Raw genomic sequence first — 55362 nt, 5'->3', positions numbered from 1 at the left:
GATGACGGCCTTGAACGGGGCCTTCGTGCGCTCGAGGAGGTCCTTGGTGAGGTCCTCGAACTTCGCGCGGGTGAGGGTCTCATCCAGGTGGACGGGCCCGTTGTCGCTCATCGACAGGTACTGCAGAGAGATGTTCGTGCTGGTCGCCGAGGACAGTTCCTTCTTCGCCTGCTCCGCGGCCTCCTTGAGGCGCTGGACAGCGGCGGCGTCCTTGGTCAGGTCGACGCCGTAGCCGTTCTTGACCTGGCTGACGAGCCAGTCGACGATCTTCTGATCCCAGTCGTCGCCGCCGAGCTCGTTGTCACCGGAGGTCGCACGGACCTGGATGGTCGAGAAGTCATCATCATCCTTGCCGACTTCGAGCAGGGACACGTCGAAAGTGCCGCCGCCGAGGTCGAAGACGAGGATGAGCTCGTCCTCCTTGCCGCGCTCGAGGCCGTAGGCCAGTGCGGCGGCAGTGGGCTCGTTGATGATGCGCAGGACGTTGAGGCCTGCGATCTTGCCGGCGTCCTTGGTGGCCTGGCGCTGCGAGTCGTTGAAGTAGGCCGGGACGGTGATGACGGCGTCGGTGACCTCTTCCTGCAGGTACTCCTCAGCATCGTGCTTGAGCTTCTGCAGGATGCGGGCAGAGATCTCCGGTGCAGTGAGTGTCTTGCCGTCGAGTTCGGTGGTCCAGTCGCTGCCCATGTGGCGCTTGACCGAGGCGACGGTGTTCTTGACGTTGAGCACAGCCTGGCGCTTGGCGATCTCACCGACGAGGGAGTCGCCGTTCTTGCTCACCGCCACGACCGAGGGGGTGGTGCGGCCGCCTTCTGCGTTGGCGATGACCTTGGGGTCGCCGCCTTCAAGCACGGCCACAACCGAGTTGGTGGTGCCGAGGTCGATTCCTACTGCACGAGCCATAGTGTTTCTCCTTCTCTTCTGAGTCAGGCCCAACCCGGCTGGCGCCGGCATTGAGCGCATCTGACTCAAGTCTGGTCACGCTGAATCTGACTGTCAAACCCAGCATCATGAAAGTTGCGTACACCAGACTCAACTTTGCGGGAAGGGAGATTATTCCGCAGGCAGGCAGAATTCTTTCAGCGACCCCCGTCGCGCTCCGCGCCATCCCGGCGTGTCAGTCGTTGCAGCCGGTCGCGTGCGCGGGCGAGCCGCTCATCCTCGGTCAGCTCCCACCACGGGGTGCCGCGCTCACCGAGGCCCTCTTTGGCCCAGGTGACGCGCTTCCGCAGCGCTGCAGTCTGCTCGTCGTTCAGCTGGCGAGAGCGGGAGAGCTGCGAGCGGGCAGTGCCGAGGGCACTCAGCAGCGGGGCGGTCAGCGCCTCGGGCAGCACAGGATCCTGGGCTCGCCAGCGCCTGCCCCTGACGATGATCCAGCGGCCGTCTGCGGTCCGCTCCGGCGTGCTCATATGCGGCTCCACGCGCTGGCGCTGTCCGCCTCGGCGCGACCCGCCTCGGCGCGCCCCGCCTCGGCGCCGGGACGCCGCGGCGCGGCCGGTGGTGGGGCGATCCAGGCGGCCATCAGAGGCCTCCCGGCACGGGGGCTGCGAGCGGGAAGATCCCGACCATGGCGATCGACCACAGGCCATGGACGATGAGCGGAGCGAACCAGCGGCCAGTCGATTCGCGGGCCCAGGCTGCGGCGAGTCCGACGACGGGGGCGGCGGCGATGAGGCCGGGGTTGAGCGTTGCGCAGGTGACGAGCGTGTAGATGACGGTCGGGGCGATCCAGCGGGCGTGGCCGCGGAACAGGTCGGCCAGGCCGAGGCGGAAGAACACCTCTTCCGACAGCCCCGTGACGACAGCTGCCGCCAGCGTCAGCCCGGCCGCCGAGCTCCCGGCAGTCACGAGGGCGGCGGTGATCCATGGCGCGGTCACCGGGATGAGGCTGAGGATCCAGCCACCAAGGAGCGACACACCCGCCAGCACCGCACCGATAGCCAGCGCCCGCCACCCGGCCGAGGCGGCAGTACGGTGCGCCGGCGGGCCGGGCGCCGGATCAGCAGGGCGGTGGCGTGTGGCATGCGCTCGCGTGAGCAGCAGGAGGGCGATCCCACCGAGTGTCCACACCGCGGCGAGGGCAAGGCTCCACAGCGGCAGTGCCGCGGTGCCGGCAGCTGTGCCGAGGCCGAAGGCCTTGCGCAGGATGAGCCCGCCGAGGACAATGGTGGCGGTCGCAGGCGCCCAGACAGCAGCACGTGAGGTGAGCACCAGCTGCGACGTCATGGCACCAGTCTAGGAGATGACATGCGAGTTCTGCTCATCGGCGCCACCGGATACGTCGCCTCGCGTACGATCCCCGTCCTGCTCGGTGCCGGGCACACCGTCATTGCCGCTGCCCGCTCACCGGAAAAGCTCAGGGCGTTCTGGTGGGCAGACCGCGTCACCGCCGCCCGACTCGACGTCACCGATGACGCATCCGTATCAACGGTGGTGGCTCACAGCGATGCCGATGCCATCGTCTACCTCGTCCACGGGATGGGCGGGTCTGACTTCCGCACAGTTGACCGGCAGTCAGCTCAGCGCGTGTGCCGGGCAGCCGATGCTGCAGGCATCAAGCGGATCGTCTACCTTTCGGGGATCATCCCGGCTGTCGGCGAGGAGCGCCTGTCCGAGCATCTGCTCTCGCGGCTCGAGGTCGAACAGGAGCTCTCCCGGGCCAGCGCCACGGTCATCACGCTGCGTGCGGCGATGATCATCGGGGCGGGCTCGACGAGCCTGGCACTCGTCCGGCAGCTGGCGACGCGGCTGCCGGTCACGGTGGTGCCGTCGTGGATGCGCCACCTCGTCGAGCCGATCGCCGTCACCGATGTGGCCGCCGCGATCGAGGCGGCGCTGCGGGTCGATCTGCCGACCGGGCAGTTCTCGATCGGCGGCGGGACGGTGATGTCGTACCCCGAGCTCATCGATCTGCTCACTGAGCTCAGCGGGCTCGTCCGCCCGCAGCTGCCCGGCGGACCGCTGCCGGAGCCGCTCGTCGCAAAGGCTGCGGCGGTGCTGACGGATCTGCCGGGATCGACAGTCGAGGCGCTCATCGAATCGCTTCAGGAGGACATGGTCTCCTCCGGTGACAGCTGGCGCAGCGAGCTGTTCGCAGGGGCGCCTGCCCATCAGCCGCTGACACCGCGGGCCGCCCTGGCGCGGGCGCTGGCGCAGCCGGATCTCAGCCTGCCGGCCGCCGAACGGGATCCGCTTGCGGTGATGCCCGGCGACCGCTGCTGAGTGTCATCAGCGTTGGCTGAGCTCGGTGCGCAGAGCCGCCAGGACAGCAGTGAGCTCCGGGCTGGTGAGCGAGCTCAGCGCGATCTCGATGCCGGTCTGCTGCCCGCCGGTCCATTTGCCGGCCAGGTCGTCGACGAGGATGCCGCGCTCAGCGAGTGCGCGCCGCAAACGCCGCGCATCCCCGGCCGGCCGTTCGAGGATCGCCCGCCCGCGCACCTGGGTCAGCGGCAGGCCTGCGGCATCGACCGCCTCGGCGGCGGCTGCCAGCCGCTTGCGCATCCGCAGCATCCGCCTGCGCAGCCCGCCGGAGTCCAGGTAGTCGGCGAGCACCGCCTGGATGAGCGGTGAGGCGGCGGGACCGAGCATCCGGCGGTGGGCGGCGATCGCAGCGCTGAGCGGGCCGGTGGCGATGATGTAGCCGATGCCCAGGCGCGTGCCGAGCAGAGTGGCGAAGGATCCGAGGTGCAGCACCCGGCCGCTGCTGTCGAGGTCGGCGAGAGTCGGCGGCAGGCTGCCGGCGTAGCGGGCTTCGGTGTCGTAGTCGTCTTCGATCAGGTGGCCGCCGCACGATTCGGCCCAGCGCAGCAGCTGCACGCGCCGGGTCGCGCTCATCGAATCTCCATGCGGATGCAGGTGGTTGGGCGTCAGCAGCAGGGCGCGCAGCGGTGCCGGGATTGCAGCGGGGTCGATGCCGTCGGTGTTGACGGGCACATCGACGGTGGGGGTGTTCGCCAGTGCCCGGCGCAGACCGGGAAAGCCCGGGCTCTCGACTCCGAGCGCTGCGGGAGCGAGGACGTTGAGGACGGTGCGCAGCCCGTCGCGGGCGCCGGCGGTCAGCACGATGTCGGCGGGTTCGACCTGCATGCCGCGCACCAGCCGCAGGTGCCCGGCGATCGCCTGGCGCACCGTCTGGGTGCCGCAGCCGTCATCGCTGACGTCGCGGGTGTCGAGTCCGCGGCGCCAGGCAGCCCGGAAGTCGGGCTCATCGCGCGGGTCGGGGCGCACGCTCACACCCCGGGCATCGATGCGCACCTCCGCCGCGATGTCAGTGGAGTGGTGGGAGGGCATCGCTCGGCCCGTCACGGCCCGTGACCCCGAGCGGCGCGCGGCCGAAGCGAGACCAGTCCGCGCCGTCTGCAGTGCCGGGTTGACGCGTGTGCCCGAACGGGCGGCTGTCACGAGCTGCCCCTCGGCGATGAGATGCTCATACGCCGTCTGCACGGTGCCGCGGGCGACACCGAGCTGCGCGGCGAGCACCCGGCTGGAGGGCAGACTGTCGCCCGGGCGCAGACGGCCGGTGACGATCTCGGCCCGGATGCCGGCGACGATCTGCAGCGGCAGACCGATGCGCGAGCTGCGGTCGAGCCGCACCGTGAGATCCGCGTCGTGCGCCATGAGCACCCCTCCCCCACCTGGTCTCTGGTCTCGCGGCCATCCGGAACCGCGCAACTGGACTACAGAATACCCCTGGATCTGGACTATATCTGCAGTCCAATGCCCGCTAGGCTCACGAATACCCCGTCGGGCGCCTGGACGTCCGGCTCACCACCAGCGGGTGTCCGGCACCCGCCACAACCCAGGAGACTGCATGACTGCCACACTGACCGCCACCACCGCCAACGCCGCTGCGGACACGCACACTGCCGGGACTGCCGACGGCGCCGCGCAGCAGCGCGCCACCGGCGCCCAGCTGAGCTCTGAGCTCGCACGCTCACTGGCCGGCGGCGTCATCATGGACGTCGTCACCCCTGATCAGGCCCGCATCGCCGAAGATGCCGGAGCAGTGGCGGTCATGGCGCTCGAGCGGGTGCCCGCCGATATCCGCGCCCAGGGCGGCGTCGCCCGGATGAGCGACCCGGACCTCATCGCCGGGATCCTCGATGCCGTGTCGATTCCGGTCATGGCCAAGGCGCGCATCGGCCACTTCGTCGAAGCGCAGATCCTGCAGTCTCTCGGCGTGCACTACGTCGACGAATCCGAGGTCCTCTCCCCTGCCGACTACGTCAACCACATCGACAAGCGTGCCTTCGAGGTGCCGTTCGTGTGCGGGGCCACCAACCTCGGAGAGGCGCTGCGCCGCATCAGCGAAGGTGCCGACATGATCCGTTCGAAGGGTGAGGCCGGCACCGGCGATGTCTCCGAGGCGACCCGCCACATCCGCACGATCAGCGGTGAGATCCGCCGCCTGGCTGCGCTGAACGAAGATGAGCTCTATGTTGCGGCCAAGGAGCTGCAGGCGCCGTTCGACCTCGTGCGCACGGTCGCCCGCGACGGCCGCCTGCCGGTCGTCACCTTCGTCGCCGGGGGCGTGTCCACGCCTGCCGATGCGGCGATGATGATGCAGCTCGGTGCTGAGGGCGTGTTCGTCGGCTCAGGCATCTTCAAGTCCGGCAACCCGGAGGCACGGGCCAAAGCCGTCGTCAAGGCCACGGCGAACTACGACAATCCCGAGGTGCTCGCCGAGGTCTCCCGCGGACTCGGTGAGGCGATGGTTGGCCTCAACGTCAGCGACCTGCCGGCCCCACACCGCCTGGCCGAACGCGGCTGGTAAGACGCAGCGCAGCTTTACCGGCGCCGCACAGCGGCGTCGTTCAGCCGCCGGTGACGGTCCACAGCGTGGTGGACTCACCGGCGGCTGCTGCGAACCAGCGGCCGGTGGCGCTCGGCTCGGCATACTGGCCGACGGCGTGGGCCTCGGGGTGCTCCTTGCCGTCAGGGGTGAAGAAATGCACCGCGTCGTTGAGCAGCACCGGGATGAGACCGAGCTGCGGAAATGCGCCGTTGCCGCCGAATCCGTAGCTGCCCTCGACCGGATCGAGCGGGTCGAGGTCTTCGCCTGCCTCCCAGAGCGTCGATCCGTCAGTGGCGCTGACGGCCCGGACACCGGCGTCGAGACCGGGCATGATGACCAGTGGCGCGTCGGTGCCGTCGACGGGTGTGTGGAGGCGACCGTACTGCTCGTCGAACAGCCCGAATTCGAAAGCGTCCTCGGAGATGTCGGTGTGCCAGGCCTTGCCGTCGAGCAGTGAGCCGAGCACCAGGATCCGGGAGGCGAACAGCTGGGTGCTCGCGCACACGAAGGTGCCTGCGGCGGTGGAGACGGGCCGGGCGGCACAGTAGGCGACCGGCTCCTCACTGAAGTCGATGCCCGCGGCGAGGCTAGGATCGTCGGCAGCGCTGAGCGGGGTGAGCACCCCAGAGCTCTCCGGCAGGTCCATCGGCAGCCTCAGCAGTGCGGTGCGGGTGACGGACCCGGAGTACGGTGCGTCAGGATCGGCGGTGCCGAAGGCGTAGACAAGCGTTCCGGGTGCCTTCTGCGGGTAGATCCCGAAGCCGAGGTCCTGCTCCCCGTACTCACTGAGATCGACTGTGGCATGCTGACCCGATGCCAGGTCGAGGCGGGTGAGGAAGCTGCCGTCGCCATCGCGCCACGGTAGGTAGGCGCGCGTGCGGTCCGGGGTGATCTGCAGGTTCGCCCCGCCCATGGGCTGCGCATCGGCGGTCGCCTGCACGGCCGGCCAGGCAGGCTGGCCGGAGGCAGGATCGAGGCCGAGGACCATGGCCTTCTGCTCATCACCGGTGCAGCTGCCGCGATCGGCATCGATCATCCCGTATTCGAGCAGGATGATCCCATCCTCGCCCAGGGCGCTCGTCCCGGTGGAGGAGGACGAGTAGTAGTCACGCGGTTCGGTGCAGCCGAGATCGGCATCGGCAGGCGTATAGGTCCAGGCTTCGCTGCCATCGCCCCAGTCGAGTGCGCGCAGATGGCCGGTCCCGTCGTCGACGATGACGATCTCACCGTGGGAGTAGGCGGCCACGCTGTCGGGCCGGTCCATATCGACCTGCGCCTGGTGGCTCCACAGTTCAGCGCCATCAGCGCCGACGGCGACGAGCCTGCCGCCCATCGCGTCGGCGACCAGCGCCCGGTCGGTGTCGTTGTCGGCGAGCAGGCTAGCGTAGAAGTCGAGGGTAATCGCCTCGCTCAGCTGCCGCGGTTCCGGTGTGCTGGGCGCAGGTGAGCTGCCGGGTGCATCATCTGCCGCTGTGCATCCGGCGGCCAGTGTGAGAGCGGCGCCTGCGGCGATGAGGGCGAGCGCGGGGCGGGAGAACGGGTGCATGACTGTTCCTCCGCAAGCAGGGACACCGTGATGATCTCCCTGGTGAGCATCCTGTCTTCACTATGCCAGACGGGCCGGACAACGGTGCTGGCAAAGCACGGGAGGCGCCCACCGCCTCGGGTGCGGTGACCGGTGTGTCTGTGACGCGTGCTACGGTGTGGGCAGATGTTCCGGGGACGGTGAGATTCCGTACCGGCGGTGACAGTCCGCGACCCGAACGCCGAGGCCCAGACGGGCGGAGGGGTTCGGCTGACTCGGTGCGATTCCGAGACCGACAGTGAAAGTCTGGATGGGAGGAACACACGGTCCAGGGCACCCGTGTCTGCCTGGACCGGCAGCGGCGCACCCGTGTCTGCGCGGACGCCTGCCGCCTGTCTCCCGTCTCCCCGGTAGGAGGAGAGGGAAAATGCACCGCTCATCTGCACCCGCCGCGCCTGCCGCCGGGATCACTGCCCGTGAACGCCGGGCCATGTCCGCTGCTCTCACCGCCGCCCGCCGCGGCCAGCGCGGGGCCACCCCTCTCGTCGGTGCGGCCGTCATCGGCGCCGACGGGACGATCGTCACCGGCTACCACGCAGGTGCTGGGCACCCGCACGCCGAACCGGCAGCCCTGGCAGCCGCCGTCGCAGCCGGCATCGACCTCGGCACCGCCACGCTCGTCGTCACGCTCGAACCGTGCGCCCATGTCGGCCGGACCCCGTCGTGTGCGCATACGATCGTCAGGGCCGGGATCCCGCGCATCGTCTACGCGGCAGCCGACCCGAATCCGGTCGCCACCGGTGGCGCCGAGGTGCTGCGGGCGGCCGGACGCGAGGTGGTCGCCGGGCTGGCAGCCGATGAGGCGGCGGTGCTCAATCACCGGTGGGTGGCCGCGCAGCGTGAGGCCCGGCCATTCGTGACGGCGAAGCTCGCCCAGAGCCTCGACGGGCGGATCGCCGCTGCCGACGGCACCAGCCAGTGGATCACCTCCGATGAGACCCGGTCCCGCGTGCACGCGCTGCGCGCCCGGGTCGACGCCGTCATCGTCGGCACCGGCACCGCCCGGGCCGACAATCCGCGGCTCACCGCCCGCATCGACGGCCGCGCTGCGGCCCGGCAGCCGGTGCCGGTCGTCATCGGCACCCGCGATCTCGACGCCTCCAGCCACCTCGCCGCCGACCCGCGCACCATCCACCTGCGCACCCACGACCTGCTGCACGCGCTGCGGCAGCTGCGGGCGCGCGGGATCGAGCACGTGCTCGTTGAGGGCGGGGCGCACCTGCTCAGCGGCTTCCTGACCGCCGGGCTCGTCGACGAGCTGTTCCTCCACCTCGGCCCGCAGCTGCTCGGCACCGGCGGGCTCGCCGCCACCGCCGGCCTTGAGGTGCCGACACTCGCAGCCGCCCCGCGCTTCATCCCCGACGACCTTGCCGCCCCTGCCGCTGCCGCGAGCGGGACCGACACCATCCTGCACCTGAGACCGGCACCCGCCGCCCCGGCCCCGGCACCGCCAGCCCCATCCACCACCGACCACAGGAGTCACCACATGTTCACCGGCATCATCGAAGCCACCGGCACCGTCCTGTCCGTCACCTCCGTTCCCGGCACCGACACCGCCCGCATCAGCATCAGGGCCGGCAGCCTCATCGACGACCTGCCAGCCGGCGGGTCCCTGGCCGTCAACGGCGTCTGCCTCACCGCCACCCGCACCTCCGCCGAAGCCGCGCCGGCACATGAGAACCCGGCCAGCACCTCGGGCCCGGGGATCTTCACCGCCGACATCATGGGCGAGACGCTGGCGCGCACGAGCCTGGGTGCGCTGAGGGCGGGCGCGCAGGTGAACCTCGAACGCTGCATGCCGGCCAGCGGGCGCTTCGACGGGCACATCGTCCAAGGTCACGTCGACGGGGTCGGGCGGATCAGCGTCTTCGAGGACTGCGGGGCGTGGACGCGGATGCGCATCGAGCTGCCAGCCGCGCTCGCCCCGCTGTGCGTGGAGAAGGGTTCGATCGCACTCGACGGGACCTCGCTGACGATCACCGCCGTCTCCTCGGCAGGTGCCGGGCAGCCGTGGTGCGAAGTCGGGCTCATCCCGGCGACCCTGGCCGCGACGACGTTCAGGCAGGCGAGCGTCGGGGACCTCGTCAACATCGAAACCGATGTGCTGGCCAAGTACGCCCAGAGCCTCGCCGGACGCCACGTGCGACGTGCCGATCCCGTGCAGGCGCCGCCGTCGCCGTGGCAGGACAAGCCGTGGGAGACCACCGCAGCCGACGCGTCCCCGGCACACGGGCTCGACTCGATCGAGGAGGCGATCAGCCGACTGCGCCGCGGTGTCCCGACGATCGTCGTCGACGATGCCGACCGCGAGAACGAAGGCGACCTCATCGTGCCGGCCGAGCTGCTGAGCCCGGAGTGGATGGGCTTCATCGTCCGCCACACCTCCGGCGTGGTGTGCGCGCCGATGACCGCTGAGATCGCAGCCCACCTCGATCTGCCGGCCATGACCGCGGTGAACGAGGACCCGAAGGGCACGAACTACACCGTCAGCTGCGATGCCCGCGGCCTGGACACCGGCATCAGCGCCGGTGAGCGCACGACAACCCTGCGCATGCTGGCCGACCCGCAGGCGGGCCCGGAGCAGCTAACCCGGCCGGGGCATGTGTTCCCGCTCATCGCCGCCGCCGGCGGGGTCCGCGAGCGCGCCGGGCACACCGAGGCCGGAGTCGAACTCGCCCGGCTGGCCGGCTGCCGGCCGGTCGCAGCGATCGCCGAGGTCGTCGACGACACCGGCGAGGTCATGCGCCTCGACGCTCTGCTGGCCTTCGGGACCCGGTTCGGGCTGCCGGTCATCTCGATCGCCGACCTGCGCACATGGCTCGACACGCACACCCCAGCCGCCCACCAGAACTGAACCGGACACCGCACCAGAACTGAACCGGGCACTGCACCGGACACCGCACCGAACACTGAGAGAAGGGATCACATCATGGCATCGAGCGGAGCACCGACGATGAAGCCGCAGGCCGCACCGGGCACCCGCGTGGCGATCGTCGCCTCCTCCTGGCACACCGAGGTGATGGACGGGCTCCTCGCCGGCGCCCAGCGCGCCCTCGCCGAGGCCGCAGCTGAGACGACTGGGATGGAGGTCAGCGTCTTCCGGGCGCCGGGCAGCTTCGAGCTGCCGCTGCTGGCCCGTGCGGCGGCGGAACGCTTCGACGCCGTCGTCGCACTCGGCGTCGTCATCCGCGGCGGCACCCCGCACTTCGACTACGTCTGCCGGGCCGCCACCGACGGGCTGGCCAAGGTGGCGGCCGAGACCGGCACACCGGTCGGGTTCGGGCTGCTGACCTGCGATGACGACGAGCAGGCTCGCAACCGGGCCGGGCTGCCGGGCTCACGGGAGGACAAGGGACACGAAGCGGCGAGCGCAGCCCTTGCCGCACTCGCCGCTCTGACAGAGATCAGGACCGCCTGAGCGGCCGGGGGTCAGTACCGCATCAGTGCTGCGACGTTCTCGACCCGGCCGTCGGAGATGATGACGATCGTGCCGGAGTTCTGCAGCGTCGACAGGATCGCGGAATCGACATCCCCGCTGCCTTCTGAGGCAGAGAGCGACGGGTTGATGAACAGCGTGTCGACCCGCCCCTCGGCAGCTGCTTCGCGGATGACATCGGTCTGGGTGACGCCGCGGCCGGTGCCCTGCGCATCAGCGAAGCGGGCGTAGGCTGCGTCGTCGCGTTCAGCGAAGGCCGGCATGACGACCTCCCACGCATCGGCGTGCAGCTGACCGGGCGTACGGTCGTCGGGGTTGCCGGTGACCATCTCGTCGAGCAGCGCCGGGTAGGTGCACACGGGTTTGAACAGCGGCATCGCCTCAGCGACAGCTGCGAGGATCAGCGGCTGGCTGCGGGCTTTGCCGAGCAGCGTTCCGACTCCTTCGCCGACAGCCTTGACGAACTTCTCGACGAAGATCCTGTCGACCTCACCGCCGGCGCCGTGGCCGTGGAACATGGCGCGGTCGCCGCCGATCGACCGGCTCTGCAGCTGCCGCTGGCGTTCATCGGGGTCGACGACGTCGTCCATGCTTTGCGGCACGGTCTCACCGAGGTCGAGTTCGACGATCGAGTCCTTCGTCGCGTCGAACAGGCGCACCTTGTTCCGTGACAGAGCCAGGATGTAGAAGGCATGGGACTGTGCGAGCGCCGGGGCGATCGGGCGGACCGTCATCGAGTCGCCGACGCTGACGTGCTCGCTCAGCGGCACACCGAGGCGGTAAGTCAGCGTCATGCCCGTGGCTGCGTAGAGAGCCAGCCCGTCGGCCTGATGGCGCCAGAACGGGCCGTCGTTGACGAGGTCGTTGAGCGGGCCGAGGATCTCCTTGGCTTCCTTCGCCTCGACGCCGGTCTCAGCGAGCTTGCGGCCCGCCTCATCGAGCAGCGACTTGAGCCGGGTGGAGGATTCGCGGGATTGGTGATCCGCTCGCGATGTCGGCATCAGAATGGTCACCTTGGGCCCTGAGGCCTCAGCCATCCTCTTGAGATCAGTTGGGTCAACGTAGTCAAATGAACCGAGAGTATGAGTGACGTCCATACACAGAGCTTAGCGACGCAGGTCACACTTGTGAACTGGTGCCAGCAGGCGAGACCTTTTGTTTCTGCTCCGCATGCGTTCATATCCCGCAGATGCGGACTCGGATACGATGGATATCCAGCCGGTTGCGCGCCTTTTCGCCGTTGTCACGGCATCTGCGCCGGCACCCTGTTACTGAAGGGATGTCACTGTGAAGACCGTTCACCTCAAGACCAAAGAGATCCGCAGCCGCGACGAGCTCGCCGACCTGCTCCAGCAGCTTGCCGACCAGATCGCCGAGGGCACGCTCGTGTTCCGTCAGGGTGCTGAGGAGACCCGGCTGGAGATGCCGAGTTCGGTGCGCCTGTCCGTCGAGGTTGTCGACGAGGAGAAGCCGGCGACTGAGCAGAAGCCGAGCAAGGGCACCAAGCGCGAGGTGGAGGTCGAGATCTCCTGGCGGGTCGGCGAGGACGGCCCGATCGCAGCAGACGAGCCGCTCACTCTCGGCTGAGCCCTGTGTCCTTCGCGCGGCCGAGTCCGCGCTGCTGCCGGTGGCGTGCCCGCACCTGGAAGAACCGCACAACCGCATAGACCGAACCGATGATCGGGGCGAACAGCGCGGCCATGACAGTGAGCGGGTAGCGGGCGGTGTCACCGGGTTCGCGCCGGGTGCCAGCCGCGCAGGCGATGCCGATCAGCCAGATGATGAGCACCGTGCCTTCGGTGAGATTCAGACCCAACATCGCCGCTTCCTTCCGTCACGAGCCGCTTCTTTCCGTCACGAGCCGGCGACAAGCCTACCGTCTGGCCGCCGAGTCACCGTTCGGTGACGAAGCCTTCGTCGACCATCCAGCGCAGTGCCACGTCGACGGGGTCGTCACCGTCGACGTCGACCTGCCGGTTGAGCTCCTGCATCTGCTCGGTGGTGAGCTTCTCGGCGATCGGCGCGTAGACCTCTTCGAGCTGCGGGTACTCCTCGAGCGTCTGAGTGAAGAACACGGGGGCTGCGTTGTAGGCGGGGAAGAACTGCTTGTCGTCTTCGAGGACGACGAGGCCCATCGCCTTGATCCGGCCGTCGGTGAGGTAGACATTGCCGAAGTTGCACTGCCCGGCCGCCGTTGCGGAGTAGATCGGGCCGGCATCGTAGATGCCGATGTTGTCCTCCGGTGTGCCGTCGGCCTCCCCGCGCGGAATGTCGTAGGCCTCGAGCATCGGGGTGAGCCCATCAGGCCGGGAGTTGAACTCGGCGGCCACGCAGATCGTGCGGTCCTCCGGCTTGAGATCGGCCAGCTGCGACATCTTCGTCACCGCGCCGAGCTCGCCGGGGGCGTCGGGCCGGATCGCCATGCCGTAGGAGTTGTTGAGCTCAGCCGCCGGGCCCCAGGTCAGGCCGTTGTCCAGGTCGGCATCGTGGACGGCTTGCCACTGCTCGTGCGGATCCGGGATGCCCTCCTCCTCATTCAGGTAGGTCAGCCAGGCGGTGCCGGTGTACTCCCAGGACAGGTCGGCCTGCCCGCTCGTCATGAGTTTGCGGGCCGAGACGCTGCCGGGCACGTTCGTGAGGTCCTTCACGCTGAATCCGGCGGCCTCGGCGGCGATGACGGAGATCTTGCCGAGGATGACCGCCTCGGTGAAGTTCTTGCTCGTGACCGTGAAGACCTTTCCGTCGGCGGCACCGGGGATCTCCTCGATCGACCCGGGGTTCACCGGCGGGATGTAGGCGGCCGAGGGCTGCAGACCGCACGCGCCGAGTGCCAGGGTGCTCAGCAGTACGATCCCGGCGCCGAGGCGGCCGAGCCTCGTGCGTGTGCGGCTGACTGGGGTGGTGATCGGGTGGGGTGTCATGCCAGTCCCTTCGGCCGTACAGCCAGTTCGACGACGCGTCCGGTCCAGTCGACGACGAGAGCGAGCAGGGCAACGAGGATGGCACCTGCGATGAGCACCCGGGTGAGGTCGAGCGTCACCCCGGTGGTGATGAGCAGGCCGAGTCCGCCGCCGTTGACGAAGGTCGCCAGAGTGGCGGTGCCGACGAGCAGGACGAGTGCGGTGCGGATACCCGAGAGCATGACGGGCACCGCAAGCGGCAGTTCAACGCGGAAGAGCACGGCGGCAGCGCTCATGCCCATGCCGCGGCCGGCTTCGATGAGCTGCCGGTCGACCTGGGTGAGGCCGACCATGGTGTTGCGCAGCACCGGCAGCAGCGCGTAGACGACGAGTGCTGCGATCGCGGCCTGCAAACCGAAGCCGAGCCAGAACCCGAAGAGCACGATGATGCCGACGGCCGGGGCGGCCTGGCCGATGTTCGCTACGGCCATGACCGGTCCTGCGGCCCGGCGCAGGGCTGGGCGGGTGAGCAGGATGCCGAGCGGGATCGCCACGGCGAGCACGATGACGGCGGATATGACGGTGAGCAGCAGGTGCTCCACGGTCAGCGACCAGACCGCGCCGGGTGCCAGAGTGGAGGATTCGACCTCGGTGAGGTCGGTGGTCAGCAGCCACCAGATGAGCACGCCGAAGGCCGCGACGATGATCCCAGCCTGCACGAGCAGGTCGCGGATGTCTCTGCGCTGTCCGGCAGTCAGGCTGCTCATGGCCTGTCCCTGTCCGCGCGGTGCGCACCGGCCGGTCGATCGCCGTCAACAGCATCGTCACCGGGGTCGGCTGTGTCTGCGGTCGGGTCCTCACGCTTTTTGGCGGCGATCGCCTCGTCGGTGTTGCGGCCGGTGCGCCCGTCGTCTTCGGGGATCTCGAACTCCTCGGGTTCGTTCTCCCCCAGCGGCGCCTCGGCGGCAGTGTCACCGGCGCGGCCGTTGAGCCCGGAGATGACGTCCATGATCGTGTCGACGGTGACGAGCCCGAGCATCTGGCGGCGCCGGCCGACGACGATCGCCGATGACGTCGTCGTCACGAGCATCGAATCGAGTGCGTCGTTGAGCGAGGCGCGGTTGTAGACCACCGGCAGGTCCTCATTCACCTGCGTCGGCATCGTCTCCAAGCGTTCGAGCTGGCTGGCGATGAGCCAGTCGACGGGCCGGTCCTGGTCGTCGACGACGACCACATAGTCATCGCCTGCCGCACGCATCGTCTCCACCGCCTCGGCGGCGGGGGCACCGGCACGCACGCGCACCGGTTCGGTCAGCTCAACGTCATCGAGGCGGGACAGGGACAGCTGCTTGAGCCCGGCGCCTGCGCCCATGAAGTCCTCGACGAAGGAGTTCGCCGGCTGGGCGAGGATCCTCTCAGGTGAGTCGTACTGGGCGAGGATGCCGCCTTCGCGGAAGATCGCGATCCAGTCGCCGAGCTTGACGGCCTCGTCGAAGTCGTGGGTGACGCACACGATCGTCTTCTTCAGCTCCGAGTGGATGGCGATGAGCTCATCCTGCAGCCGCTGGCGGGTGATCGGGTCGACCGCACCGAACGGCTCATCCATGAGCAGCACCGGCGGGTCCGCGGCCAGCGCGCGGGCAACACCGACGCGCTGCTGCTGGCCGCCGGAGAGCTCGCGCGGGAACCGGTCGCGGTAGGCGGCCGGGTCAAGGGAGACGAGTTCGAGCAGCTCGTCGACGCGGGCGCGGATCCGGCTGGCATCCCAGCCGAGCATCTTGGGCACCAGTCCGATGTTCTTGGCCACCGTCATGTGCGGGAACAGCCCGCCTGCCTGGATGACGTAGCCCAGCCGGCGGCGCAGCCTGTCGGCATCGAGATCGGTGACGTCCTCCCCGTCGATGAGCACCCGGCCGGAAGAGGGTTCGATGAGCCGGTTGATCATCTTCAGCGTCGTGGTCTTCCCGCAGCCCGAGGGCCCGCAGAACATCACGATCGACCCGGCCGGGATCTCCATATTCAGCCCGTCGACAGCCGGTGGCTTGGCGGAGTCGTAGCGCTTGGTGATCCCCTCCAGGGTGATCGACACGCCCTGGGTGCTCGAATCGTGCTCGGTGCCGGCCGCCTCGAAAGCGGTAGATGCAGTGCGGTGGTTCTCAGACACGGATACCCCTCGGAATGGTCAGACGGCCGACTGCCACAAGCAGCAGGTCGAGAATGAAGGCGAGGATGATGACGCCGACGACGCCGATGACGACGGATTCGAGCGAGTTCGCCCCGCCGAGGCGGTCGAGGCCGGAGAAGATGAAGGCACCGAGGCCGGGGCCGAGTGAGTAGGCGGCGATCGTCGCGATCCCCATGACCATCTGCCCGGAGACGCGGACGCCCGCGAGGATGACAGGCCAGGCCATCGGCAGTTCGACGGTCAGCAGGGTGCGCAGGCGGCTCATGCCGATTCCGCGGGCGGATTCGACGACGTCGCCGGGGATGCCGGCGAGCCCGACGAGGGCGTTGCGCAGGATCGGGAGGGCGGCGTAGAAGGTCACAACGATGACGGCGGGAATGACGCCGAAGCCGACCGGAGCGATGAGCAGGCCGACGAGTGCGAACGACGGGATCGTCAGGCCGATCGCCGAGACGCTGTTGGCTGCTGCAGTCAGCGCTGAGGAGCGGTACGACAGCACGGCGATGACAACCGCGATGAGGGTGGCGAGCAGGAGGCTCTGGCCCACGAGGCTGAAATGCTGCCAGGAGGCGAAGAGGATCTGGTCAGAGCGCTGCGTGAAGTACTCCCACACGTGCGTGGCTCCCCTCGGCTGCCGTCAGTGGATCGTGCCCTTGGTCCGCGAGTCTACACCTGCCGGTGGATAATCTCAGGCCGCCTTGCCGGTTGCGGGGTCTGCTGGGGTGGCTGCCGCTCCCGAGGGGGGTGCCGTTGCCCCGATGGGGGCCTCCGCTGCCGAGGTGGCGGCTGAGTCGGGGCTGCCGAGGTGGTGGCTGGCTCGGGTCTGCCAGCCCCTTGCTCAGCACCCGTCGAGTGTATATCTGCTGGTGAGCGAGCGATGTCCGTGCCTCGTGCTGTGGTGGAAGCAAGGAAGGAGAGCCCTGAGGGCTCCAGTTGGACAGAGGGGTGACGGGCATGACGCGGACGGCGGTGGCGGGCACGGTCGCTTTTGCGCCCATGGTTCGGCGTTGTCCCTGGTCAGTCTGCGTTGTCCGTGCCTCGTGGTGTGATGGAACCATTGCATCGATAAGCGAAGGGAGGCGACGGCGATGACGGCGACAGTTGAGACTTCCGTGCCGACGCCTGCTGGGGCGTACCGGACCCGGTTCTGCGCCTTCGAGCAGTCCCTCAGCGCGCTCGAGCGGGCACAGTTGCAGGGGTATGAGGAGATGTTCGGCGTCGTGCTCGAACGGGTGCGCGCCGACAGCCGTGACAACATCGACACTCAGGTCGATGCGCTGCACTCCCTCGCCGGTGCTGGCTTCGCCGAGACTGCGGCTGAACCGCAGGCAGCCAAAACTGCGGTTGAACCGCAAGCAGCAGGCGGAGTTTCCGACGCAGCGCGCGCAGAGGCGCTCACCTGGCTGCGCGATCGCATCGGCACACCGACGCTGGCCGCTCTCGCCCACGCCCTCGACGTCACGTCGAACACCGCGTGGTCACGGGTCACTGGAGCCGCCACGGCATTCATCGGACTGCCGAAACTCACCGCACAGGTGCGTGCGGGCAGATTGAGCTTCGATCGCTTCGTCTTCGCCGCCGGGCAGGCAGCATCAGTCGACCCGGCCCTGCTCGGGCAGCTCGATACGCTGCTGGCCACGATCACCGCGACGAAGAAGAGCGTGTACTACTCGGAGGTCAAGGCCGCCATTGCCGCGCTGGTCACGCGCGCCGAGCAGGCACAGCAGATCCGCGATCGCCGGCGGGTCGAAGCGTTTTACGACCAGCACGGTCGCGGCACACTCATCGTGCAGGGCCCGTCCCATGAGATCGCACTGCTGCACGCCCGCCTCGAAGGCATGGCCCGCTGTGTGGTCCGCGGATACACCGCCGGGTTCGACCTGCCGGACAATCACGTCTTCGCCGACGCCCGCTCCTTCGAACAGCTCAAGTACGACTTCCTCATCGGCGCGACGATCGGCGGGGATGTCAACACGCTCGACGTCGCACAGGAGGCGCTGGCCAAGCGGCAGAAATCCTCCGGCCACACGAGTTCACCGCTTGATCTATTGGCGGACGATCTTGCTGACCTGCTCAGCGACACGCCCATTTCATGTCCCGCCAGCGGCCAGTGGCTGGCACGTCAGGCCAAGATCACCATCACCGTGCCAGCCATGGCGCTCACCGAGGGCTCAGCTGCCGATGAACTGCCCGGCTCGGTCGACGGCAGCCCCATCAGCGCCGATGTCGCCCGTCAGCTGGTCGGATCGGGAGGGGACACAATCTACCGTCTGCTCACCGACCCGACCACCGGCGAGATCCTCAACCACGTCGCAACGACGTACACGATCGGTGCGCGCATGCGGCACGCACTCGTGGCGCGCTGGCGATACTGCACCGCCCCCGGCTGCGACCGGCCAGCAACGAAAGCTGAACTCGACCACATCGAACCCTTCAACCATCGGCACCCTGCCCACGGCGGACCGACGACCATGGAGAACCTGCACCCGCTGTGCAAACAGCACCACCAACTCAAAACCCAAGGAGTGTTCAGACTCAGACGCGAACCCCGAACAGGGGTACTGACGTGGACGCTGCCGGGAGGCACAACAGCAAGGACCCATCCACCGGGGTCTGTGCTGCACCGCCGGCATGCCGAACTCATCACCAACACCACGCCAGGTGAAGCCCACTCCCAGCCGGACACGCCAGGCTTACACCCGGACATGCCAGGCTCACACGACAATGTGAACGACGGGCTCTTCTACCCTGAAGAAGCACACCCGTGATAAGAACCTCGCCGCCCCCACACCCGCGGCAGCACCTGCACACCGACACAGCCAGTGTCAGCCATGGTCGCAGCTGCACAGAACAGGGGCTGAGCGACTGTGGTCGGGCAATTGCATAGCGAATAAGGCACCCACCCGGTTTCGCAGGCCGGAACGGCCGGACAGGCCCGTTCGACTGCTCCGGCCTCCCAAACCGGGCACCTTGGGCAGGCGGGACTCTGCCGGCAACCATGTGCCGTGGCGCAAAACGAAACTGCCGGAAGTTAATCTCAGTGCGTCTTGCCGGACGCGGCATCAACCGGTGCATTTTCCGCGCCCGAGGCGGTGGCCGCCTGACCGGCGTTCGACAGCGGACAGCTGCGCTCCTTGCGCACGCGGGCGACGAACGCCCAAGCCAGCAGCGCAATCGACCAGAGCGCGAGGACCGGCTGAACAGGTTCGAAGTACTGCATCGCCCCGGCATAGCCCAGTGCTAGCAGCACGAGCTTATTGCACACCGGGCAGCCAACGGCGAAGAACGTGATGACCGCTCCGGCCGCACCGAGCCGGCCGCCGCGCTCCTCGGAATTTTCACCGGTATCGCGTCGGGCGACGTACGTGGCGGCGACGAGGCCGGCGAGCACGGCATTGGCGATGAGAACCGGCCGAGCCCACCAGGTCGGCGGGACATCGCGGGTGAACAGCGGCGTGTCGATGAGGTCAGTGGGACAGCGACGAGGAGGATGGTGGCAGCAGCGGCGCCGAGAGCGAACAGCCAGCGGCGCGGCTGCCAGTTTGCCAGCTCGGCCAGCATCGACCCTCTCCCTTTCCTGGTGTGTGCCGCGGCTCGGTCCGGGCCGCAGCTGTCGTGTCCGCTGGCGACGATACCGTAAGCTCCATAACCGAACCTGAGTGCATTGCAGCAACAGTTGCACCTACTGTGCCTCAGCGCCGTGGTGTCGTTCCGATCGGAGGGCAGCTGTGACCGTCACCATTCCGCCGCCGAATCCGCGTCGGCACCCCTCGCCGTTCAGCCCGAGTTTCGGGACCACCCCGGCTGCCGTCGTCGGCATCCAGGAGGAGGTCAACCTCTTCGCCCGCGCTCTCGACGGTGCGGTCCGCGGTCGCGCGATGCTCGTGACCGGCCCGCGCGGGGTCGGCAAGACGGTGCTGCTCAACACCTTCGGCGAGGTCGCTGACTCCCGCCAGTGGGTGACAGTGCGAGAACAGGCCTCCCCGGGTGTCGTGCAGCGGCTGACCGAAGCACGACTGCCGCAGCTGCTCGAAGACCTCGATGCCGCCCAGACCTCGACGTCCTCCACTGTCGGGTTCACGCTGCCGGTCATCGGCGGCGGACTGACGGCCCGAACCGATTCGACGAATCCGCTGACCCCGGATCTGCGTCACCGGCTCATGCAGGCCCTCGACATTCTGTCTGCTCACGGCACCGGGCTGCTGCTGACGCTTGATGAGGTGCACCGGACGAATGTCGCTGAGCTACGGGCCATCACCGATGCAGTGGCACATGCAGTGTCCCAGGGAGCACCGCTGGCGTTCGTGGCCGCCGGACTGCCGGCGACGATGAACAAGCTCGTCAACGACGACGTCTCGACGTTCCTGCGCCGGGCCGAACGGATCGCACTGAAGAACTTCACCGCCGACGACACCGCCGTCGCCTTGCGCCACCCGATCGAGAACGCCGGCAAGTCGATCGACGCCGATGCTCTCGAAACCGCAGTCGAGGCTTCAGAGAACTACCCGTATCTGGTGCAGCTCATCGGCGATTTCGCGTGGGAGGCCGCCGCCGAGGCACCGGTCATCACCGCAGAGCATGTCGCCTGGGCGGTCGAGCAGGCCAGACCCGCCCTGTTCCGGCAGATCCACGAACCCACACTGGCAGGCCTGTCGGATCGGGACAAGGACTACATCTTCGCGATGAGTGCTGATGACGAGCCCTCGCTGACCCGTGAGGTCGCCAAACGCCTCGGGGTCAGCATCCAGCATGCCGGGGTGTACCGCAGCCGGCTCATCATCGATGGGGTCATCATGGAGTCCGGCCGTGGGAAGGTCGAGTTCGCGATCCCGTACCTGCGCGACTTCCTGCGGTCCGAGAGCGCTCGCCGCTGAGCTGCAGGAGTTGGGCTGCACGAGTTGGGCTGCAGGAGCCGAGGCTCACGCGCCGGCTTCAGCCAGTTCCTTCTCGATCGTCTCGCGGAACACATCGGCCGGCTGGGCACCGGAGATGACGGAGTCGTTGATCGCAAAGGTCGGCACGCTTGTGACGCCGAGGCGCTGAGCCTCTTCGAAGTCTGATTGCACCTGGGCGTGCAGGTCTTCGCTGTCGAGGTCGGCTTCGAACTTCTCCATGTCCGCAACCCCGGCGGTCTGCGCATGCTCGATGAGCACTTCGCGCGGCAGGTCCGGGTGGCCGCTGTCCGGCGCCTCACCGAACACGGCATGCTGGTATTCCCAGAACAGGCCCTGCTCAGCTGCCGCCCGGGCGGCGACCGCGGCGTCGACGGACTGGTCGCCGAAGACCGGTGCATCGCGCCACTCGACGCGCATCCGGCCGTCCGCAACATACTCATCGACAAGATCGCCGAGCGTGTCGCGGTGGAACTTGCCGCAGAACGGGCAGCGGTAGTCGGCGAATTCGATGAGCACCACCGGTGCTTCGACCTCGCCCATGGCGGTCGGGTCGCCGTCGATGCGGCGGGAGAGGTCGAACTCCTGCTGCTGGGCACCGGCGGCTGCGCCCTGGCTGCCGGACTCGTCCTCTGCCTGCGTGCCGGGGTTCGTACCCAAGCCCGAACCAGCGATGATGCTGATGACGAGGATGATGACGAGCAGGCCGGCCGCGATCGTCCACGGCCAGTTCCGGGCCAGGAATCCCTGGGATCGTGTGGCTCGGGGCCGGTTCATGCGTGCTCTCTCTCCTATGCTGATATCGAGTCGGATGTTTCCGCTGTCCGCCTGCCACCATACGCGGCTCCGGTGAGTGGTAGCCAGAAGAGACGCAGGAACACAGAACAGGCGCGGGAACACTGTGGGAAGGGGACGCAATGGCAGCCAACGCTCCGCGGTGGAAGCAGATCCACGACGACCTGCGCGCCCGCATCGCCGCCGGCGAGTTCCATGCTGGGTTCCCCGGTGAGCTGCAGCTCTCCGCCGAATACGAGGTCTCCCGCGGCACCATGCGTCAGGCGCTGCGGCCTCTGCGCGAAAGCGGTGTGCTCACAGCCAACCGCGGCAAGCGCCCCCACCTGCTCACCACCAGCCCGTCTGCCTACGGGGCGATCTACTCGCTGTTCGAGGTCATCTCCCGCTCCGGTCTCGAACCGCTTTCGGACATCCTCGCCCAGGAGATCATCACCGATGCGCAGGCCGCTGACCGGCTCGCCCTGCCAGCGGATGCGCGGCTGTTCCATCTGGCGCGCATCCGCCGGGCCGGTGACACGCCGGTGGCTGTCGACCATGTGTGGCTGCCGGCGGCCCTCGGGGAGCCGCTCATGAGCGCCGATTTCACCCGCGAGGCGGTCTACCATGTGCTCGCCGAGACCGCGAACGTGCGCATCGACGGCGGTTTCGAGGATGTCTCCGCTGTGCTCGCCGGGCCCGATGAGGCCCATCTGCTCGGATGCGCGACCGGTGAGGCGCTGCTGCGCTTCGAACGCCTCGGCACCTCCGGCGGGCAGCCGGTCGAGTTCCGCACCGGGGTGCTGCTCGGCACCGAGCTGAGCATCACCCACCGGTTCTGAACCGGTTCTCCAGCCTCTGCGAATGACTGCGGGCCCCGCTTCTGCAAGAAGCAGGGCCCGCGACAGGTTCAGCAGCCGGTCACTGGTCGATCTTGCCGCTGCCGTCTTCGAGGTGGGCGCGCAGGAACCACTGGAACTGCTCGAGCTCGAAGGACTGCCCGGTGAGCATGTCCTCGGTGACCGGGTCGATCTCGCCGGTCTCCTCGATGCCGTCGCGGTGGGACTTCACAACACCCTCGTAGACGCGGTTGAGGGCCTTGATGTGCTCGATCGTGCCGGCACGGTCGACGTCGTAGTCCTCCCACGGACGCTGGTAGGTCAGGCGGCCGGGCACACCGACCGGGCTGCCGCCGAGTGCGGCGATCCGCTCGGCGATGTCATCGGCGAATCCGCGCACGGTCTCGACCTGCGGGTCGAGCATCTCGTGGACGCCGATGAAGTTGGGGCCGACCACATTCCAGTGGGCGTGCTTGAGGGTCAGGTGCAGGTCGTTCATCGAGTTGAGCCGGTCCTGCAGGATCTCGCAGACCTTCTTGGCATCTTCGTTCGTCAGTCCGGGAACGGTGTACGGGCGCTTCGTCACTGCTTTACCTCCACGATCGAGAACATTCGCTAACCATGGGAACAACATCCTCCCACTTGCGATTATTCCCCACCCCGCAGACTGCGATTATCCCCCACCCCGCAGACAGGGCACTGCCATGGCCGGCAGGTCCCGCCGCGCATGCGACCCGCCACCGGCGCCGAGGCGGGGCCCCGGGCAACGGGGAACGACCGCCTCGGGCGCGGGAGATCGGCATGCTGGCGCGGCGTACGGAGCATGTGCGGCAACGATTCCATGACAGCGGCCCGGCAGGCCTCGGACAGCTCCTTCGTCGCCGGAGCGGTGGGCTTTGCCTCTCAGTCGTCGGAGCGGTGGGCCTTGCCGGATTCGGCGTCGACGACGACCTCGAAGGTCTCGCCGTCCTGCTCAGGTGAGACGTCGATCGTGTAGGCGGCGGTGCCGTCGCTGCCAGCGTCAAGGCGGATCTTCGTCAACCGGCCCGGCAGCACATCGAGAGCCGAGGACTTCGCCTCATCAAGGCCGACGTAGTCATCGAGGGAGAGCACCTCGCCCTTGCCCTCGTGCTTCTCCTTATCAGTGGAGATGACGTCCCCGGTCTTGGCGTCGTAGGCGGCGGTGTACGTCTGCTCATCGGAGGCCATCTCGATGTCGTAGCGGATCTCCCCGCCCTCGGCGAGTGCGATCTGGATCGCCCGGAAGTCCCCGTCGAAGTCCTCCTGCGCCTTCTTCTGCGCGTCCTCCCAGCTCAGCGCCGGCTTGAAGTTCGCCAGGTCGTCCTCCTCACCGGAGTTCGGCGGGCCCTCGGTGCCGCGCGGGTCAGCCGGGGTCTGTGTGGCGGGGCCCTGCTTGGGCTCGGAGTCGTTCTGCGAGCAGCCGGAGAGCGCCAGCGCGGCAGCGCATAGAGCTGCCGTCGCGGTCAGGGTCCGACGGGTCATGAAGCGTCCTTTCGGGTTGCCGGTCAGACGGGCACGCCGTTCAGTCTACTCACGGCCGCGATCCGGGCTACTGAGGACCGCGATCCCGGCACTGAGCTTCCACCCAGCTCTGTCCTGCGCAAACGCGGCCCGCCTGCCGAGCCGCCGATGCCCGAGGCGGTATCGTGGAACCACACGCCCCGCCCTGCCGAGAGAGGAACCCAGCGATGTCGACACTGGTGAAGATCGCCGAGGCGACGCTGTTCTTCCTCGAGACGTTGGCCTGGCTGGCAATCGCCTACGTCGCCTTCATGCTCGTCGGCGGCGGCGCGCTCGCCTGGCTGGCCGGCATCGGCGCGCTCGTTCTCGTCATCATCGTCTGGGCGCTGTTCGCCTCCCCGAAGGGCTTCTTCGCCTCCCGCACCTCGGTCATCGCCGTGCGTGCGATCGTCTACCTCGCCGCCGTCGTCGGGCTCATCATCGTCGGCCCGGCCTGGGTCGGCATCGTGCTCGGCGTCCTGCTGCTCGCCTGCGAGGGCCTGCTCATCTGGCAGAACAAGCACGAGGCGCTCGCCGCCACCCGCCGGACCGGTCGGCACTGAGGGGTGGTGCGCTGATGTTCCGCAGAATACGGCCGGCCGCTGCCAAAGCGCAGCTCCCACCTGCACCGGTGGAGTACACCCGCACCTGCCGGGCTGCCGCCGCCGAGGTGCTGGCCCGGTATTCGACATCGTTCTCCCTGGCCGTGCGCACCCTGCCGCGGGTCGTACGCATCCACATCACCGCGATCTACGCGATGGCCCGGGTCGCCGACGAGATCGTCGATGGCAGCATGCACCGGCTGCCGGCCGCCCAGCGCTCGGCCGAACTCGACGCCTTCGAACACCGCATCGCTACTGCGGTGGCGACCGGCGCCTCGGCCGACATCATCGCCCACGCCTACGCCGCGACCGCCCGCGAGGTCGGCATCGGGCCGGCCGAATGGGAGCCGTTCTTCGCCTCGATGCGCGCCGACATCTCCCCAGCTGTCCACACCGAGGAGTCGATCGCTGACTACATCCGCGGCTCCGCGGAGGTCATCGGGCTCATGTGCCTCAAGGCCTTCTTCCTCGGTGCCGTGCCCGAGGCCGATCACGAGCGCCTGCGACGCGGAGCGATGGCGCTCGGGGCAGGCTTCCAGAAGGTCAACTTCCTGCGTGACCTCGCCGAGGACACTGCCCTGGGCCGCAGCTACCTGCCCGGCATCAGCACCGACGGACTCACAGATGCCGACCGGGACCGGATCGTCACCGACATCGACGCCGATCTCGCCGCAGCCGACGAAGTCATCGAGCTGCTGCCGGCCCGTGTGCGCCCGGCCGTGCGGATCGCCCACGCCCTGTTCGCCGAACTCAACCGGACGCTGGCCACCACGCCTGCCGTGCAGATCCGCACGCAGCGGATGCGGGTGAGCAACCCGCGCAAGCTCGCCATCACCGCCTGTGCGCTGCGCCGCCCATCGACCGGCGGTGAGAGCCGGTGACGCGCACCATCGTCATCGGCGGCGGCATCGCCGGCCTCGCCGCCGCCGCGCTGCTCGCACAGGGGGGCCATGCGGTCACGCTGCTGGAGAAGAACGCGACCCTCGGCGGACGCGCCGGCATCCATCGGGAGGCCGGGTTCACCTTTGACACTGGCCCGAGCTGGTATCTCATGCCCGAGGTGTTCGACCACCTCTTCGACCTCACCGGCGCCCCGAACCCGCTCGAGCTCATCGACCTCGATCCTGCCTACCGGATCTTCCCCGAACCAGTTGGCGAGTCAGCATCCACTCGGCTTGACGTGCCGGCCGGACGTGAAAAGGTCCTCGACCTCTTCGAGCGCTTAGAGCCCGGCAGCCGGGATCGGGTCGACGCCTATCTCGACTCCGCCTCCCGGACCTACCGGCTGGCACTCGGCCACTTCCTCTACACCACCTTCTCCACCCCGGCCGGGTTCGCCCACCCGGAGGTGCTCACCGGGCTCGGCGAGCTGACCGAACTGCTGAGCACCTCGATGCAGGAGAAGATCGACCGCACCGTCAACGATCCCGTCGCCCGGCAGATCCTCGGCTATCCGGCCGTGTTCCTCGGCACCCGCCCGGAGACCGCCCCGGCGATGTACCACCTCATGAGCCACCTCGACCTCGTCGACGGGGTCCGCTATCCGGCCGGCGGCATGCACACGCTCATCACCGCGATCGCCGAACGCGCCCGCGACCTCGGGGTCGACATCCGCACCGAAGCCGAGGTCGTCTCACTGACCCACCACGAGCCCGTCCGGTGGCGGGGTCGTCTCGGCCTGCCGGGAAGGCGAGCGCAGCTGAGCGAGGTGCTCGCCCGCACCCGGGACGGGCTCGAAGCCTTCGATGCCGATGCCGTCGTCGCCGCCTGCGACCTCCACCACTTGGAGACCCGGCTGCTGCCCCGCAGACTCCAGACCCGCCCGGCAGCCAGCTGGAAGCGTGCCGACCCGGGGATGGGCGCGCTCGTCCTGCTGCTCGGCGTCGAGGGCCGGCTCGACAGGCTGGCGCATCACAATCTGCTCTTCACCTCTGACTGGGGCAAGAACTTCGACGCGATCTACCGCGACCGGCAGATCCCCGATCCGGCCTCGATCTACGTCTGCGCACCCTCGCGCACCGATCCCACGGTCGCACCGGACGGCTGTGAGAACCTCTTCGTCCTCGTCCCCTGGCCGGCCGACGCTTCCCTCCGCGCAGACGATCCCAACGTGCAGGCGTGCGCCGAGGCGACCATCCACCAGATCGCCCGCTGGACCGGCCACCCGGACCTGGCCGAGCGGCTGCAGGTGCGCCGCGTCATCGCCCCAGCTGACTACACTCGTGACTTCCACGCCTGGTCCGGCACCGCTTTGGGGCCTGCGAACACGCTCATGCAGTCGATCTTCCTGCGCGGCCGGGTGCGCTCTGCCAAGGTCGCCAATCTCTTCTATGCAGGAGCCTTCACCGCACCCGGCGTCGGTCTGCCGATGTGCGTCATCAGTGCCGAGAACGTCCTCAAGGCCTTCCGCGGCGACCGCACCTCCGGTCCCCTGCCCGTTCCCGAGGCGGTGGACAGGTGAGCTTCGCCTACCTCGGCTGCCTGCTGTTCTCGATCGCCGGGATGGCGCTGCTCGACTGGCGCCACCGGCTGTTCTGGTTCGCCGACTGGAAGCGTGCTGCGATCGTCCACGGTGCGGGGCTGGCGGTGTTCCTCCTCTGGGATGCCGCCGGGATCGTCTTCGGGGTGTTCTACCGCGGTGACAGCCCGTACATGACCGGCCTCGAGCTCGCCCCGGAGCTGCCGGTCGAAGAGGTCTTCTTCCTCTTCTTCCTGTGCTGGGTCACGATGGTCGTCTTCACCGGTTCGATGCGCATCCTCACCCACCTGCGCAGCACCGATGAGCCCGGCCCCGAGCCGACGGGAACAGGCACACCAGGAACAGGCGGTGGCCGGCCGTGACCTATACGCTCATCAACCTCGTCTTCCTCATCCCCGCGCTCGGGCTGCTGTTCGCCGCCCTGCTGCGGCTGCGCAGCTCCGATCCCTCCTCAGCCCGGCTCGGCAGCCCGACCGATCCGGCCCACCGGCCCGCCACCTCGGCGCCGGCCGACGACTCGATGACCGCCTCCCGGTCCCGCATCCACCAGCGGGCCCTGGCCATCACCGCAGCGCTGCTCATCGGGCTGACGATGATCTTCGACAACCTCATGATCGCCGCCGGCCTATTCACCTACGACAACCATCTGGGCATCAGCATCGGCCTCATGCCGATCGAAGATCTCGCCTACACGATCGTCGCCGTCGCAGCGCTGCCGAGCCTGTGGCTGCTGCTCGGCAACCGCCGGAAACCACGCCGGCCCGAGGATGCCGACGGGCGGGCCGGGTCGTGAGCACACTGGGACTCCTGACCCGCACCTCGCGCCCGGTCTCCTGGGTCAACACCTCCTTCCCATTCGGGGCGGCCTATCTGCTCACCGGCGGCGGCGTCGACGCAGCGTTCGTGCTCGGCTGCCTGTTCTTCCTCATCCCGTACAACCTGGCGATGTACGGCATCAACGACGTCTTCGACTACGAATCCGACATCCGCAATCCGCGCAAGGGCGGCATCGAAGGCCACGTCACCGCCCCCAAGCACCACCGCACGATCCTCGTCAGTGCGGCCGTGTCCTGCCTGCCGTTCCTCGCAGCACTCGTGGTCCTCGGCGACTGGCGGGCGAATGTCGTGCTGGCGATCAGCATGTTCGCCGTGGCCGCCTACAGCGTGCGCGGGCTGCGGTTCAAGGAGATCCCGTTCCTCGACGCGGTGACCTCCTCAACCCACTTCTCCTCCCCGGCCTGGTACGGCCTGGCGCTCACCGGGGCGCCGCTCGACCGCAATGTGGCCGTCATCTTCGCGGCGTTCTTCATCTGGGGTGTGGCCAGCCAGGCCTTCGGTGCTGTGCAGGACATCGGGCCCGACCGAGCCGGCGGGCTCGCCTCGATCGCCACCGTCATCGGGGCCCGGTCGACCGTGTGGCTGGCGACCGCGGCCTACATTGTCGCAGGCGTGCTGCTGCTCTACGCCGACTCGTTCCTTGTGCGCATCGCGGCGGTGCTCGCGCTGCCGTATGCGATCAACACCGGCCGGTTCGCTGGGCTGACCGACGAGAGCGCCGAGCGTGCCCGCGCCGGCTGGCGGGTGTTCCTGTGGCTGAACTACGTCGTCGGCTTCTGCGTCACGATGCTCATGATCGCCTCCGTCATGGGGTTCTGAGCCGGAGATCGGGCGTTCGCTGAGACGGCTGAAACGCCTGGCCAGACGTCCGTATACTGAAGCCCATGGTTCTTGTGCATCGCGCCCAGCAGGCGTTCCTGACAGCCCGTGCCCGCACCAAGCGCGTCGTCACCGACGTCAAGAACAATCCCGCCGCCCTCAAGGCGGCGATGAACGCCTGGCCGGTGTTCCTCGCCTCCGGTGTGCGGGTCCGCCACATCGCCCCCGACTGGACGTCCGCCCACATCGAGCTCAAGCAGGGCCGGATGAACATGAACTACGTCGGCACCCACTTCGGCGGCACGCTGTTCTCCATGAGCGACCCGTTCTGGATGATCCTCATGATGCACCGCCTCGGCAAGGACTACATCGTGTGGGATAAGGCCGGCGAGATCGACTTCAAGCGCCCCGGCCGCGGCACCGTCACCACCGAGATCCGCCTCGACGACGCCGCCGTCGAGGCGATGCGCGCCGAAGCCGACGCCGAGGGCAAGTCGCTCATGTGGTTCGAAAACGACATCGTCGACGCCTCCGGCGCCGTCGTTGCCACGGTCCGCAAGCAGCTCTACGCCCGCCCGAAGAACCGCTGACCCCCTCCCCCAGGAGCTCCATGTCCCGCCTGCACGTCATCGCCCTCGGCGGCACCATCGCCGCCACGAACTCCGGCACCGATTCCGCTTCAGGCGTCACCCCCTCGGTGAGCGCCAGTGAGATCGCCGCAGCCGCTGGCCTCGACACGCTGCCCGGCGGGGCCCCGGAGGTGACCTTCGACCAGGTCGCGCAGGTCGGCTCGGGCAGCATCACCCTCGGCATGCTCGACGCGGTCGTCGCCTCCGCCCGCCAGGCGCGCACTGACGGTGCCCGCGGTGTGGTCCTCACCCAGGGCACCGACACGCTGGCCGATTCCGCGTTCGTCCTCGCCCTCATCAACGACTCCGGCCTGCCGATCATCGCCACCGGCGCGATGCGCAACCCAACCCTGCCCGGTGCTGACGGCCCCGCCAACGTCCGCGCGGCAGCCCTGACCGCCCTCGACCCGCGCCTGGCCGGCCTGCCGAGCCTGCTCGTCTTCGCCGACGAGGTCCACAGCCCGCTGACCGTCACGAAGGCGCACACCACCTCGGTCGCGGCCTTCGCCTCACCGGCGGCCGGGCCGCTGGGCTGGGTGAGCGAGGACCGCGTCATCCTCCAGCACATGCCCGCCACCCTGCCCGGCACCCTCACCGTGCCCGAGGCGGGCGGCACCGAGTCTGTCGAGGAGACTTCCGAACCGATCCCACCGCGGGTCGCGCTCGTGAGCGTCGGCTTCGACGACGACCTCGCCTACCTCGCAGGCCTACCCGCGGCAGGATATGCTGGCGCGGTCATCGTCGGCGTCGGCGGCGGGCATGTCTCGACCCGGGCGATCGACGCTGTTGCAGCACTCGCTGAGAAGGTGCCGGTGGTGCTCGCCAGCCGCACCGGAGCCGGGGCGGTCCTCGAGCGCACCTACGGCTATCCGGGGGCGGAGATTGACCTGCTCTCCCGCGGCCTCATCCCCGCCGGGATGCTGGACGCCGACCGGGCTCGACTGCTGCTCATCCTCGCGCTGCGCGCCGGTGTGCCGGCAGAGAAACTGCCCGAGGTCTTCGCCGCATTCCGCGGCTGACCCCGGGCAGTCCCGTGAAGCTCAGTCAGCTGAGCTGGTTCCGTCAGCTGTGATGACTCAGTCGGCGACCTTGATGATGGTCTTGCCGAAGTTCTTGCCGTTGAGCATCCCGATGAAGGTCTCCGGGGCGTTCTCCAGACCCTCGGTGACGTCTTCGCGGTAGCTGATCCTGCCTTCAGAGACCCACTGACCCATCTCTTCCAGGAAGTCGCGGTACATGTCACGCTCGAACTCCATCTGGATGAAGCCGCGCAGCGTCAGGCTCTTGGTGAGCACATTGGCCATGAGCGCTGCCGAGCGATCCGGCCCCTCGGGGGCTTCGGTGCGGTTGTAGTTGGCGACGAGGCCGCACACCGGCACACGGGCGTAGGTGTTCAGTCGCGGCAGCACGGCATCCCACACATGCCCGCCGACGTTTTCGAAGTACACGTCGATGCCCTCGGGGACTGCTTCCTTCAGCCGGCCGCGCAGATCCGGCTCCTTGTGATCGAGTGCCACGTCGAAGCCGAGCTCCTTGAGGTATTCGACCTTCTGCGGCCCGCCGGCGATGCCGACGGTGCGGCAGCCCTTGATCTTGGCGATCTGCCCGACCGCCGAGCCGACCGGTCCAGTAGCTGCGGCCACGGCGACGGTCTCGCCCTCCTGGGGCTTGCCGATGGCCAGCAGGCCGGAGTATGCGGTGAAGCCGGTCATGCCGAGGATGCCGAGGTAAGCACTGGCCGGGGCGACGGACTCGTCGATGGCGAAGGCCTCCTTGCCGGTTGTGAGGCTGTACTCCTGCCAGCCGCCGTAGTTCTGCACGAGGTCGCCGACCTTGAGTTTCGGGTCATTAGATTCGACGACCTCGCCGACGGTGCCGCCGATGATGACGTCGCCGATTTCCAGCGGGGCAGCGTAGGACTTGGCATCGGACATCCGCCCGCGCATGTACGGGTCGAGTGAGAGGTAGCGGGTGCGCACGAGCGCCTGCCCCTCACCGGGGGTCGGGACTTCGCCCTCGTCGAACTGGAAGTCGTCTGCGACGGGCTCGCCGTGCGGACGGCGGGCTAGGCGGATGCTGCGATTGACGGTCATGGGTTCTCCTTTGCTGCGCTCGGCTGTCCTGCATTCGCAGAAATTTAGCGATCGAACGTCTGTTCAAGACTCTAACGGTCGTTGCGGCCGGCGTCGAGAGGCAAGGATGTGACTTCCGACCTGCTAGCGTCGAGATCATGACGAGTGCCCCCGCCCCGCGCGCTGATGCCGAGATCCCAGCCTTCATCGCCGGCCTCGGCCTGCCCGGTCTGGCTGACATCCACATCCACTTCCTGCCCGAGCGGATGCTTGAGAAAGTGTGGGCGGTCTTCGACAACGCCGGTGAGGTCTACGGCCAGGACTGGCCGATCACCTACCGCTTCGACACCGCCACCCGGCTCTCGATCGCGCGCAGCTTCGGGATCCCGGCGATCCCGGCCTTGACCTACCCGCATAAGCCGGGCATGGCCGTCTGGCTCAATGGCTGGAACACGGACTTCGCTGCGGCTCATGACGATGTCATCCACTGCGGCACCCTCTATCCGGAGCCCGGTGTCGGCGACTACGTCCAGGCCGCCCTCGATGCTGGGGCCAGGCTGTTCAAGATGCATGTGCAGGTCGGCGACTACGCCCCGGACTCCGCACTGCTGGACCCAGCCTGGGAGGCACTGGCCGCAGCCAGGGTGCCGGTCGTCATCCATGTGGGCTCCGGTCCGCGGCCGGGCACCTATACGGGACCGGAGCATATGCGGCAGGTGCTGCGGAACTTCCCGCAGCTCACGGCGGTCATCGCGCATATGGGAATGCCGGAGTATCACGAGTTCGCCGACCTGGCAGAGGAGTTCGACAACGTCCACCTCGACACAACGATGTTCGCCACCGACTTCATCAACCAGCTCGCCCCCTTCGACGACCGCTACGTCGACCGGCTGGCGGAGCTGCGTGAGCGGGTTGTGCTCGGCTCGGACTTCCCGAACATCCCGTACCCGTATGCCCATCAGCTCGAGGCTCTCGTGCGGCTGGGCCTGGGGGACGAGTGGCTGCGCGCGGTGCTGTGGGACAACGGTGCCCGCCTGCTCGGCCTGCCGGCCCGCCCACAGCCTCGCCAGTGAGTGCGCTCATGCCTGCTGCGCGCCGGTGGCGGCACGCAGCAGCTGCCACTCCTCCTGCATCCACGGGCTGAACATGAACGGCATCCCGGCCACAGCAGCGTCGAGGTGCTCGGGTTCGACCCAATCGTGTTCGGCGACTTCGTCAGCAGCAGGGTCGAGGTCGCCGGTGAGCACAGCGGTGAAGACCGGGCAGATCTCGTTCTCCACCACGCCCGAGGCGTCGGTCGCGCGATAGCGGTAGGCCGGCAGCACCGTGGTGAGGTCGCGCAGCCGGCAGCCGAGCTCCTCGGCGGCACGCCGGTGCACGGCAGCGGCGAGCGGTTCGCCAGGTCCGGGGTGTCCGCAGAGGGCGTTGGTCCACACTCCCGGCCAGGTCTTCTTGCTCAGGGCGCGGCGGGTGAGCAGCACCCGGCCGGCGGTGTCGAAGACGAAGCAGGAGAACGCCTGGTGAAGCGGCGTTTCGGCGGTGTGCACCGTGGCTTTGTCTGCGGTGCCGAGCGCGGCACCGTCATCAGAGACGAGCACCACCTGCTCGACCGGGTTCTGCCCGGTTCCCGCATCCGCAGCGCCTTGCCCGCCGTCCAATCCACCCCCGCTCGCTCCATCGCCCCGCGCCTCATCTGCGCCGGCGGTGATGATCTGGGCGACGATGTCGACGAGCGCGCTGTCCTGCCATGGGGATGCGGCGATCTGCACACTGGCAGGGAACTGCGCCGTCACCTGCCCGTCAGCACCGGGCAGCAGCCGCGGCAGCGCGTCGATGGGCATGCTCACCGCCGGCCAGCCGAGCACGTTGAACAGCTGCGAATAGGCCCGGAACGCCCAGCGCACCCCCTGGTCGGCAGCCTCCCACGGCACTGGCTGGCAGCCCATCGTCGGGGTGAGGATGACATCGACCCGGGCGAACACCTCGGCTGCGGCGGCACGCAGCTCCGCGCAGCCGGCCACCGCGCGCTCATAGTCAGCAGCGCTGACCGTCTGATCGTGTTCGATGTTCGCCCGCACCTGCGGCTGATAGTCGCGGTGGCCGGCCTCCCATGCCGGGCGGTGGATGAGCCAGCTCTCCCGGGCGCGCATGGTCGAGTAGCTCTGGGCGGTCGCCGGGAGGTCGAAGGCGCCGGTGAGGTCGACGATCTCGATCTGCCACCCCGTGGCGGCTGCGGCCGCGCAGCGCTGCTGAAGCCACGGCCGCACGCGGGCCTCGAACCACGCGCGATCATGGGCGAGGCCGCCGCCGGGGTGCGCCCCGGCACCCAGGTCGTCGGCGGCGAAGACGCCGATCCGCAGCACGCGGCGCCCCTCACCGGAGGCGAGGTCCGCCAGCCGCTGGTCCCCCACCTCGGGGGCGGGCACCGTGGCCTGTCCGGGAACCGGGCCGGGGCAGGCTGCGGCGAACCGGGGCCACAGGGCGGCAAGCTCAGCTGGGGTGCGGGTGAAGAGGCCGACGGTGTCGAAGCTGTCTGACAGCGGGGCGACACCTGCGGTCGGGAGCCGGCCGAGCGTCGGCTTGAAGCCGACGATCCCCGCACACGCGGCCGGCACGCGCACGGATCCGGCTGTGTCCGTGCCGAGGGCGGCGGGCACGATGCCGGCGGCGACGGCGAGCGCGGAGCCGTAGCTGGAGCCCCCGGTGGTATAGCCGGGCCAGATCGGGTTGACGCCGCGGCCGTGCGTGCTCTCCTCGCCCATGATGCCGTAGGAGTGCTCCTGGCAAGTCGTCTTGGCCACCGGCACCATGCCGAGGCGCTCGCACAGTTCGATGACCGCCGCCGAGGCGGTGGCCGGCTCTTCAGGTCTGACGTAGGAGCCCATCGTGGTGAGGGAGCCGGCGATGTCGATGACGTCCTTGACCGCGATCGGCATGCCGGCAGCGCGCGGGTCGACCGGGAGGGTCTCGACGATGGCGTTGAGGTCGCGGCCGATCGTCTCACACGCCGCCAGCGCCTGGGCGACGGTGAGGGCGCGGATGGGCTGGCCGGCGGTGGTGCCACGGGGATTGTCCATAGTCCATTCGTACAGCATCTGCGGCCTGAGTGGGCGCTCATCCGATGGGGAGTATACCCGTTGTGCAGAAGTGTCCGGCACGGTGGTGTTCGGCTGGCAGATGTGTCTAGCTTCGAACTTGCGTTGACGACCGGTGCGGTGGGTTCTTGTCGGCAGGCTTGATCGCGGGATGGACCCTGGATGCCTGAGCTTTGAGGGAGCGTTGCGCCGCGGTGCAACTGAGGGATGTCCGACCAACTGCGTGCTTAGCGAGAACAGTGAAAGGTGGAGCATGCGTCTGTTTGACGGTCGCCCCTCACAACCCCTCCGGTCGGACTTGAGCCACTCAGCCACAGAGCTGGGGTCAATTGCAAAGGGTCCCTGTCGGTGGGCAGAACGGCGGCCTGGTCGATCGTTGTCGGATCGACCAGGCCGGGTAGTAGGGGTCAGCCGATCGCGGCCAGGAGGTCGGCGCAGGCCTGTTCGCATCGGCGGCAGGCCTCGGCGCAGACGCGGCAGTGCTCGTGCATGTCCGCGTGCTTCTCGCATTCGGCGGCGCATTCTGCGCACGCTGCCCGGCATGCCTCGAGTGCGGCTTTGACCGTGGCCAGGTTCTGCCCGGTGCGGCGGCTGAGAATGCTGCCGGTGGCCGCGCAGAGGTCCGCGCAGTCAAGGTTGAGACGGATGCAGTTGCGCAGATCGGCGACCATGTCTTCGGCCAGGCAGGCATCGGCGCAGGCCGTGCAGGTCTGGGCGCACTCGAAACAGGCGGCGATGCAATCGGCGAGTTTCTGCACGTCCAGACCGGTGGTGTCGTTGGGGTGGGTCTCGATCATTGAAGTGATGTGAGTCATCGCTGCGCTCCTTCTTCTCCGAGGCGGTGCTAGGAAGCACCCGGCTACCATCGACGCTAGGTGACCCGCCGACCAAAGCGAAGCCGCCAGAAGCCGATCTTCGCAGAATCTTCATGAACCGCAGTCCGGTCCGATGCCCGGTTCCCCTTCCGGAGAAAAAAGTTCAGAGGTTTTCGAGCATCGTCTTCATCTCCTGGATCTCTGCTTCCTGGTCTTCGATGACCTGCTCGGCCAGGGCGACGGCCTGCGGGTTCTGCCCGTCGGCGACCTGCTGCTCGGCCATGTCGACGGCACCCTCGTGGTGTCTGGTCATCTGTTCCAGGTACAGCTTCGCGGCGTCGGTGCCGGTGGCGTCTTCGAGCTGCCGCATGTCGTCTTCGCTCATCATCCCGCTCATACCGCCGTGACCGCCCATGCCACCCGTGCCGTCCATGTCGTCCATGTTCATGGGTTGCTGGCCCCAGGCTTCGAGCATGGCGTTCATCCGGTCGATCTCGGGCCCCTGCGCATCGATCACGCCTTGGGCGAAGTCGGCGACGTTCTGCGGGATGTCATCCTTGGCCAGCAGTGTCTCGCTCATCTCCACGGCCTGCTGATGGTGCGGGATCATCATCTGCGCGAACATCACGTCGGCGTCGTTGTGCTCCGCGGAGATCTCCTCACCGGAGCCCGCGGTGTCGGTGGCGACCGAGGTCTCAGGGGCGGGATCTGCCCCTGTGCTGCCAGGGTCAGCGTTTCCGCTGCATGCCGAAAGAATGAGCGTGCCGGCGACGGCTGCTGCAACTGCCAGTGGGGTGCGCTTCATGATGTGACCTTTCCTTTGTGGTGGACGGTTTCTGGTCGGGACGTCTCGGCGGGGGTCGGTGCCAGCCATGCCGGGTTGAGTTCGGTGCGGCGCAGCAGCTGTGCGTTGAGCGCGACGATAATGGTCGACAGGGACATCAGGATCGCGCCGACGGCCGGGGAGAGCACGAGCCCGATGGGGGCCAGGACTCCGGCGGCCAGCGGGACGGCGATGACGTTGTAGCCGCTCGCCCAGGCCAGGTTCTGGATCATTTTGCGGTAGCTGGCCCGGGACAGGTCGATCATCGACAGCACCGCTCGCGGGTCGTCGCTGGCCAGTACGACCCCGGCCGATTCCATCGCCACGTCGGTGCCGGCCCCGATCGCGATGCCGACGTCTGCCCGGGCAAGGGCGGGGGCGTCGTTGACGCCGTCGCCGACCATTGCTACCGACAGTCCCCTGTTCTGCAGGTCGGTGACGGCGGAGTCCTTGTCCTGCGGGAGCACTTCGGCGAAGACCTCGTCGATGCCGAGGTCGCGCCCGACGGCGTCGGCGACCTGCTGGGCGTCGCCGGTGATGAGCGCGACCTTCACACCGCGTTCTTGCAGGGCGTGGACTGCGGCTCGGGATTCCGGCCGCACCTGGTCCTCCAGGGCGACCGCCCCGATGATTGTCCGGTCCTGGACGATGTGCAGGACGCTGGCGCCGCGCTGGGTCCATTCCGCGACGTCGGCGGCGATCTCGGCTGGTGATTCCAGTCCGTAGTCGCGCAGCATGTTGGGCCCGCCCACGGTGATCTCGGAACCGTCGACGATGGCGCGGACCCCGCGCCCGGCGGCTGCGGTGAACTCGCTGGCCTGCAGACGAGTCGAGGCCGCTTCCGGGTGTTCGGCTGCCGCTGCGGTGATCGCCCGTGCCACCGGGTGTTCGCTGTTGGCTTCGGTGGCGGCGGCCAGCGCCAACACGCGGCTTTCGCTGATTCCTGACACATGCGCGGTCCCGGTGACGGCGTGCGCGCCCTGCGTGAGAGTGCCCGTCTTGTCGAAGAGCACGATATCGATCGAGCGCATCCGCTCCAGCGCGAGCCGGTTCTTGATGAGCAGGCCTGACCGGGCGGCCTTCTCAGTCGAGATGGCGATCACCAGCGGGATCGCCAGTCCGAGTGCGTGCGGGCAGGCGATGATCAGCACGGTGACGGTGCGGATGACTGCCTGGTCGGGCGCGCCCAGCAGCGTCCAGATGAGCGCAGTGATGATGCCGGCCCCCAGCGCGAACCAGAACAGCAGCGCTGCGGCACGATCAGCCAGCGCCTGCGCCCGCGACGACGATGCCTGCGCGTCGGCGACCATCCGCTGAATGCCGGCCAGGGCAGTCTCGCCGCCGGTGGCTTCCACGGTTAGACGCACCGCGTTGTCCGTGGCGACGGTGCCGGCCACGATCTTGTCACCGAGTTCACGCAGGACGGGTTTGGACTCACCGGTGATCATGGACTCGTCGAACTCGGCGTGCCCGTCGATGATGCGGCCGTCAGCCGGGACCCGGGCCCCGGACCGAACCAGCACCGTGTCACCGGTCTGCAGTTCGGCGATCGGGACGGTGATGGTCCCGGACTCGGTGACCTTCTCCGCCTCGTCGGGCAACAGCTCGGCCAGCGCGTCGAGGGCACCGGATGCCGCACCGAGGGCGCGCATCTCCAGCCAGTGCCCCAGCAGCATGATGGTGACCAGCAGCGCCAGCTCCCACCAGAAGTCGAGCATGAAGTCGCCGATGCCCAGGCTGGTGGCCCAGGAGGCGACGAAGGCCACGGTGATGGCCATCGCGATCAGCAGCATCATCCCGGGCTGCCGTGATTTCAGCTCATTGAGCCCGCCCTTGAGGAAGGGCATGCCGCCGTAGACGTAGATGACGGTGCCCAGCACCGGGGCGATCCAGGCCGAGCCGAAGAACTCGGGCACTTGGTAGCCGAGCAGGTCGGCGACCATGTGGCTGAAGATGACGACCGGCACCGACAGGATCAGGCTGACCCAGAACCGGTTGCGGAACATCGCGACACTGTGCCCGGCGTGCTCCCCGTGGCCTGCGTGCGCGTCATGGTCGTGTCCGGCGTGACTGTCGTGGGCGGGTGCCGGGGCTTCGTCAAGGGCGGAGTGGCCGTGGCCCTGCGGCATCGCCTGTCCGTGGCTGTCTGCGTCGAGGTGGTCGTGGTGGTGATGGGCGTGGGTGTGATCTGCCGGTTCGGGCTGGTGGTGGTGCTCCGGATTGCTCATCGTTGTCCTTCACAGTCAGGGGATGGGTAGCCGATCAGGCTTCTGTTCCGGGGTATCCGGCCGCGGCAAGCGCTGATTGCAGCGCCGCCGTGTCCACCGGTGCGCTGCTGGTCACCGTGACGGTGGACCGGCCGTGGGCTACCAGCGTGACGTCCACCTGGGCGTTGCGGTCCACCGCGTGTATGGCCCTGGTCACGCGCGAGGCGCAGCCCTGGCAGGTCAGCCCTTCTACAGCGAGTGTGAGCGTGGAGGCCGGCCCGGCACTGCTGCCAGTTGCGTTTGTAGTGGCGGTGTCGGCTGGTGCGCAGCAGGCGCAGCCTGCCGATGCGAGGGGCAGCTGACGGGAGGCTGCGGTCATGGTGTGCTCCTGACTTGCGGGCTCGGTGAGGCCGCGCGGGTTTCGCGCGCCTCCGACTATACCCTGTAGGGGTATATGAGTAAAGGTGTTCATGCTCACGCGGGGCGGGCCTTTCCGGGGGTGCGGGGCAGTTCGATGGTGAACTCTGAGCCGTGTCCGGGGCCGGCGGAGGTGGCGGTGAGGGTACCGCTGTGGGCTGCGATGAGGGCGTGGGAGATCGTCAGGCCGATGCCGGAGCCGCCGTGGTCGCGGTCGCGGGCGGTGTCGCCGCGGTAGAAGCGTTCGAAGATGTGGGTGAGCTGGTCGGCGGTCATGCCGTCGCCGGTGTCGGTGACGCGGATGGTCACGGTGTCCGTGGTGCCGGTGGTGGTGAGGGAGACGGTTCCCCCGGGTGGGGTGTGGCGCAGCGCGTTCGACAGGAGGTTGTCGAAGACTTGCGCCAGCCGTTGCCGGTCGGCGATCACGGTGCCGATTCGGGTGCCGGTGGGGATGGTGAGGGTCACGCCCTTGGCTGTGTAGCTCTCCTGGACTGCGGCAGCACAGCTGTCGAGCAGATCGGCGATGGGCACGGGGGCCGGTGCGAGTTCGATGCGGCCTTCCTCGGCGCGGGAGGCGTCGTCGATGTCTTCGACGAGGCGTGTCAGGCGAGCCAGTTGTTCGGCCATCACGGCGTGGGTGGTGGGATTCCACTCAACGACCTGGTCCTGCAGCCCCTCGAGGTAGACGGAGATGACCGAGACCGGCGTGCTCATCTCGTGGGCGAGGTCGGACAGAATGCGTCGCCGTGTTTCCTCGGTGCGTGTCAGCTGGTCGGCCATCGTGTTGAACGCTCGGGCCAGGGAGTCGAGTTCGGCGCCGGCGCCCACTATCGGGACGCGCACGTCGTAGTTGCCACTGGCGACTTCGGCTGCCGCGTGCGTGAGCTGTTCCAGCGGGGTGCGGATCGTACGCGAGAGCAGGAAGCTGGCCAGGAGCGCGCAGGCCAGACCGGTGCCCAATGCCACCGCCAGGGTGATCAGGTTCGCGTCACGGTAGGCCTGCTCGACATGGAACAGTTCCGAGGATCCCCCCGGGATGCCGGCCATTTCCAGGTGTTCGTGGAACAGCGGCGGCCCGGCCACGGTTGCGACCACCACCGCTCCGAGCAGGCTTGCCGCCACCACGATCAGCTGCGTGGCGAACAGGCGGGTGGCCAGGCCGGAGTTGCGCAGCCTCATCGGAGCACCATTCGATAGCCGACGCCGCGGACGGTCTCGACGAGGCCGCCACCGTCGGGCTCTTCACCGAGCTTGCGCCGCAGGTGGCCGATGTGGACGTCGACGATCCGTTCATCGCCGACCCAGGATGTGTCCCAGACGGCGTCGATGAGCTGCCGGCGGGAGAGCGCGCGGTGGGGTGCTGCAGACAAGGCGACCAGCAGGTCGAACTCGGTGCGCGTCAGGGGAAGCACCGCATCGTCGCGGCGGACCTCGTGGCCGGCGAGGTCGATAGTGAGGTCGCCGACGACGCGGACGGAGTCCTGGGGTGGGTTTCCAGTGCGGGGACGCCTGAGCACGGCATGGACCCGGGCGACCAGTTCCCGGACGCTGAAGGGCTTGGTGATGTAGTCATCAGCACCGGCGGCAAGGCCCAGGAGTTTGTCGTTCTCACCACCGCGGGCTGTCAGGATCAGCACGTAGCACTCCGACATCGCTCGCACGCGGCGGCAGACCTCGATTCCGTCGAGACCGGGCAGTCCGAGGTCGAGGATGAGCACGTCCGGCTCCTCGGCCCTGACGCTGTCGAGCGCCTGGACCCCGGTGTGTGCCTGCTCGACGTGGAAGCCGTCTCGGCTCAGGTAGGTCGCCACCATCTGTGCCAGAGGTTTCTCATCCTCGGCGACGACGATGCGCCCGCCAGGGTGGTGGTCGGTTCGTTCAGCCCGCATGTACTCAGTCTGTCCCGAACCTCGGTGGCACACAGCCCTCAGCGCCCGCTGCGGCCGGAATCTTCGTCAAACCTTCACACGCTCGAGCCTGTCCCCCGCTCGGACTGTCGGGTGATGTCGATGCTCGTGGCGGTCTCGGCCGGGCAGGTGCGTTCGATCTGCAGCGTGGAGAAGTAGGTGCCGAACCGGTCGGTGAGCAGGTCGGTCGCCTGTTCCAGCACGGCCTCATGCTGGGACGGGTCGGCCACGTGCAGGTGCGCGGAGAAGACTGTGCGCCCCGAGGTGATGGTCCAGGCGTGCACGTGGTGGACGTCCTCAACCCCGTCGATCTCCTCCAGGGCTGCGATCGCCGCCGGCAGGTCGAGGTGCTCGGGGGTGCCTTGCAGCAGGATTCTTAAGGCCGACCGGATGATGGTCCACGATGCCCACAGCAGCACCACGCCGAACACCATGCCCAGCAGCGGGTCGATCGCGAGGAAGCCGGTCAGTCGGATGACCACCGCGGAGATGATGATGATGAGGCTGCCGACGAAGGTCTGCAGGATGTGCCAGAACGCGCCCTTGATGTTCAGGTTCGTCTTCTGCCGTCGGTAAAGCAGCCAGAACGCGATGAGCTCGGTGACAATGCCGCCGGCGGCCACCCAGAGCATCACCGTGGTGGGCAGCTCGATCGGCTCGGCCAGCCGCATGGCTCCCATGTAGAACACGTAGACGGCCATCAAGGCGAGGAAGAGTCCGTTGAACAAGGCTCCGATGATCTCGGCCCGGGCCCACCCGAAAGTCTCCTTCGCAGTGGCGGGGCGTTGGCTCAGCCGCTGGGCGACCAGCGCGATCAGGACCCCGCCGACAGCCGAGAACGTGTGGAAGGCATCGGAGACCACCGCAACCGACCCGGACCACAGCCCGATGACCAACTCGATGACGAAATACACTCCCGTCAACCACCCGGAGATCCGGAGGGCTTTGCGGTCTCCGTCGACCGGCAGATGTCCGCTGTGTTCGCTCATCCTGGCCTCCTAGTTGACCTGTCAGGGAAATGAACTTCCGGGGACAGCACACGGCGCCGTCGAGCCACGCGCTGATTCGAATGTAACCCGCCTCACCTCCACGAGGCTGTCACCAGGGCAATCTTCGCCAAATCTTCAAGAATCCTGGTCCCTTCACCCGTGGCGATCCCGCCAGAATGGAGGGAGTCGTTTCCTGCGAGTTGAAGAAGAAGAAGGATGCTCTCACCTCTGTCACGTCGTTCGATGATCCGCCGGTCAGGCTCGTTGACCGTCCTCCTCGCACTTGGTCTGGCCGGGTGCGGCACCAATACCGACGAGCTGGCCGACCAGGTGCCGGAAGTCAATGAGCAGGGCTACATCTCCGGGGCCGGCGTCATCACCCAGCTGCCCCTCGGCGAGCGGGGGGAGCCGATCAAGTTGGCCGGTGAGTACACCGACGGCACCGCCTTCGACCTCGCCGACTGGCGCGGGGCCCCGGCGGTGCTCAACCTGTGGTACGCCGCCTGCCCCCCGTGCCGCAAGGAAGCCCCGGCGCTGCAGGCCAACTACGAGCGGTACCAAGAAAACGGCGTGAAGTTCTTGGGCATCAATGTCCGCGACGAGGCGCCGGCCGCCGACGCGTTCGCCAGGACCTTCGATCTGACGTTTCCCTCCATGCTGGATAAGGACGGCCTCGGCGTCGCCGCGCTCGGTTCGGTGCTGCCCCCGCAGGCGGTCCCGTCCACCGTTGTCCTGGACTCCCAGGGCCGGGCGGCAGCCCGGGTGATGGGAGCCGTGGACGAGTCCACCCTCAAAGCGTTGATCGGTGACGTGTTGGAGGAACCGGCGTGATGCTGCTGGCCTCCATCGGGGAGACCTTCTCACAGACTGCGTTGTCCGGTCCGATGCTGCTGGCGATCCCGGTGGCGATCCTCGCCGGGGCGGTCTCGTTCTTCTCCCCGTGCGTCCTGCCGCTGGTCCCCGGCTACGTCGGCTACGTCACCGGGTTGGGTGCCGCCGCGCTGACTGACCGGAAGATCAGCCGGGTCGTCGTCGGGGTCTCCCTGTTCATTGTCGGCTTCGCCGCCGTCTTCGTGTCGATGGGCCTGGCGTTCAGCCTCGCCGGTGTCTTGCTCAGCCAGTGGGCCGATGTCCTCAACCGCGTGATGGGCGTCGTCGTCATCATCGCCGGCATCGTGTTCATGGGCGGCATCGGCATGTTCCAACGCACCGCCCGGATCAGCAAGCGTCCACCCGCCGGCCTCTGGGGCGCCCCCGCCCTGGGCGCCACCTTCGCCCTCAGCTGGGCACCGTGCATGGGCCCCACATTGGCGGCGGTGCTGGCGCTGTCGACCAGCTTCGGGGCGACCGGCGCCGACGGCATCTGGCGGGGTGCCCTGCTGACATTGATGTACTGCCTCGGACTGGGAGTGCCGTTCATCGTCGTGGCCGTGCTCATCGTCAAGGGCACCGGCAGGCTGCAGTGGGCCAGAGACCACCACCTCCTGATCAGCAGGATCGGCGGGGCGATGCTCATCATCATCGGCGTGCTGCTCGTCAGCGGCGTCTGGACCCAGTGGGTCAACAGCCTGCAAGGCATGATCGGCGGCTTCGAGACCATCATCTGACACCCCCTGACCACTCAGCGAGACCACCCCCGCGCAGCCGTCACTGCTGTGCATGCTGACCCTCGGGCACCCGCCCGAACGACAAGGAGATGAAAGTGAAACGAACAGCAATCATGACAGCCGCTCTCTCGCTGGTGCTGGCAGGATGCGCCCCGGCAGCAGACTCCCAACCAGCACCCGGCGCCGGCTCGCAGGCGGAGCTCCTTGCCACTTTCGATCTCGAAAGCATGGATGCCGTCGAGATCATCGATCATCTGGACCAGCTCGAAATCGCCGACAGGCCAGCAGATCTGATCGCATCGGTCTATCCCGATGAGCTGGTGCTGACCGACAACAGGCAGGAAGTGACCCTGGACCTGCCGCAGAACCTGTCCTACCTGTCGATCGCCCCCTACGTCGAGCAGACACACGACTGCTTCTACCACAGCCTGACCACCTGCCAGGGCGAGCTCAGCAACGAAACCATCGACGTCCAAATCACCGACAGCACCACCGGTGAAACCGTGGTCGATGAACAGATCACCACCTTCGACAACGGGTTCGTCGGCTTCTGGGTGCCCAGCGACATCAACGGCACCATCGAGATCAGCCATGACGGCCGGACGGGCACCTCGGACTTCACCACCACTGACGACGGTGCCACCTGCATCACCGACCTGCAGCTCGCATGACATCCGGTGAGCGAACGCGATTCCAGCAGACCCGGATGTCATGCGAGCTGCCCATTATGAGGCAGAAGCAGTGAGCTGATCGGCGAGCTGTTCCCAGATTGCATCAGCCCACAGGGCGTGGCCCGTCGCGTTGGGGTGAAAGTAGTCGCCCGAGAACGTCGCCAGATACTCGCGAAGCGACAGTGCTTTGGTTGCAGTATCAATGTCAGCAATGGCGTGACCGTGCAGGCTGGCTGCTTGTCGTATCGCGTGGTTCGCTCTAATTGCGCGGCGGTCGTATGGCCAGTGCAGGAAATTCGGCACCAGACCCATCACCGCTCCCTGGGGCAGTTTCGAAGCGACCGCTGTCATATCGCGTGCGAAGTCGTCAGTCTTGAAAGCTGGTGCCCAGGCCACATCGTTGCTACCGATCACGCAGGTCACGAAATCCGGTGCCGTGACCTCAGCAAGCTTTGGTAGCTGCGCGTCCAGTACATTCTTGGCTCTTGCCCCATAGGTCGATAGATTCACGACCCGGACTGTCTCACCGGTGACCTCCGTAAGTCGTTTGGCGATCACGCCGACATGGCCTCGGGCGGGGTCATCCACTCCGACGCCAACGCCTGCCGAGTCGCCAAGTGCCACATAGGTCAGCGTGCCTTCTTGGGGTTGTGCCCAATGCATCATGTGGTTGCGTGATTGTGCGCGGCCGCGCCGTACTGCGATACCCACGCGGCCAATATACCCCAGACGGTATATGCGAAGCACCCACTAGTGCTGAGGGCTCAAAAAGAGCGGAGGTTCGGAGTGTCAAAAAGGGTATACCCGATTTGACATGCCCTATGCCTTCCGCCGTGGAGAGTTTGAAGCGTCAGCTCTGACACCCCACCCGGTCACACGACTGCGCCGCCTCCACTATTCGACCATTGACCGCGGCAGGGACGTGGGTGACGATGGGGCCGAGGGAAGCCGGGAGTCGGTGCCCGACCGAAAGTGGGCGACCGTGGACCGCTCTGCAATCACGGACGGATACCGTCGAGCTTGCGCCGAGTTAGAAGACGCCCTGGCCCGGGCTGGGGATGCTGACCTGCGCCGGCGCAGTGCCGGCACCGGTTGGAGCAACGAGGAACTGCTGTTCCATATGGTGTTCGGCTATATGGTGGTCCGAAACCTGTTGCCCTTGGTCAAGATCTTCGGCCATCTTCCGCCCGCTCTCAACCCCGCATTCGCGCGTCTCCTCAACGCGGGCGCCCGTCCATTCGACAGTGTCAACTACTGGGGTCCCGGGCCGCAGCCCGCGTGCAACCGTCACCGCATGGCGAGCAAGCTACGCCGGGTCACCGCCGCCCTCGGCACCAGTCTGGAGAACGAATCCCAGCGATCGCTGGCCCTGCACATGGCGTTTCCAACCCGCTGGGACCCCTTCTTCACCCCCGTGATGACCGTCGCGGATGTCTACGCCTACCCGACCCTGCATTTCGACTTCCACGCAAAGCAGTGAGCCTGCCCTCAACCAGGACAGCCCGCCCGCATAGCGCCAGCCTCCGCCCCGAAGGCTCTCCGAAGGAATCGGGAAAGCTTCGCTCGTCTACCGGCGTCAGGGGGCGGAGCAAGGAGGTTCCGTGAATCGGGACTACTCGTCTCGCGGAGCGCTGCTGTCCCCGGCGAGAGACAAGTCCCGGCAGCAGCAATCGGGATATCGGCCGCAGGCGCGCACGACTACGCCTCGGTTGACCACACATCCGCAATCCGCACATGTCATATCCATCTGCCCAACATTACCTATGGGATTCCTCGTCATTCTTAAGCTCTTCAAATCCGACGGTCCTGCGGGCTTGGAGCGGTGGACCTAGTCGCTGGCGGCGGTGAGCGCACCGGGCGGGCCGTTCGGAAGGTGGTCGTATCAGGGGGTGGGGCCCAGTCCGTCCTGCTCCTCACAGAGAGACAATGGCCTGCACCGGTAGCATCTGAGGGTGACGATAAAGAGTGATGGGACAGGTTTGGGCCTGCGTTGGCCGTTGCGGCAGCCTCGCCGCTGCCGGGTACGGGTGCCCAGGCGCCGGCCGGCCACGGATTGGCGCCCCACCGTCTGGTCTCGACATGCCTGATCAGCCGGTGACCACTACATCTGCACGGCTCCGGCCTCGCGAGGTGGTCGGGCTGTTGGGCGGGGCGGGGATCCTGGCACTGGTGGATCTGGGGCTCAAGGTCCTGGCTCAGACCGCGTTACCCGCCGGGCAGGTAGTCGATCTGGGCTGGATCAGCTTGCGCGTCTTTTACAATCCGGGGGTGGCTTTCAGCCTCGGGGCGTCCTTACCCGCCTGGATGGTGATCGCCGGGACCGGGCTGGTCCTCGCCGGATTGGTGTGGTATTTGCTGGCGAACGTCCGTGTTATGGGCACAGTGGCCCGAGGCGGAGCGGTCCTGCTGCTGGGCGGGGCCCTGGGGAACTTTGTAGATCGACTGGGCGGGGCCGGCGTGGTGGATTACCTGCACACCGGCTGGTTCCCCACCTTCAACGCGGCCGACGTCTTCGTCACCGTCGGGGTGGCGGGACTGGTCCTCGGGATGCTGCGGGAGCCTGCGTCCGGCATGAGGGACGGGAACACGTCCTGAACTAGATCGGCTGCCACTAGCTCAGCGCTGTGTATAGGTTCACCTGGCTGTCGTCGACGGGGTGCGCCTCACACAATGACGAAGCAGTTGCGAGGGATTGCTGGGATGTGGTTGAGCCGGCAGATCCTAAGGCGCATCCTGCCGGTCGCGCTAGCAGCAGACGCGCAGAGCGCTTGAGCGGTTCCGATTCCGGGGGCGCGCCCGCCCGGTACAGGGGTCGGGCTTGATGACCTTGTTTCGTGCCCACCCAGGCCGCTCGGAGCCGTCTCCTCGCAGCCACTGGGTTACCCATGGCTTTTCGACGCGGGCGCGTCCTTGTCGCTGCCAGGATCGTCCTGGACTATGTCTGGCTTCTGAGCGATGAAGCGCAGGACCCGACCGCCGAAGGAGACCCGGACGCGGAGCGGGCCGAGGCCAGCCTGTGCCAGGACCGGTTCGAAGGTTGCGGGTTCGATGAGTCGGTGCGCAGAACGGTCGGCCACGTGCACCAGGGATGCCAACCGTGAGGCAAGCAGGTCGTATCCCACGAAGGACCCGCCGGGTCGCAGGACCCGCGCCGCCTCCGTCACCGCGTGTTCCCACTCGATCACGTGATGGAGCATGAGGAAGCTCAGGACCATGTCGAACGACTGGTCATTGAACGGCAGTCGGGTGGCATCGGCTCGGCGCGCTTGAGCAGTGGGGAGTCGGGCGAGGCGCCGCTGCGCAGCCTTGACCATCGCGGGGTCGGCGTCGGTCGTGGTGAGGTGCACCTGGGGGTGGACCCGAGCGATCGCTTCGGCCATCGCTCCGCTACCCCCACCGATCTCGAGCACGTTGCCGGCGACAGGCAAGCCCTGAGTCACCCAGGGGACCATTCGCCGTGCCAGAAGGCGCCACGGTCGGCTGCGACAGAATGAGGCTTCCACGGCGGACATCCTCGGCATGACCCTCCTCTTGGCGCACCAGCGGGGTTGAAGCCGAGATTAGTCCCATGAGGGCAAATCAACTATCTGGTGGTCAGCATCACGCGTAAACCTGCACCCAAGGACCGGATACAAAACCTCGGCGGGCAGCAGTTCTCCACTGAGCGGGCAAGTTGCGTCGTGTTCAGCGAACAATGTACAGTTCATCGAGTGCTGACCATTACCAATCATCTTGACGTGATGAACCGCCTAGGCCGTGCCATGGCTGACCCGACGCGCTCCCGCATCCTGCTGATGCTGCTTGAGGGGCCGAACCATCCGGCGGTGATGAGCCGAGAGCTGGGCCTGTCGCGGTCGAATGTCTCCAATCACCTGGCGTGCCTGCGGGACTGCGGCATCGTGGTGGCAGAACCGGAAGGCAGGAAAACCCGGTACGAGATCGCTGACCCGCACCTGGCCCGCGCGCTGACTGCGTTGCTGGAAACAACTTTGGCGGTCGACCAGGGGGCCGGCTGCATTGACCCTGCGTGCTCCGTGCCAAAGTGCTGCAAGGTGGAGGCGGGCGCATGATCCTGTCATCCGTGTTGCAGGCGATCGGCCTGTTCATTGTCACCAACATCGACGACATCATCGTGCTCTCGCTGTTCTTCGCCCGCGGTGCGGGCCAGCGGGGCACAACGGCCCGGATCTTGGCCGGGCAGTATCTCGGGTTCGGCGGCATCCTGGCCGCCGCCGTGCTCGTCACGTTGGGAGCGGATGCGTTCCTGCCCCCGCAAGCCATTCCCTACTTCGGGCTCATCCCGTTGCTCCTCGGCGTGTGGGCGGCCTGGCAAGCGTGGCGCGGAGACGACGACGATGATGATGAGGCGAAGGTCAGTGGTAAGAACGTCGCCGTGCTGACCGTCGCCGCTGTCACCTTCGCCAACGGCGGGGACAACATCGGCGTGTATGTTCCAGTCTTCCTCAGCGTGGGACCGGCCGCCGTCATCGCGTACTGCGTCGTGTTCCTCGCTCTCGTCGCGGTGCTCGTCGTGCTGGCGAAGTTCGTTGCGACTCGCCGGCCGATCGCCGAGGTGCTCGAACGCTGGGAGCACGTGCTGTTCCCGATCGTCTTGATCGGTCTCGGGGTATTCATCCTCGTTGAGGGTGGCGCGTTCGGGCTCTGACTCCCGGCACTTCAGGGACAGGATCAAAGACGCTCGGAGCCGCCAAGGAAAAGCTGCGGCTCGCCGCCCCTTCTCGCTAACCGTCACAGGTTATGCGCGGGACCCGCCCCGCCGGGACAGGACGGACGCTTCGTAGCCGGTCAGCGCAGCGGGATCACCGCGCGGAACTTGCCCCCCGGAGTTGGCTGGGGTGGTCCCTCGCCGCGGGCCACGATGACGTGGTCGAGTCCGTGGTCCCCCAGCAGGCGCCGGATCTCTGCGTGCACCATCTGCCGGACGTGCTCCGGGTCGGTCCCGGCGGCGGGTTGCAGACGGACCTCGAGGTGGGCAGGAGCGGTGTGCACGAGCTGGAACAGCTCCACGCCGGGAACGCGGTCGAGCAGCGAAGTGATGGTCAGCGACGGGAGCGTCACCGACGCGCCGGCGGGGGTGTGAAAAGCGAGCAGGTCAGCGGTGCGGCCCTGCACCCGGATAGCGGGCAGCGGGTCGCCGCACGGGCAGGGATCAGGCCGGACGAAGACGACGTCGCCGAGGTCGTAACGCAGGATCGGCTGGACCCTGTTCGCGAGGTTGCTGAGCAAGGTGGTGTGCGACGTCTGACCCGGGGGGAGCGGGCGGTGAGCGGCGTCGACCGGCTCGAGGAGAACCCAGTCGCTGTTGACGTGGAGCCACCCGTACTGGCAGCTGTAGGTGAGGAAGGGGCACTCGGTGGCGGCGTAGCCCTGGCGGACCTTGGCGCCGAACGCGGCGGAGATCGTGTCGTGCTCCCCTGCGGGAAGGCCCTCGGCGGACAAGACCACCAACGCCGGATCGATGTGCAGGCGGCCGGCGCGCTGCTCAGCGGCCAGCAGCGCGCCCATCGTGGCGTACGGGGCAAGAATGGCCGGACGGAGGCGGTTGAGCCCAGAGACCAGCTGCGTCATGGGCGTATGCACGCCGAACACCCCGATCCGGCTGCGGCCAAACCGGTTCCTGCGCAGCGCGGCAGCCGCGGCCGCGGAGGCGTAGTGGCCCCCGGTGGCGGTGATCATGGCAACGCGCCCGCCGCGGGCAATGATGCGAAGCAGATCGGCAGGGGTGAGCCAAGCACTGAGCAACCGCGCCAGCAGGGCGGTAGTCACCGCGAGGGACCGCTCGTCCAGCAGGAAGATGCCCCGGGTGCCGGTGGTTCCGGAGGTTGTCCCCACCGTGTAGCGGCCGCGGAACTTCTCGCCCACCAAGGCGGGATCCCCGACGAATGCCCGCGCGGCGGACAGGGTGGCCTCCCGGTCGGTCACCCAGTCATCGAAGTGGGACATCAGCTCGGCCTTGCTCGTGACCGGCAGCATCGTCGGGTCCGTGACGTGCTCGGGCAGGTGCTGGTACAACCGGCGGTAGAAGGGTGACCGGGCACGCGCGAAGGTAACCATCCCGGCAAATCGCTCGTGCTGCCGCTGGGCGATCGCCACCCTGCCCTGCCGGTGGGTGGCACGGGCATCGCACAGCAGCCAGAGTCGGCTTTCGGTCATGCGCGCTCCTTGCCACTTCGAGCAGCCACCTTCCCGGCGTCGCGTCAGGCCGTGGGTCCCGGGTTCACGACCAGCGCGGCAACGTCCGGAGCAACTGCGAGCTCGGCCCACCAGCTCACCACCGGCCGAGCACGGCGTCAAGCCTCCTCTGCACAGTCATCGACAGGGCGTTGGGCCTCTGCGCCTCGGTGAAAGCATCACCGCAGCACACGACAGCTCCGGCACCACACCGTTTGTGCACCACCGAAGACTGTGCCACCTGCATCACGGGCCTCCAGCAGATCGAGTGGGAGGAAGCACCGCCGCGACGAGCCCGCAGACCGGGCCCCGGCACTGAAACTGAAGCTATTGCGGCTGCGACACTACAGTGATATACGACTGTAATGGATCTGAGCCGGCACCGAGGAATCGCAGTCATTCTCGCAGCACTCGGTGCGACCGCCCTCTTGGTGGCGTTCGTCCTGGTCAGCCAGCGGTCGGACGATTCGGGACTGCAGGCGCAGGGCCCCCCTCTTTATGAGCATGTGGCGGAGTTTCAAGCACTTGCCGATGAACACGGCGACCGTGCCGCCGGCACACCCGGGTACGAGGCCGCGGCCCAGTATGTCGAACAGCAGCTCGAGGGCGCCGGGTATCAAAGCACCCGCCAGTACTTCACCTTCGACAGCCATGGCGAGGAGACTGAGACTTTCAGCATTATCGCCGAGACCGAGGGCGGCAGCGACGACAATGTCATCATGCTCGGTGCCCACCTTGATGGGATGCCGGACAGTCCGGCGATCAGTGACAATGCCGCAGGCGTCGCGGCATTGCTGGAAACGGCCAAGGAGCTCGGCGGGCAGGATGCGATCAGCAACAAAGTGCGGTTCGCATGGTGGGGAGCAGAGGAGTTTCCCGCCACCCCCGGTTCCAGGCATTACGTTGAGAATTTGGCGGAGCCAGCCACCGGCGAACTCGACAACATCATCGCCTATATCAACATCGACATGGTTGCCTCACCGAACTATGTCATCGGACTCTACGACGCGCGGGAATCGGACCCCGAACTCGAAGTGCCCGACGGTTCGACCGAGATCATGAACGTCTTCACGGACTATTTCGGCTCCCGCGGCCAGCCCTGGGTGACCACCCATTGGGACTTCGACTCCGATCAAGTGCCGTTCGTCGAGGAGGATGTCGCCGTGGCCGGCCTGTTCACCGGCAGCAACGAGAAGAAGTCCACGAGGGAAGCCGCCCTCTTTGGCGGTGCCTCCGGACAGCCGCGCGACCCCAACTACCACGCGTCAGGTGATGACCTCGACAACATCAGCTTCGAGGCGCTGACCCTCATGACCGATGCGATGAAATCCGCCGCCACCAGCCTGGCCGAGGACAGCAGCACTCTTTCACGCCACGAAAGGTGATCGGTGGTGTCCTGAGCGGGACCATGGCTATTGAGGGGCACTGAAAGACTCTCCGTGCCCGGACCTGCATCGGGGCTCGTCTCGGTGAACGGCCTGCGGCATTCCATGCTCCACACATCAGCTGAACCCGAAACACTGCGGTTGACATCTCCCGCAGGAGTCAACGGGACCTTCAACGCATGCGCATCGGTCACTGCATGCTGTATGGTCCAGTGTGTGCTGACTATTGTGCCTCGGACGAGAGAGGATCATCGCCTCGGCAGATTCCGGTCGACCGGAACCTTGACGCAGCAGGCAACGCTGAAGGGACGAAGGTCGATGGTCCCTCGCCATCATCGTCGAACCTTGTGAAAGCACGTTACCCGTTCCGACGCCGCGCAGAGAGCCCTGTACCGACGCGGGCAGACGGATGCGGCTGGTCGTCGCTCGCTGCAGAGGCTGAGCGGCGGTTCGAGACGGTCATCTGAGGTAGCAGGGCATGAGACGAGAAGAAGCGAACGAGACGTTGATGAAGACCTTCCCGGATCAGCATGAGGGACGGAAGCCGGCGCCTTCCAGCAAGCCAGCGCGTGCGGCCAAGGCGGCGCCCGCCAGCATCGGCTTCGTCGGGATGCTGCGCTGGGCCTGGCGGCAGCTGACCACCATGCGGGCGGCACTCATCCTGCTGCTGATCCTGGCCCTGGCCGCGATCCCCGGATCGCTGCTGCCGCAGCGGATCCAGGATCCCATCCGCGTCAACACCTTCATTGAGGAGAACGGCTCCTGGGGCGAGTTCCTCGACCGCCTGCAGCTGTTCGACGTCTACTCCTCCGTCTGGTTCTCCAGCGTCTACATCCTGCTCATGATCTCGCTTGTCGGCTGCGTCCTGCCGCGCACCGCCCAGCACTGGCGGGCGATGCGGCAGGCGCCCCCGAAAGCCCCCCGCAGGCTGTCCCGGATGCCGGGCTACCAGACCTTCGAGCTCGCCCCCCGAACAAGCGGTGAGGAACTCCTCGACCGGGCCGAAACCCGCTTCAAGAAGCAGGGCTACCGGACGGTCCGGGCGGGCGACCACATCGCCGCCGAGCGCGGCTACCTGCGGGAGACCGGCAATCTGGTCTTCCACGCCTCGCTGCTGGCACTGGTCATCACGATGGCGATCGGCTCCCTGTTCGGCTACTCCGGACAGCGGGTGCTCGTCGAGGGCGACACCTTCGCCAATTCGCTCGTCGCCTACGACTCCTTCGAGCCGGGCACCTACTTCGACGCCGACCGGCTCGACGACTTCCGGATCCGGCTCAACTCCTTCGAGTCGAGCTTTGATGACCAGGCGACCGGCAATCAGTTCGGTCAGCCTCGCACGTTCGAAGCCGACATCACGGAGTTCTACGAGGGGCAGGAGATCCGGCACCGGCTGGAGGTCAATCAGCCGATCCGGATCGGCGGCACCGGAATCTATCTCACCGGCAACGGCTATGCCCCGGTCTTCACCGTTAAGGACGCCCAGGGCACCGTGACCTTCTCCGGGCCGGTCGTGTTCCTGCCCCAGCCCGAGGCCTCGGGGTACGGATCGCGGGGAGTGCTCACGGTGCCCGACGCGCAGCCGGACCAGCTCGGGTTCGTCGGCTTCCTGCTTCCCACCGCAGGACTCAATGACGACGGTGAGCTGATTTCACGGTTCGCCGAGCTGCGCAACCCGTACGTCGTGATGAGCGCTTACCGGGGAGATCTGGGGCTCGACACCGGGGTGCCGCAGTCGGTCTACGATCTGGACGCCGACAACATGACCGCGGTCACCGATGCCGCCGGCAACCCGATCACGCTCGAGCTGACACCGGGTGAAACGGTGCAGCTGCCGGACGGTTTGGGCAGCGTGACCCTGGAGGGCATCGACCGGTTCATGGCCGTCGACATCCGCCATGATCCCACGCAGGGGCTGATGCTGGTATTCTCCATCCTGCTGATGGTCGGACTGGGTCTGTCCCTGTTCGTGCCGCGGCGCCGGATGTGGGTCCGCACGAACGGCGGCGAGGTCGAGGTAGCAGCGCTGGCCCGCGGTGAGGATCCACGGGTCGAGCACGCCGCCCGCGAACTGGCAGCAGAACTTCATCACGGAGCACGCAACCCGGAACGACCGGCGAAGGGACACTGAAATGGACGTCAACATCGAGCTGGCCACGTGGTCGAATCTGCTGATCTACTCGGCGATGGCGGTCTACGCGATCGCCTTCATCACCTACGCCTTCGACCTCTTCGGCGGCCGGACGCTCAAGTCCGCCGTCCGACAGCGGCAGTCGGCGCAGGAGCTAGCCGCCAGCAGCCGGGTTCGGCGGACCACCCGCCGGACCGGTTCCGTCGCCGTACTGGAAGACGACGATCCTCGGTCGGGTTCGCCTGCCGATCGACATGGCGAAGAGGCGGGCAATGCCGACCCGAGCACGGGCCGGAGCAGGCGACTGGCCCGGGTCGGGACCTCGCTGACAACACTGGCGCTGGTGCTCCACGCGGCGGCGGTGGCCACCCGCGCCCTATCCGTGATGCGCGGCCCCTGGGGCAACATGATGGAGTACGCGCTGACCACCTCAGCGCTGGCCGTCATCCTCTACCTCGCGGCGCTGAAATACCGCGATCTTCGGTACCTCGGCACCTTCGTCTCCGGGGCAGTGCTCGTGACCCTGGGCCTGTGCATCACGGTGTTCTACACGCCCGCCGCGCAGCTGGTGCCGGCGCTGCAGAACTACTGGATCTACATCCACGTGCCCATCGCGATCCTGTCGACGGCACTGCTGTCCATCTCCGCGGCGCTGGCCGCGTTCCAGATCATCAAGGCGGCCACCGAGCAGCGCACGACACCCAGATGGCTGCGCTTCATGGACCGCGTGCCCTCCAGCGAGAACATCGAGCAGGTCTCCTACCGCATCGCCGCAGTCGGCTTCATCACCTGGACCTTCACCCTGATCGCCGGCGCCATCTGGGCCGAACTCGCCTGGGGACGCTACTGGGGCTGGGACACCAAGGAAATCTGGACCTTCGTCGTGTGGGTCGTCTACGCGGCCTACCTCCACGCCCGCGCCACCCGCGGGTGGGGACCGACCAGAGTCGCCGTGCTCAACCTCACCGGCTTCGCCTCGGTCGTATTCAACTTCGCCGTCGTCAACATCTACTTCAGCGGCCTGCACTCGTACTCCGGAGTGTGAAAGCCAGCTCGGACGCGGCTGCTTGCGCACCCGAACCACCGCCCACGATGCAGGAATTCGCCTCCGTCCTGGCACTGGCCGCAGAGGTCGTCAGGGTCTCGGAGAAGACGCTGCGCCGGGGCCCTGCACCTGGCGGCCGGGATCGTCCTGGCCCTCGGACAGGTTCCCGCCGATCTCCCGGAGGGCTTTGCCGCCGTCGCCACCCTGCGCCGAGCCGGCACACAAATCCTGATGGCGCTGAGCTTCACCAACCCAATCCTGGTCGGATCCGCCCTGGGATACTTCGCTCTGCGCGAGGCCCCCGACATCATCACCTTCGCCGTCCAGCCCCCTGCGCTGTTCGCCCTCATCTCCGTCTACCTCGAGGCCTGATCCACCGGATAAACCGGCTCATCGTAATTGAGAGTGTAGAACCGGTCTGAAGCCGCCGGAGTTGAGCAGACATCTCGCGATGTAGTGCGTGAGGTTGCGGAATCCCAGTGCTGAGCCCCGTAGGTGTTCGAGCCTGCCGTTGATGGCTTCAGTTGGCCCGTTCGACGTTCCCGGTCGGGTGAAGAACGCCAGGACATCAGCAGCTCGACGCTTCAGAGTCCGTCCTAACCGCTTGAGCTCGACCAGTCCTGTCGGCAGATTTGTCGTCAGATCGTCGATGACTGATTGTAAGAGCTTCTTGCCCTCGTTGCCGTCGTTGGTTCTGTAGGCGCTCACAATGTCTTG

General features: G+C 67.6%; 56 protein-coding genes and 1 riboswitch (1 of these 57 only partly in view). Of the genes, 28 read left to right on the top strand and 28 right to left on the bottom strand.

Annotation, left to right across the window (positions count from 1 at the left end; genetic code table 11):
* The 3 genes from dnaK to B4E96_RS04085 all read right to left on the bottom strand — a co-directional run.
* On the bottom strand, positions 1 to 903 hold the start of the coding sequence (dnaK, locus tag B4E96_RS04095) for a molecular chaperone DnaK (RefSeq protein WP_286956491.1). It extends 960 nt beyond the left edge of the window; 903 of the gene's 1863 nt are visible here — the first part of the coding sequence; it begins with the start codon at positions 901 to 903; its stop codon lies off the left edge, out of view.
* A gap of 176 nt (positions 904 to 1079) precedes the next feature.
* On the bottom strand, positions 1080 to 1409 hold the full coding sequence (locus B4E96_RS04090; RefSeq protein ID WP_165884422.1) for a biopolymer transporter Tol: 330 nt from the start codon (positions 1407 to 1409) through the stop codon (positions 1080 to 1082).
* A gap of 112 nt (positions 1410 to 1521) precedes the next feature.
* Entirely contained in the window at positions 1522 to 2226 is a 705-nt protein-coding gene (locus B4E96_RS04085) for a type II CAAX prenyl endopeptidase Rce1 family protein (RefSeq protein WP_286956490.1), read from the bottom strand.
* Between the two features lie 21 nt (positions 2227 to 2247).
* Between B4E96_RS04085 and B4E96_RS04080 the strand changes: the two genes are divergently transcribed.
* Positions 2248 to 3222 carry an NAD(P)H-binding protein gene (locus B4E96_RS04080; protein ID WP_286956489.1) on the top strand — a complete coding sequence of 325 codons (975 nt, stop codon included), beginning with the start codon at positions 2248 to 2250 and terminating at the stop codon, positions 3220 to 3222.
* Between the two features lie 6 nt (positions 3223 to 3228).
* On the opposite strand, the gene B4E96_RS04075 is transcribed toward B4E96_RS04080, so the two are convergent.
* Positions 3229 to 4617 (bottom strand): PLP-dependent aminotransferase family protein, encoded by a 1389-nt coding sequence (locus B4E96_RS04075; protein WP_286956488.1) that lies wholly within the window; start codon positions 4615 to 4617, stop codon positions 3229 to 3231.
* Between the two features lie 193 nt (positions 4618 to 4810).
* On the opposite strand from B4E96_RS04075, the gene pdxS reads away from it, so the two are divergent.
* Positions 4811 to 5773, top strand: a complete 963-nt coding sequence (pdxS, locus tag B4E96_RS04070) for a pyridoxal 5'-phosphate synthase lyase subunit PdxS (RefSeq protein WP_286956486.1) — start codon at positions 4811 to 4813, stop codon at positions 5771 to 5773.
* Positions 5774 to 5813: 40 nt separating this feature from the next.
* Here the strand turns inward: pdxS and B4E96_RS04065 are convergent, their stop codons facing one another.
* The gene (locus B4E96_RS04065) at positions 5814 to 7340 is read right to left on the bottom strand and encodes a PQQ-binding-like beta-propeller repeat protein (RefSeq protein ID WP_286956485.1); all 1527 of its coding nucleotides are present in this window, start codon (positions 7338 to 7340) and stop codon (positions 5814 to 5816) included.
* A 162-nt stretch (positions 7341 to 7502) separates the two neighbouring features.
* Positions 7503 to 7645, top strand: a riboswitch (FMN riboswitch).
* 101 nt (positions 7646 to 7746) lie between these two features.
* Between B4E96_RS04065 and ribD the strand changes: the two genes are divergently transcribed.
* Entirely contained in the window at positions 7747 to 10233 is a 2487-nt protein-coding gene (ribD, locus tag B4E96_RS04060; protein WP_286956484.1) for a bifunctional diaminohydroxyphosphoribosylaminopyrimidine deaminase/5-amino-6-(5-phosphoribosylamino)uracil reductase RibD, read from the top strand.
* A 75-nt stretch (positions 10234 to 10308) separates the two neighbouring features.
* The gene (ribH, locus tag B4E96_RS04055) at positions 10309 to 10797 is read left to right on the top strand and encodes a 6,7-dimethyl-8-ribityllumazine synthase (protein ID WP_170274813.1); all 489 of its coding nucleotides are present in this window, start codon (positions 10309 to 10311) and stop codon (positions 10795 to 10797) included.
* A gap of 11 nt (positions 10798 to 10808) precedes the next feature.
* On the opposite strand, the gene B4E96_RS04050 is transcribed toward ribH, so the two are convergent.
* The gene (locus tag B4E96_RS04050; protein ID WP_286956483.1) at positions 10809 to 11816 is read right to left on the bottom strand and encodes a hypothetical protein; all 1008 of its coding nucleotides are present in this window, start codon (positions 11814 to 11816) and stop codon (positions 10809 to 10811) included.
* Positions 11817 to 12102: 286 nt separating this feature from the next.
* On the opposite strand from B4E96_RS04050, the gene B4E96_RS04045 reads away from it, so the two are divergent.
* Entirely contained in the window at positions 12103 to 12402 is a 300-nt protein-coding gene (locus B4E96_RS04045; RefSeq protein WP_259845987.1) for an amphi-Trp domain-containing protein, read from the top strand.
* On the opposite strand, the gene B4E96_RS04040 is transcribed toward B4E96_RS04045, so the two are convergent.
* From B4E96_RS04040 to B4E96_RS04020, 5 genes are all read right to left on the bottom strand, one after another.
* The gene (locus tag B4E96_RS04040) at positions 12389 to 12634 is read right to left on the bottom strand and encodes a hypothetical protein (RefSeq protein ID WP_286956482.1); all 246 of its coding nucleotides are present in this window, start codon (positions 12632 to 12634) and stop codon (positions 12389 to 12391) included. The two genes, B4E96_RS04045 and B4E96_RS04040, sit on opposite strands and share 14 nt — an antisense overlap.
* A 73-nt stretch (positions 12635 to 12707) precedes the next feature.
* Positions 12708 to 13736, bottom strand: a complete 1029-nt coding sequence (locus tag B4E96_RS04035) for a glycine betaine ABC transporter substrate-binding protein (RefSeq protein WP_286956480.1) — start codon at positions 13734 to 13736, stop codon at positions 12708 to 12710.
* Positions 13733 to 14482 carry an ABC transporter permease gene (locus tag B4E96_RS04030; RefSeq protein ID WP_286956479.1) on the bottom strand — a complete coding sequence of 250 codons (750 nt, stop codon included), beginning with the start codon at positions 14480 to 14482 and terminating at the stop codon, positions 13733 to 13735. Before B4E96_RS04030 ends, B4E96_RS04035 begins: the two co-directional genes overlap by 4 nt.
* Entirely contained in the window at positions 14479 to 15879 is a 1401-nt protein-coding gene (locus B4E96_RS04025) for an ABC transporter ATP-binding protein (RefSeq protein ID WP_414632668.1), read from the bottom strand. The genes B4E96_RS04030 and B4E96_RS04025 overlap by 4 nt, the downstream gene beginning before the upstream one ends.
* Positions 15872 to 16513: an ABC transporter permease gene (locus B4E96_RS04020; RefSeq protein WP_259845994.1), complete on the bottom strand. Its 642-nt coding sequence runs from the start codon at positions 16511 to 16513 to the stop codon at positions 15872 to 15874. Before B4E96_RS04020 ends, B4E96_RS04025 begins: the two co-directional genes overlap by 8 nt.
* Positions 16514 to 16988: 475 nt before the next feature.
* Between B4E96_RS04020 and B4E96_RS04015 the strand changes: the two genes are divergently transcribed.
* Positions 16989 to 18668 (top strand): HNH endonuclease signature motif containing protein, encoded by a 1680-nt coding sequence (locus B4E96_RS04015; RefSeq protein WP_286956477.1) that lies wholly within the window; start codon positions 16989 to 16991, stop codon positions 18666 to 18668.
* A gap of 269 nt (positions 18669 to 18937) precedes the next feature.
* On the opposite strand, the gene B4E96_RS04010 is transcribed toward B4E96_RS04015, so the two are convergent.
* Positions 18938 to 19291, bottom strand: a complete 354-nt coding sequence (locus B4E96_RS04010; protein WP_286956476.1) for a hypothetical protein — start codon at positions 19289 to 19291, stop codon at positions 18938 to 18940.
* Between the two features lie 337 nt (positions 19292 to 19628).
* Between B4E96_RS04010 and B4E96_RS04005 the strand changes: the two genes are divergently transcribed.
* Positions 19629 to 20774 (top strand): ATP-binding protein, encoded by a 1146-nt coding sequence (locus B4E96_RS04005; RefSeq protein WP_286956475.1) that lies wholly within the window; start codon positions 19629 to 19631, stop codon positions 20772 to 20774.
* 45 nt (positions 20775 to 20819) lie between these two features.
* Here the strand turns inward: B4E96_RS04005 and B4E96_RS04000 are convergent, their stop codons facing one another.
* Positions 20820 to 21569 carry a DsbA family protein gene (locus B4E96_RS04000; RefSeq protein ID WP_286956474.1) on the bottom strand — a complete coding sequence of 250 codons (750 nt, stop codon included), beginning with the start codon at positions 21567 to 21569 and terminating at the stop codon, positions 20820 to 20822.
* A gap of 140 nt (positions 21570 to 21709) precedes the next feature.
* On the opposite strand from B4E96_RS04000, the gene B4E96_RS03995 reads away from it, so the two are divergent.
* Entirely contained in the window at positions 21710 to 22405 is a 696-nt protein-coding gene (locus B4E96_RS03995; protein ID WP_286956473.1) for a GntR family transcriptional regulator, read from the top strand.
* A 79-nt stretch (positions 22406 to 22484) separates the two neighbouring features.
* Here the strand turns inward: B4E96_RS03995 and dps are convergent, their stop codons facing one another.
* On the bottom strand, positions 22485 to 22988 hold the full coding sequence (gene dps, locus B4E96_RS03990; RefSeq protein WP_217006698.1) for a DNA starvation/stationary phase protection protein Dps: 504 nt from the start codon (positions 22986 to 22988) through the stop codon (positions 22485 to 22487).
* Positions 22989 to 23305: 317 nt separating this feature from the next.
* On the bottom strand, positions 23306 to 23905 hold the full coding sequence (locus tag B4E96_RS03985; RefSeq protein ID WP_180964696.1) for a PepSY domain-containing protein: 600 nt from the start codon (positions 23903 to 23905) through the stop codon (positions 23306 to 23308).
* A gap of 206 nt (positions 23906 to 24111) precedes the next feature.
* Here B4E96_RS03985 and B4E96_RS03980 point away from each other — a divergent pair, with 206 nt between their 5' ends.
* From B4E96_RS03980 to B4E96_RS03945, 8 genes are all read left to right on the top strand, one after another.
* Positions 24112 to 24486: a DUF2568 domain-containing protein gene (locus B4E96_RS03980; protein WP_102160873.1), complete on the top strand. Its 375-nt coding sequence runs from the start codon at positions 24112 to 24114 to the stop codon at positions 24484 to 24486.
* A gap of 14 nt (positions 24487 to 24500) precedes the next feature.
* Positions 24501 to 25406, top strand: a complete 906-nt coding sequence (locus B4E96_RS03975; protein ID WP_286956472.1) for a phytoene/squalene synthase family protein — start codon at positions 24501 to 24503, stop codon at positions 25404 to 25406.
* Positions 25403 to 26986, top strand: coding sequence for a phytoene desaturase family protein (crtI, locus tag B4E96_RS03970; RefSeq protein ID WP_286956471.1), 1584 nt, complete (start codon positions 25403 to 25405; stop codon positions 26984 to 26986). The genes B4E96_RS03975 and crtI overlap by 4 nt, the downstream gene beginning before the upstream one ends.
* Positions 26983 to 27366, top strand: a complete 384-nt coding sequence (locus tag B4E96_RS03965; protein ID WP_286956470.1) for a lycopene cyclase domain-containing protein — start codon at positions 26983 to 26985, stop codon at positions 27364 to 27366. The genes crtI and B4E96_RS03965 overlap by 4 nt, the downstream gene beginning before the upstream one ends.
* Positions 27363 to 27797, top strand: a complete 435-nt coding sequence (locus B4E96_RS03960; protein ID WP_286956469.1) for a lycopene cyclase domain-containing protein — start codon at positions 27363 to 27365, stop codon at positions 27795 to 27797. The genes B4E96_RS03965 and B4E96_RS03960 overlap by 4 nt, the downstream gene beginning before the upstream one ends.
* A 5-nt stretch (positions 27798 to 27802) precedes the next feature.
* Positions 27803 to 28660 carry a prenyltransferase gene (locus B4E96_RS03955; protein ID WP_414632669.1) on the top strand — a complete coding sequence of 286 codons (858 nt, stop codon included), beginning with the start codon at positions 27803 to 27805 and terminating at the stop codon, positions 28658 to 28660.
* 65 nt (positions 28661 to 28725) lie between these two features.
* Positions 28726 to 29250, top strand: a complete 525-nt coding sequence (locus tag B4E96_RS03950) for a DUF4442 domain-containing protein (protein ID WP_286956466.1) — start codon at positions 28726 to 28728, stop codon at positions 29248 to 29250.
* 20 nt (positions 29251 to 29270) lie between these two features.
* On the top strand, positions 29271 to 30308 hold the full coding sequence (locus B4E96_RS03945; protein WP_286956465.1) for an asparaginase domain-containing protein: 1038 nt from the start codon (positions 29271 to 29273) through the stop codon (positions 30306 to 30308).
* A 57-nt stretch (positions 30309 to 30365) separates the two neighbouring features.
* Here the strand turns inward: B4E96_RS03945 and B4E96_RS03940 are convergent, their stop codons facing one another.
* Positions 30366 to 31382, bottom strand: a complete 1017-nt coding sequence (locus B4E96_RS03940; protein ID WP_286956463.1) for an NADP-dependent oxidoreductase — start codon at positions 31380 to 31382, stop codon at positions 30366 to 30368.
* Between the two features lie 137 nt (positions 31383 to 31519).
* Between B4E96_RS03940 and B4E96_RS03935 the strand changes: the two genes are divergently transcribed.
* Positions 31520 to 32434 carry an amidohydrolase family protein gene (locus B4E96_RS03935; protein WP_286956462.1) on the top strand — a complete coding sequence of 305 codons (915 nt, stop codon included), beginning with the start codon at positions 31520 to 31522 and terminating at the stop codon, positions 32432 to 32434.
* Positions 32435 to 32440: 6 nt separating this feature from the next.
* Here B4E96_RS03935 and idi read toward each other — a convergent pair whose 3' ends face one another.
* From idi to B4E96_RS03890, 8 genes are all read right to left on the bottom strand, one after another.
* A complete protein-coding gene (idi, locus tag B4E96_RS03925) occupies positions 32441 to 34438 on the bottom strand; it encodes an isopentenyl-diphosphate Delta-isomerase (protein ID WP_414632667.1) in 1998 nt (665 codons plus the stop codon).
* A gap of 425 nt (positions 34439 to 34863) precedes the next feature.
* Entirely contained in the window at positions 34864 to 35271 is a 408-nt protein-coding gene (locus tag B4E96_RS03920; protein WP_102160850.1) for a four-helix bundle copper-binding protein, read from the bottom strand.
* Between the two features lie 163 nt (positions 35272 to 35434).
* Positions 35435 to 36076, bottom strand: coding sequence for a DUF305 domain-containing protein (locus B4E96_RS03915; protein ID WP_259845354.1), 642 nt, complete (start codon positions 36074 to 36076; stop codon positions 35435 to 35437).
* The gene (locus B4E96_RS03910) at positions 36073 to 38322 is read right to left on the bottom strand and encodes a copper-translocating P-type ATPase (protein WP_414632666.1); all 2250 of its coding nucleotides are present in this window, start codon (positions 38320 to 38322) and stop codon (positions 36073 to 36075) included. Before B4E96_RS03910 ends, B4E96_RS03915 begins: the two co-directional genes overlap by 4 nt.
* 34 nt (positions 38323 to 38356) lie before the next feature.
* Positions 38357 to 38680, bottom strand: coding sequence for a heavy-metal-associated domain-containing protein (locus B4E96_RS03905; protein WP_286956460.1), 324 nt, complete (start codon positions 38678 to 38680; stop codon positions 38357 to 38359).
* Positions 38681 to 38775: 95 nt separating this feature from the next.
* Positions 38776 to 39897 carry a sensor histidine kinase gene (locus tag B4E96_RS03900; RefSeq protein WP_286956459.1) on the bottom strand — a complete coding sequence of 374 codons (1122 nt, stop codon included), beginning with the start codon at positions 39895 to 39897 and terminating at the stop codon, positions 38776 to 38778.
* Positions 39894 to 40607: a response regulator transcription factor gene (locus B4E96_RS03895; RefSeq protein WP_259833219.1), complete on the bottom strand. Its 714-nt coding sequence runs from the start codon at positions 40605 to 40607 to the stop codon at positions 39894 to 39896. Before B4E96_RS03895 ends, B4E96_RS03900 begins: the two co-directional genes overlap by 4 nt.
* 74 nt (positions 40608 to 40681) lie before the next feature.
* Positions 40682 to 41614: a cation diffusion facilitator family transporter gene (locus B4E96_RS03890; RefSeq protein WP_286956458.1), complete on the bottom strand. Its 933-nt coding sequence runs from the start codon at positions 41612 to 41614 to the stop codon at positions 40682 to 40684.
* A gap of 216 nt (positions 41615 to 41830) precedes the next feature.
* On the opposite strand from B4E96_RS03890, the gene B4E96_RS03885 reads away from it, so the two are divergent.
* The 3 genes from B4E96_RS03885 to B4E96_RS03875 all read left to right on the top strand — a co-directional run bounded on the left by B4E96_RS03885 (position 41831) and on the right by B4E96_RS03875 (position 43892).
* Positions 41831 to 42445: a TlpA family protein disulfide reductase gene (locus B4E96_RS03885; protein ID WP_243743445.1), complete on the top strand. Its 615-nt coding sequence runs from the start codon at positions 41831 to 41833 to the stop codon at positions 42443 to 42445.
* Complete coding sequence (locus tag B4E96_RS03880; RefSeq protein WP_414632665.1) at positions 42445 to 43221, top strand: cytochrome c biogenesis CcdA family protein; 777 nt, start codon at positions 42445 to 42447, stop codon at positions 43219 to 43221. The genes B4E96_RS03885 and B4E96_RS03880 overlap by 1 nt, the downstream gene beginning before the upstream one ends.
* 89 nt (positions 43222 to 43310) lie before the next feature.
* Entirely contained in the window at positions 43311 to 43892 is a 582-nt protein-coding gene (locus B4E96_RS03875; RefSeq protein WP_414632664.1) for a CueP family metal-binding protein, read from the top strand.
* A 54-nt stretch (positions 43893 to 43946) separates the two neighbouring features.
* Here B4E96_RS03875 and B4E96_RS03870 read toward each other — a convergent pair whose 3' ends face one another.
* On the bottom strand, positions 43947 to 44603 hold the full coding sequence (locus B4E96_RS03870) for an SGNH/GDSL hydrolase family protein (protein WP_286956455.1): 657 nt from the start codon (positions 44601 to 44603) through the stop codon (positions 43947 to 43949).
* 103 nt (positions 44604 to 44706) lie between these two features.
* Here B4E96_RS03870 and B4E96_RS03865 point away from each other — a divergent pair, with 103 nt between their 5' ends.
* The gene (locus tag B4E96_RS03865) at positions 44707 to 45372 is read left to right on the top strand and encodes a DinB family protein (protein ID WP_254221129.1); all 666 of its coding nucleotides are present in this window, start codon (positions 44707 to 44709) and stop codon (positions 45370 to 45372) included.
* 599 nt (positions 45373 to 45971) lie between these two features.
* Entirely contained in the window at positions 45972 to 46487 is a 516-nt protein-coding gene (lspA, locus tag B4E96_RS03860) for a signal peptidase II (protein ID WP_217006714.1), read from the top strand.
* 284 nt (positions 46488 to 46771) lie between these two features.
* On the opposite strand, the gene B4E96_RS03855 is transcribed toward lspA, so the two are convergent.
* On the bottom strand, positions 46772 to 47404 hold the full coding sequence (locus B4E96_RS03855; RefSeq protein WP_259877456.1) for a class I SAM-dependent methyltransferase: 633 nt from the start codon (positions 47402 to 47404) through the stop codon (positions 46772 to 46774).
* 198 nt (positions 47405 to 47602) lie between these two features.
* Between B4E96_RS03855 and cmtR the strand changes: the two genes are divergently transcribed.
* Positions 47603 to 47962: a Cd(II)/Pb(II)-sensing metalloregulatory transcriptional regulator CmtR gene (gene cmtR / locus B4E96_RS03850; RefSeq protein ID WP_217006716.1), complete on the top strand. Its 360-nt coding sequence runs from the start codon at positions 47603 to 47605 to the stop codon at positions 47960 to 47962.
* Positions 47959 to 48558, top strand: a complete 600-nt coding sequence (locus B4E96_RS03845) for a cadmium resistance transporter (RefSeq protein ID WP_259877455.1) — start codon at positions 47959 to 47961, stop codon at positions 48556 to 48558. Before cmtR ends, B4E96_RS03845 begins: the two co-directional genes overlap by 4 nt.
* A 140-nt stretch (positions 48559 to 48698) precedes the next feature.
* Here B4E96_RS03845 and B4E96_RS03840 read toward each other — a convergent pair whose 3' ends face one another.
* Complete coding sequence (locus B4E96_RS03840) at positions 48699 to 50066, bottom strand: phenylacetate--CoA ligase family protein (RefSeq protein WP_259877454.1); 1368 nt, start codon at positions 50064 to 50066, stop codon at positions 48699 to 48701.
* Between the two features lie 383 nt (positions 50067 to 50449).
* Here B4E96_RS03840 and B4E96_RS03835 point away from each other — a divergent pair, with 383 nt between their 5' ends.
* The 4 genes from B4E96_RS03835 (at position 50450) to B4E96_RS03820 (ending at position 55017) form a co-directional block, all read left to right on the top strand.
* On the top strand, positions 50450 to 51469 hold the full coding sequence (locus B4E96_RS03835) for a M28 family peptidase (RefSeq protein ID WP_259877453.1): 1020 nt from the start codon (positions 50450 to 50452) through the stop codon (positions 51467 to 51469).
* 478 nt (positions 51470 to 51947) lie between these two features.
* On the top strand, positions 51948 to 53600 hold the full coding sequence (gene resB / locus B4E96_RS03830) for a cytochrome c biogenesis protein ResB (protein ID WP_286956451.1): 1653 nt from the start codon (positions 51948 to 51950) through the stop codon (positions 53598 to 53600).
* Between the two features lies 1 nt (position 53601).
* Positions 53602 to 54645, top strand: coding sequence for a c-type cytochrome biogenesis protein CcsB (gene ccsB / locus B4E96_RS03825; protein WP_217006720.1), 1044 nt, complete (start codon positions 53602 to 53604; stop codon positions 54643 to 54645).
* Between the two features lie 231 nt (positions 54646 to 54876).
* On the top strand, positions 54877 to 55017 hold the full coding sequence (locus tag B4E96_RS03820) for a hypothetical protein (protein ID WP_217006721.1): 141 nt from the start codon (positions 54877 to 54879) through the stop codon (positions 55015 to 55017).
* Between the two features lie 18 nt (positions 55018 to 55035).
* On the opposite strand, the gene B4E96_RS03815 is transcribed toward B4E96_RS03820, so the two are convergent.
* On the bottom strand, positions 55036 to 55362 hold a 327-nt coding region (locus B4E96_RS03815), incomplete at its 5' end, for a transposase (RefSeq protein ID WP_286956449.1).

It is taken from the genome of Brevibacterium sp. UBA7493, assembly GCF_002479565.1.
GTDB lineage: Bacteria > Actinomycetota > Actinomycetes > Actinomycetales > Brevibacteriaceae > Brevibacterium > Brevibacterium luteolum.
This window is presented reverse-complemented; position numbering and strand designations above follow the sequence as displayed.

Bases quoted from the DNA above. Each gene is read 5' to 3' on its own strand.
- B4E96_RS03835 (WP_259877453.1), top strand. From the start codon at position 50,450: ATGGATCTGAGCCGGCACCGAGGAATCGCAGTCATTCTCGCAGCACTC.
- B4E96_RS03875 (WP_414632664.1), top strand. From the start codon at position 43,311: ATGAAAGTGAAACGAACAGCAATCATGACAGCCGCTCTCTCGCTGGTG.
- B4E96_RS03840 (WP_259877454.1), bottom strand. From the start codon at position 50,066: ATGACCGAAAGCCGACTCTGGCTGCTGTGCGATGCCCGTGCCACCCAC.
- ribD (WP_286956484.1), top strand. From the start codon at position 7,747: ATGCACCGCTCATCTGCACCCGCCGCGCCTGCCGCCGGGATCACTGCC.
- B4E96_RS03845 (WP_259877455.1), top strand. From the start codon at position 47,959: ATGATCCTGTCATCCGTGTTGCAGGCGATCGGCCTGTTCATTGTCACC.
- B4E96_RS04000 (WP_286956474.1), bottom strand. From the start codon at position 21,569: ATGAACCGGCCCCGAGCCACACGATCCCAGGGATTCCTGGCCCGGAAC.
- B4E96_RS03945 (WP_286956465.1), top strand. From the start codon at position 29,271: ATGTCCCGCCTGCACGTCATCGCCCTCGGCGGCACCATCGCCGCCACG.
- B4E96_RS04065 (WP_286956485.1), bottom strand. From the start codon at position 7,340: ATGCACCCGTTCTCCCGCCCCGCGCTCGCCCTCATCGCCGCAGGCGCC.
- B4E96_RS04035 (WP_286956480.1), bottom strand. From the start codon at position 13,736: ATGACACCCCACCCGATCACCACCCCAGTCAGCCGCACACGCACGAGG.
- B4E96_RS03855 (WP_259877456.1), bottom strand. From the start codon at position 47,404: ATGTCCGCCGTGGAAGCCTCATTCTGTCGCAGCCGACCGTGGCGCCTT.
- B4E96_RS03915 (WP_259845354.1), bottom strand. From the start codon at position 36,076: ATGAAGCGCACCCCACTGGCAGTTGCAGCAGCCGTCGCCGGCACGCTC.
- B4E96_RS03910 (WP_414632666.1), bottom strand. From the start codon at position 38,322: ATGAGCAATCCGGAGCACCACCACCAGCCCGAACCGGCAGATCACACC.
- B4E96_RS03900 (WP_286956459.1), bottom strand. From the start codon at position 39,897: ATGAGGCTGCGCAACTCCGGCCTGGCCACCCGCCTGTTCGCCACGCAG.
- lspA (WP_217006714.1), top strand. From the start codon at position 45,972: ATGCCTGATCAGCCGGTGACCACTACATCTGCACGGCTCCGGCCTCGC.
- B4E96_RS03980 (WP_102160873.1), top strand. From the start codon at position 24,112: ATGTCGACACTGGTGAAGATCGCCGAGGCGACGCTGTTCTTCCTCGAG.
- B4E96_RS03865 (WP_254221129.1), top strand. From the start codon at position 44,707: ATGCCCTATGCCTTCCGCCGTGGAGAGTTTGAAGCGTCAGCTCTGACA.
- idi (WP_414632667.1), bottom strand. From the start codon at position 34,438: ATGGACAATCCCCGTGGCACCACCGCCGGCCAGCCCATCCGCGCCCTC.
- B4E96_RS03920 (WP_102160850.1), bottom strand. From the start codon at position 35,271: ATGACTCACATCACTTCAATGATCGAGACCCACCCCAACGACACCACC.
- ccsB (WP_217006720.1), top strand. From the start codon at position 53,602: ATGGACGTCAACATCGAGCTGGCCACGTGGTCGAATCTGCTGATCTAC.
- B4E96_RS03890 (WP_286956458.1), bottom strand. From the start codon at position 41,614: ATGAGCGAACACAGCGGACATCTGCCGGTCGACGGAGACCGCAAAGCC.
- B4E96_RS03935 (WP_286956462.1), top strand. From the start codon at position 31,520: ATGACGAGTGCCCCCGCCCCGCGCGCTGATGCCGAGATCCCAGCCTTC.
- B4E96_RS03895 (WP_259833219.1), bottom strand. From the start codon at position 40,607: ATGCGGGCTGAACGAACCGACCACCACCCTGGCGGGCGCATCGTCGTC.
- B4E96_RS03905 (WP_286956460.1), bottom strand. From the start codon at position 38,680: ATGACCGCAGCCTCCCGTCAGCTGCCCCTCGCATCGGCAGGCTGCGCC.
- B4E96_RS03820 (WP_217006721.1), top strand. From the start codon at position 54,877: ATGGCGCTGAGCTTCACCAACCCAATCCTGGTCGGATCCGCCCTGGGA.
- B4E96_RS03950 (WP_286956466.1), top strand. From the start codon at position 28,726: ATGGTTCTTGTGCATCGCGCCCAGCAGGCGTTCCTGACAGCCCGTGCC.
- B4E96_RS04015 (WP_286956477.1), top strand. From the start codon at position 16,989: ATGACGGCGACAGTTGAGACTTCCGTGCCGACGCCTGCTGGGGCGTAC.
- resB (WP_286956451.1), top strand. From the start codon at position 51,948: ATGAGACGAGAAGAAGCGAACGAGACGTTGATGAAGACCTTCCCGGAT.
- B4E96_RS04080 (WP_286956489.1), top strand. From the start codon at position 2,248: ATGCGAGTTCTGCTCATCGGCGCCACCGGATACGTCGCCTCGCGTACG.
- B4E96_RS03985 (WP_180964696.1), bottom strand. From the start codon at position 23,905: ATGACCCGTCGGACCCTGACCGCGACGGCAGCTCTATGCGCTGCCGCG.
- B4E96_RS03995 (WP_286956473.1), top strand. From the start codon at position 21,710: ATGGCAGCCAACGCTCCGCGGTGGAAGCAGATCCACGACGACCTGCGC.
- B4E96_RS04085 (WP_286956490.1), bottom strand. From the start codon at position 2,226: ATGACGTCGCAGCTGGTGCTCACCTCACGTGCTGCTGTCTGGGCGCCT.
- ribH (WP_170274813.1), top strand. From the start codon at position 10,309: ATGGCATCGAGCGGAGCACCGACGATGAAGCCGCAGGCCGCACCGGGC.
- B4E96_RS03975 (WP_286956472.1), top strand. From the start codon at position 24,501: ATGTTCCGCAGAATACGGCCGGCCGCTGCCAAAGCGCAGCTCCCACCT.
- B4E96_RS03880 (WP_414632665.1), top strand. From the start codon at position 42,445: ATGCTGCTGGCCTCCATCGGGGAGACCTTCTCACAGACTGCGTTGTCC.
- B4E96_RS03885 (WP_243743445.1), top strand. From the start codon at position 41,831: ATGCTCTCACCTCTGTCACGTCGTTCGATGATCCGCCGGTCAGGCTCG.
- B4E96_RS04050 (WP_286956483.1), bottom strand. From the start codon at position 11,816: ATGCCGACATCGCGAGCGGATCACCAATCCCGCGAATCCTCCACCCGG.
- B4E96_RS03940 (WP_286956463.1), bottom strand. From the start codon at position 31,382: ATGACCGTCAATCGCAGCATCCGCCTAGCCCGCCGTCCGCACGGCGAG.
- B4E96_RS04040 (WP_286956482.1), bottom strand. From the start codon at position 12,634: ATGTTGGGTCTGAATCTCACCGAAGGCACGGTGCTCATCATCTGGCTG.
- pdxS (WP_286956486.1), top strand. From the start codon at position 4,811: ATGACTGCCACACTGACCGCCACCACCGCCAACGCCGCTGCGGACACG.
- B4E96_RS04075 (WP_286956488.1), bottom strand. From the start codon at position 4,617: ATGGCGCACGACGCGGATCTCACGGTGCGGCTCGACCGCAGCTCGCGC.
- B4E96_RS04030 (WP_286956479.1), bottom strand. From the start codon at position 14,482: ATGAGCAGCCTGACTGCCGGACAGCGCAGAGACATCCGCGACCTGCTC.
- B4E96_RS04090 (WP_165884422.1), bottom strand. From the start codon at position 1,409: ATGAGCACGCCGGAGCGGACCGCAGACGGCCGCTGGATCATCGTCAGG.